The 57,671-nt window shown below is 69.8% G+C and carries 47 protein-coding genes and 2 pseudogenes (2 of these 49 running past the window's edge); 21 read left to right on the plus strand and 28 right to left on the minus strand.

From position 1 onward, the window contains the following. The 6 genes in view from AB0J40_RS28925 to AB0J40_RS28950 are tightly spaced (at most 15 nt apart) and all read right to left on the minus strand, a layout consistent with a single transcriptional unit that may run on beyond the window. A protein-coding gene (locus AB0J40_RS28925; protein WP_364458691.1) for a hypothetical protein crosses the window boundary here: on the minus strand, window positions 1-1,111 show its 5' end (the start). The gene continues 1,259 nt to the left of window position 1, outside the view; the window shows 1,111 of its 2,370 coding nt (coding positions 1-1,111); the start codon lies at window positions 1,109-1,111; the stop codon falls past the left edge of the window. Window positions 1,112-1,126: 15 nt separating this feature from the next. Continuing rightward, a complete protein-coding gene (locus tag AB0J40_RS28930; RefSeq protein WP_364458694.1) occupies window positions 1,127-1,435 on the minus strand; it encodes a hypothetical protein in 309 nt (102 codons plus the stop codon). After that, a complete protein-coding gene (locus tag AB0J40_RS28935) occupies window positions 1,435-2,526 on the minus strand; it encodes a DUF4417 domain-containing protein (RefSeq protein ID WP_364458697.1) in 1,092 nt (363 codons plus the stop codon). Before AB0J40_RS28935 ends, AB0J40_RS28930 begins: the two co-directional genes overlap by 1 nt. Beyond that, window positions 2,523-3,635 (minus strand): ParB N-terminal domain-containing protein, encoded by a 1,113-nt coding sequence (locus AB0J40_RS28940; RefSeq protein WP_364458699.1) that lies wholly within the window; start codon window positions 3,633-3,635, stop codon window positions 2,523-2,525. Before AB0J40_RS28940 ends, AB0J40_RS28935 begins: the two co-directional genes overlap by 4 nt. Continuing rightward, window positions 3,632-4,486 (minus strand): replication-relaxation family protein, encoded by an 855-nt coding sequence (locus AB0J40_RS28945; RefSeq protein WP_364458702.1) that lies wholly within the window; start codon window positions 4,484-4,486, stop codon window positions 3,632-3,634. The genes AB0J40_RS28940 and AB0J40_RS28945 overlap by 4 nt, the downstream gene beginning before the upstream one ends. Before the next feature lie 5 nt (window positions 4,487-4,491). Further along, window positions 4,492-6,666, minus strand: coding sequence for an ATP-binding protein (locus tag AB0J40_RS28950; RefSeq protein ID WP_364458705.1), 2,175 nt, complete (start codon window positions 6,664-6,666; stop codon window positions 4,492-4,494). Window positions 6,667-6,852: 186 nt separating this feature from the next. On the opposite strand from AB0J40_RS28950, the gene AB0J40_RS28955 reads away from it, so the two are divergent. Continuing rightward, window positions 6,853-7,251 carry an Lsr2 family protein gene (locus tag AB0J40_RS28955; RefSeq protein ID WP_364458707.1) on the plus strand — a complete coding sequence of 133 codons (399 nt, stop codon included), beginning with the start codon at window positions 6,853-6,855 and terminating at the stop codon, window positions 7,249-7,251. A 36-nt stretch (window positions 7,252-7,287) separates the two neighbouring features. On the opposite strand, the gene AB0J40_RS28960 is transcribed toward AB0J40_RS28955, so the two are convergent. The 9 genes from AB0J40_RS28960 to AB0J40_RS29000 form a co-directional block, all read right to left on the minus strand. Continuing rightward, window positions 7,288-7,914: a hypothetical protein gene (locus tag AB0J40_RS28960; protein WP_364458710.1), complete on the minus strand. Its 627-nt coding sequence runs from the start codon at window positions 7,912-7,914 to the stop codon at window positions 7,288-7,290. A gap of 277 nt (window positions 7,915-8,191) precedes the next feature. Next, window positions 8,192-9,181: an NlpC/P60 family protein gene (locus AB0J40_RS28965; RefSeq protein ID WP_364458713.1), complete on the minus strand. Its 990-nt coding sequence runs from the start codon at window positions 9,179-9,181 to the stop codon at window positions 8,192-8,194. Continuing rightward, a complete protein-coding gene (locus AB0J40_RS28970; RefSeq protein WP_364458716.1) occupies window positions 9,178-11,229 on the minus strand; it encodes a hypothetical protein in 2,052 nt (683 codons plus the stop codon). Before AB0J40_RS28970 ends, AB0J40_RS28965 begins: the two co-directional genes overlap by 4 nt. 57 nt (window positions 11,230-11,286) lie before the next feature. Further along, entirely contained in the window at window positions 11,287-13,851 is a 2,565-nt protein-coding gene (locus AB0J40_RS28975; protein ID WP_364458718.1) for an ATP-binding protein, read from the minus strand. A gap of 11 nt (window positions 13,852-13,862) precedes the next feature. Continuing rightward, a complete protein-coding gene (locus tag AB0J40_RS28980; protein ID WP_364458721.1) occupies window positions 13,863-14,237 on the minus strand; it encodes a hypothetical protein in 375 nt (124 codons plus the stop codon). Between the two features lie 80 nt (window positions 14,238-14,317). After that, the gene (locus AB0J40_RS28985) at window positions 14,318-14,557 is read right to left on the minus strand and encodes a hypothetical protein (RefSeq protein ID WP_364458724.1); all 240 of its coding nucleotides are present in this window, start codon (window positions 14,555-14,557) and stop codon (window positions 14,318-14,320) included. Window positions 14,558-14,572: 15 nt separating this feature from the next. Further along, the gene (locus AB0J40_RS28990; protein ID WP_364458727.1) at window positions 14,573-15,466 is read right to left on the minus strand and encodes a conjugal transfer protein; all 894 of its coding nucleotides are present in this window, start codon (window positions 15,464-15,466) and stop codon (window positions 14,573-14,575) included. 107 nt (window positions 15,467-15,573) lie between these two features. Continuing rightward, window positions 15,574-16,434: a hypothetical protein gene (locus AB0J40_RS28995; protein WP_364458730.1), complete on the minus strand. Its 861-nt coding sequence runs from the start codon at window positions 16,432-16,434 to the stop codon at window positions 15,574-15,576. A gap of 391 nt (window positions 16,435-16,825) precedes the next feature. Further along, complete coding sequence (locus AB0J40_RS29000) at window positions 16,826-17,248, minus strand: hypothetical protein (RefSeq protein ID WP_364458733.1); 423 nt, start codon at window positions 17,246-17,248, stop codon at window positions 16,826-16,828. Between the two features lie 37 nt (window positions 17,249-17,285). Between AB0J40_RS29000 and AB0J40_RS29005 the strand changes: the two genes are divergently transcribed. From AB0J40_RS29005 to AB0J40_RS29025, 5 genes are all read left to right on the plus strand, one after another. After that, window positions 17,286-17,444, plus strand: coding sequence for a hypothetical protein (locus tag AB0J40_RS29005; protein WP_364458736.1), 159 nt, complete (start codon window positions 17,286-17,288; stop codon window positions 17,442-17,444). 445 nt (window positions 17,445-17,889) lie between these two features. Then, window positions 17,890-18,339, plus strand: coding sequence for a tetratricopeptide repeat protein (locus AB0J40_RS29010; protein ID WP_364458738.1), 450 nt, complete (start codon window positions 17,890-17,892; stop codon window positions 18,337-18,339). Window positions 18,340-18,382: 43 nt separating this feature from the next. Continuing rightward, entirely contained in the window at window positions 18,383-22,516 is a 4,134-nt protein-coding gene (locus AB0J40_RS29015; RefSeq protein WP_364458741.1) for a helix-turn-helix transcriptional regulator, read from the plus strand. A gap of 717 nt (window positions 22,517-23,233) precedes the next feature. After that, window positions 23,234-25,483, plus strand: a complete 2,250-nt coding sequence (locus tag AB0J40_RS29020) for a Piwi domain-containing protein (RefSeq protein WP_364458744.1) — start codon at window positions 23,234-23,236, stop codon at window positions 25,481-25,483. 2 nt (window positions 25,484-25,485) lie between these two features. Beyond that, window positions 25,486-26,757 (plus strand): hypothetical protein, encoded by a 1,272-nt coding sequence (locus AB0J40_RS29025; protein WP_364458747.1) that lies wholly within the window; start codon window positions 25,486-25,488, stop codon window positions 26,755-26,757. 233 nt (window positions 26,758-26,990) lie between these two features. Here AB0J40_RS29025 and AB0J40_RS29030 read toward each other — a convergent pair whose 3' ends face one another. The 3 genes from AB0J40_RS29030 to AB0J40_RS29040 all read right to left on the minus strand — a co-directional run bounded on the left by AB0J40_RS29030 (window position 26,991) and on the right by AB0J40_RS29040 (window position 27,930). After that, the gene (locus tag AB0J40_RS29030) at window positions 26,991-27,542 is read right to left on the minus strand and encodes a KR domain-containing protein (RefSeq protein ID WP_364458750.1); all 552 of its coding nucleotides are present in this window, start codon (window positions 27,540-27,542) and stop codon (window positions 26,991-26,993) included. Next, window positions 27,478-27,648: a KR domain-containing protein gene (locus AB0J40_RS29035; RefSeq protein ID WP_364458753.1), complete on the minus strand. Its 171-nt coding sequence runs from the start codon at window positions 27,646-27,648 to the stop codon at window positions 27,478-27,480. The genes AB0J40_RS29030 and AB0J40_RS29035 overlap by 65 nt, the downstream gene beginning before the upstream one ends. Before the next feature lie 63 nt (window positions 27,649-27,711). Further along, entirely contained in the window at window positions 27,712-27,930 is a 219-nt protein-coding gene (locus AB0J40_RS29040; RefSeq protein ID WP_364458756.1) for a hypothetical protein, read from the minus strand. Between the two features lie 1,097 nt (window positions 27,931-29,027). Between AB0J40_RS29040 and AB0J40_RS29045 the strand changes: the two are divergent. The 3 genes and pseudogenes from AB0J40_RS29045 to AB0J40_RS29055 form a co-directional block, all read left to right on the plus strand. Further along, a pseudogene (locus tag AB0J40_RS29045) lies at window positions 29,028-29,342 on the plus strand (Wadjet anti-phage system protein JetD domain-containing protein); the annotation flags it as partial. Between the two features lie 47 nt (window positions 29,343-29,389). Beyond that, the gene (locus tag AB0J40_RS29050) at window positions 29,390-29,602 is read left to right on the plus strand and encodes a hypothetical protein (protein WP_364459246.1); all 213 of its coding nucleotides are present in this window, start codon (window positions 29,390-29,392) and stop codon (window positions 29,600-29,602) included. A 76-nt stretch (window positions 29,603-29,678) separates the two neighbouring features. Next, window positions 29,679-33,410 carry an AAA family ATPase gene (locus AB0J40_RS29055; RefSeq protein WP_364458758.1) on the plus strand — a complete coding sequence of 1,244 codons (3,732 nt, stop codon included), beginning with the start codon at window positions 29,679-29,681 and terminating at the stop codon, window positions 33,408-33,410. Window positions 33,411-33,427: 17 nt separating this feature from the next. Here the strand turns inward: AB0J40_RS29055 and AB0J40_RS29060 are convergent, their stop codons facing one another. The 3 genes from AB0J40_RS29060 to AB0J40_RS29070 form a co-directional block, all read right to left on the minus strand. Next, the gene (locus AB0J40_RS29060) at window positions 33,428-33,826 is read right to left on the minus strand and encodes a hypothetical protein (RefSeq protein WP_364458760.1); all 399 of its coding nucleotides are present in this window, start codon (window positions 33,824-33,826) and stop codon (window positions 33,428-33,430) included. A gap of 107 nt (window positions 33,827-33,933) precedes the next feature. After that, window positions 33,934-34,710, minus strand: a complete 777-nt coding sequence (locus AB0J40_RS29065; RefSeq protein WP_364458763.1) for a DUF2637 domain-containing protein — start codon at window positions 34,708-34,710, stop codon at window positions 33,934-33,936. A gap of 239 nt (window positions 34,711-34,949) precedes the next feature. Then, the gene (locus AB0J40_RS29070) at window positions 34,950-35,654 is read right to left on the minus strand and encodes a DUF2637 domain-containing protein (RefSeq protein ID WP_364458766.1); all 705 of its coding nucleotides are present in this window, start codon (window positions 35,652-35,654) and stop codon (window positions 34,950-34,952) included. Window positions 35,655-36,064: 410 nt separating this feature from the next. Here AB0J40_RS29070 and AB0J40_RS29075 point away from each other — a divergent pair, with 410 nt between their 5' ends. Further along, the gene (locus AB0J40_RS29075) at window positions 36,065-37,282 is read left to right on the plus strand and encodes an AI-2E family transporter (RefSeq protein ID WP_364458769.1); all 1,218 of its coding nucleotides are present in this window, start codon (window positions 36,065-36,067) and stop codon (window positions 37,280-37,282) included. 5 nt (window positions 37,283-37,287) lie between these two features. Here the strand turns inward: AB0J40_RS29075 and AB0J40_RS29080 are convergent, their stop codons facing one another. After that, window positions 37,288-39,840, minus strand: coding sequence for a LuxR C-terminal-related transcriptional regulator (locus tag AB0J40_RS29080; protein WP_364458772.1), 2,553 nt, complete (start codon window positions 39,838-39,840; stop codon window positions 37,288-37,290). 104 nt (window positions 39,841-39,944) lie between these two features. Then, window positions 39,945-40,406 (minus strand): hypothetical protein, encoded by a 462-nt coding sequence (locus AB0J40_RS29085; RefSeq protein ID WP_364458775.1) that lies wholly within the window; start codon window positions 40,404-40,406, stop codon window positions 39,945-39,947. A 201-nt stretch (window positions 40,407-40,607) separates the two neighbouring features. Between AB0J40_RS29085 and AB0J40_RS29090 the strand changes: the two genes are divergently transcribed. Beyond that, window positions 40,608-41,105 (plus strand): DUF1269 domain-containing protein, encoded by a 498-nt coding sequence (locus AB0J40_RS29090; protein ID WP_364458778.1) that lies wholly within the window; start codon window positions 40,608-40,610, stop codon window positions 41,103-41,105. 311 nt (window positions 41,106-41,416) lie between these two features. Next, window positions 41,417-42,769: a DUF2252 domain-containing protein gene (locus tag AB0J40_RS29095; protein ID WP_364458780.1), complete on the plus strand. Its 1,353-nt coding sequence runs from the start codon at window positions 41,417-41,419 to the stop codon at window positions 42,767-42,769. Between the two features lie 35 nt (window positions 42,770-42,804). On the opposite strand, the gene AB0J40_RS29100 is transcribed toward AB0J40_RS29095, so the two are convergent. Both AB0J40_RS29100 and AB0J40_RS29105 read right to left on the minus strand, forming a co-directional pair. Next, complete coding sequence (locus tag AB0J40_RS29100; protein ID WP_364458783.1) at window positions 42,805-43,077, minus strand: hypothetical protein; 273 nt, start codon at window positions 43,075-43,077, stop codon at window positions 42,805-42,807. Further along, on the minus strand, window positions 43,074-43,328 hold the full coding sequence (locus AB0J40_RS29105; RefSeq protein WP_364458786.1) for a hypothetical protein: 255 nt from the start codon (window positions 43,326-43,328) through the stop codon (window positions 43,074-43,076). The genes AB0J40_RS29100 and AB0J40_RS29105 overlap by 4 nt, the downstream gene beginning before the upstream one ends. A gap of 202 nt (window positions 43,329-43,530) precedes the next feature. On the opposite strand from AB0J40_RS29105, the gene AB0J40_RS29110 reads away from it, so the two are divergent. The 3 genes and pseudogenes from AB0J40_RS29110 to AB0J40_RS29120 form a co-directional block, all read left to right on the plus strand. Beyond that, window positions 43,531-46,194 carry a LuxR C-terminal-related transcriptional regulator gene (locus AB0J40_RS29110; RefSeq protein WP_364458789.1) on the plus strand — a complete coding sequence of 888 codons (2,664 nt, stop codon included), beginning with the start codon at window positions 43,531-43,533 and terminating at the stop codon, window positions 46,192-46,194. Between the two features lie 110 nt (window positions 46,195-46,304). Beyond that, the gene (locus AB0J40_RS29115) at window positions 46,305-46,679 is read left to right on the plus strand and encodes a PLDc N-terminal domain-containing protein (RefSeq protein ID WP_364458792.1); all 375 of its coding nucleotides are present in this window, start codon (window positions 46,305-46,307) and stop codon (window positions 46,677-46,679) included. Between the two features lie 173 nt (window positions 46,680-46,852). After that, window positions 46,853-47,095 (plus strand): annotated as a pseudogene (locus AB0J40_RS29120) (potassium channel family protein); the annotation flags it as partial. Between the two features lie 81 nt (window positions 47,096-47,176). Here the strand turns inward: AB0J40_RS29120 and AB0J40_RS29125 are convergent. Then, window positions 47,177-48,517, minus strand: coding sequence for an MFS transporter (locus AB0J40_RS29125; RefSeq protein WP_364458795.1), 1,341 nt, complete (start codon window positions 48,515-48,517; stop codon window positions 47,177-47,179). Between the two features lie 139 nt (window positions 48,518-48,656). Between AB0J40_RS29125 and AB0J40_RS29130 the strand changes: the two genes are divergently transcribed. The 4 genes from AB0J40_RS29130 (at window position 48,657) to AB0J40_RS29145 (ending at window position 53,656) form a co-directional block, all read left to right on the plus strand. Further along, the gene (locus tag AB0J40_RS29130; protein ID WP_364458798.1) at window positions 48,657-50,471 is read left to right on the plus strand and encodes a glycoside hydrolase family 15 protein; all 1,815 of its coding nucleotides are present in this window, start codon (window positions 48,657-48,659) and stop codon (window positions 50,469-50,471) included. A gap of 94 nt (window positions 50,472-50,565) precedes the next feature. Further along, window positions 50,566-52,038: an APC family permease gene (locus AB0J40_RS29135; protein WP_364458801.1), complete on the plus strand. Its 1,473-nt coding sequence runs from the start codon at window positions 50,566-50,568 to the stop codon at window positions 52,036-52,038. Continuing rightward, window positions 52,035-52,304 (plus strand): hypothetical protein, encoded by a 270-nt coding sequence (locus AB0J40_RS29140; protein ID WP_364458804.1) that lies wholly within the window; start codon window positions 52,035-52,037, stop codon window positions 52,302-52,304. The genes AB0J40_RS29135 and AB0J40_RS29140 overlap by 4 nt, the downstream gene beginning before the upstream one ends. A gap of 5 nt (window positions 52,305-52,309) precedes the next feature. Continuing rightward, on the plus strand, window positions 52,310-53,656 hold the full coding sequence (locus tag AB0J40_RS29145; RefSeq protein ID WP_364459228.1) for a dipeptidase: 1,347 nt from the start codon (window positions 52,310-52,312) through the stop codon (window positions 53,654-53,656). Between the two features lies 1 nt (window position 53,657). Here the strand turns inward: AB0J40_RS29145 and AB0J40_RS29150 are convergent, their stop codons facing one another. Next, window positions 53,658-56,021, minus strand: a complete 2,364-nt coding sequence (locus AB0J40_RS29150) for a penicillin acylase family protein (protein ID WP_364458807.1) — start codon at window positions 56,019-56,021, stop codon at window positions 53,658-53,660. Between the two features lie 187 nt (window positions 56,022-56,208). Between AB0J40_RS29150 and AB0J40_RS29155 the strand changes: the two genes are divergently transcribed. After that, window positions 56,209-56,568: a hypothetical protein gene (locus AB0J40_RS29155; RefSeq protein ID WP_364458810.1), complete on the plus strand. Its 360-nt coding sequence runs from the start codon at window positions 56,209-56,211 to the stop codon at window positions 56,566-56,568. On the opposite strand, the gene AB0J40_RS29160 is transcribed toward AB0J40_RS29155, so the two are convergent. Continuing rightward, on the minus strand, window positions 56,565-57,131 hold the full coding sequence (locus AB0J40_RS29160; RefSeq protein ID WP_364458813.1) for a TetR/AcrR family transcriptional regulator: 567 nt from the start codon (window positions 57,129-57,131) through the stop codon (window positions 56,565-56,567). The genes AB0J40_RS29155 and AB0J40_RS29160 overlap by 4 nt on opposite strands. 204 nt (window positions 57,132-57,335) lie before the next feature. Here AB0J40_RS29160 and AB0J40_RS29165 point away from each other — a divergent pair, with 204 nt between their 5' ends. Continuing rightward, window positions 57,336-57,671 carry the 5' portion of a (2Fe-2S)-binding protein gene (locus AB0J40_RS29165; RefSeq protein WP_364458816.1) on the plus strand. 117 nt of this gene lie beyond the right edge of the window, so the window shows 336 of its 453 coding nt (coding positions 1-336); its start codon is at window positions 57,336-57,338; its stop codon lies beyond the right edge, outside the window.

Genomic DNA, 57,671 nt, shown 5'->3' on the forward strand with positions numbered 1-57,671 from the left:
CCTCCGCGATCACTCGCAGCTGTTGCACCAGCGCGCCCGCGTTTGCCTGGCTGACCGGGCCGGAGTCGAAAGCGGTGGTGACGTCGGCGGCACAGGTGGCGGAGTGCGCCAGCATCGCTGACCGTTCCGCAACGACGCTGGTGATTTCCTGGCGCTCGGCGGCAGGCGTGGAGGCGCGCAGCAGCTGCAGGACCTGGTGGGCGTCGAGGGCCTGCAGCTGTGGACCGGCGATATGCCCGTGGTCCTTGCCGTCCGCCACCGCAGCACTCAGCTGCGCCGGCGTGACGGCTCCGAGCAGCTCGTCGACGTGATGACGCGCCGCTGCGGTCGCCGTGCTGAAGTCAGCAGTGGGATCGAAGCTCTGAGCGGTCGCGATCCGGTTTTCCCAGTGCACCAGCGCGGCGACCAGCTCAGGCTCAGCGGCGGCACCCTGCTCGGCGACCGCGGCTGCAGCGGCGTCGAAGTCAGCCTGCGCTTCGGCAAGGTCGGCTTCGGTCGCCGCCCACCCCTCGAACCCCTCCGGCAACCCCGCAGCGGTCGTCGAGAGATCCCACTCGGCGAGCTTCTTGCCGTTGACCGCCTGACCGGCACAGAGGGCGTCGTGGCGGGCCTGCGCCAGCGCCAGGATCTTCTTCTTAGCTTCGGCATCGGCCGGAACGGACGGATCGAGCCAGACGGCCAGCGGCTGCGGGGCCTGTCCGCCGATCCCGACCAGCTCCGGATGCTCGAACCCGGCCGCGGCCGCGATCTCGGCGAGTTGTGCGGGCTCGAGGTCCGCCAGGTACTCGGCACTGAGTGCCTGCAGCTGCTCCTGGTACGGCCCGGCGGCGGTGTCGGAGAGCTGGCTCCCAGCAGCGAGCGCGGTGCCGACCGCCGCGGAGAACACGCCATAGCCCGAGACCGGATCGTCCGGGAGGTCGATCGCCGGTGGGCCGAGCGGATCGTCGGGGTCGACGCCGCCCGCCACGATCCCGGCGACGAGCTGCAGGTCGGCCTCCGCCGCGTCCGCGGGCTCCTCGGTGTTCGCGCAGACGGCGGCAAAGTGCGCGGCGAAGGCGCCGGCGGGTGTGACGGCGTAGGCAGCGTGGCCGGCTTTGGCGTTGGTTCCCATCAGGCGGCCGCCGGCTCAGCGCGCGGATCCGAGGAGGTCGTCGACCTGCGCCCTCACGACGTCCCCGAGGGCTCCTTCAGCTGCTTCCACTCGCTCGGCCGGAGCGATCGGTGTCTCGGCCCAGATCGCCATCCGATCGCCCAGCGCCGCCGGGTCGACGCCGGCAAGGCGTTCACGCCAGAACCGTCCGGCTACGTACTCCCGCGGGACCCATTCGACGAAGCTCTCGGGCTTCTCCGGGTCGAGGCCGAGAACGCCGACTGGAGTGACCGCGGCGCCGAGTTCGGACGACCAGCCCAGCAAAACCCAGACGTGTCGTGGCATCAGAGGCCTCCCCCGGCGGTGACGGTCCGGTGCGGAAGCAGCGAGGCCATGAAGCGAACGGAGCGGGCGAAGGCGTCGGGAATGCGAGCGTGGACGTCCTGGCGCCCATCGCCGGTCATCACCGCGCCGTGCAGGGCGTACTGCGCGGGGTTCTGGCTGATCACGACGAGCCTGTCGCCGAACAGCTCGAGCGCGGTCTCGATCCGGTCCCGCCGGGACAGACCGGTCAAGATCACCGCCACGGCCAGCGGGAGGTTCTCGGCCAGCCAGGACAAGCCCGGCAGCGCCCAGCTCTGCCAGTTGTTGTTCTCCCGCACGGTCTGGACATTGACCGCGACGGCGGCCGGCTCGGTTTCGGCAACCCAGTCGGCCTGGCGCCGCAGGTCTTCGAGGCGGTACCAGTACAGGTTCGGCACGGTCGGGATCCCGGCCGCGGCGAACTCGGCGGCGACGATCAGCGAGCGGCGCATGTTGATCAGGTGCTCGGCGCGAGGCCAGTTGCCGTAGATCGAGTAGTTCGGCGCCAGCACCAGCCCGAACCGCAGGGCAGCGATCCGATTGATGAGATCGTCGCGGTGTCGCGCGGTCCAGAACGCTTCGACGAGCGGGTCTTCGCCGTATCCGCTCAGGACGGTCAGTGTCGTCGACGGCACCTCGAGGACTTGAGCGGCGGTCCGGCCGTCGGTCCAGCGGCGATAGAGGGTGTGGGTACGGGGAGAAAACACCCGCCGCAGCCCGACCGCGTACGCCGGCCAGCTGACGACCGCGTCGAGCTCGGCAACGCTCGAGCCATCGACCTGCGGCACGAACGCCGGCATCGACGCCGGCAGTGGCGTATCGACGGTGAGATCGTCGAACTCGAGCGTGCCGCCGACGTCACGCATCCACGCGTCGATGTCGGTGCGGGAGCCGCAGCGGATCGGGCACGCCCGGCAGTCCGTGCGGGCGCAGCCACAGTAGGCGCAGTCGGAGTTGCAGCCCGAACATAGCGGCGCGATGGCGATCGCGGGCTCGGCGTCGACGTACCAGGGGCAGCGCCGGCAGTCGCACCGCGCAGCCGGTGCGGTGGGCATGCCGAGGAAGGTGCTCATGCGGCTGCTCCCTTGTGGAGGACGTCGCCGAGCTGATCCAGCAGCAGCGCGACCGAGCCGCGGTCGTGCTCCCCCAGCTCGGCGCCCTGGACGAGAGCGAGCAGCAGCTGGCGCAGGGCGGCGAGCGCGCGCTCGACGAGCCGGGCGTCGACGCCTGCGACTTGGGCTTCGGGCTTTGCGCGGAGTTTGGCGGCTCGAGCGGCGTCGGCGTGCTCCTGGACTTGCTCGGCTTCGGCCAAGGCTTGCTCCGCGCTCAGCTCCCGGTTCGCGCTGGCGGCGGCGAGGGCGGAGGGCAGCAGCCGGGTGCGGCCGGTGTTCTTCACCGCGGCCCAGATGTCGGCGGCGGCTTGCTCCCGGCCTCGGCGCAGCTCGACGAACCGAATCCGGGTGTGCAGAGACACCTTGGCCTCGTCCATCTCCTCGGCGACCTCGCGGGGCATCTCGGCAAACGCGCGCACCAGCTCGCGGGCCTTGCGCGGGCTCAGCTGCAGGCCGAGCCGGGTCAGCACCTCAGCCCACGGCGCGGCGCAGCGCTTGTCGGTCCCGCGAATCCGTTCCATCGCGGCGAAGCGGGAGATCGGATCGTCGATCGCGTAGACCTCGGCCGGGACCGTGTGGCCACCGGCGAGGAGCTTGCCGAGCAGGACGGCGCAGCGGTCGAGCACCAGGGCAGCGGCGAGCTCGCCGGGCCGCAGGCTTTCCCGGGCGAGGTTCTCCACCAGCTGCCAGATCCGCCGCTCCTCGTCCGACAGCGGCCCCGGGCAGACCACCGCGGGCAGCGCGGCGAAGTGCGGGTTGTCCGGCCGGTTGACCGCGCCCCACCGGCACGCGCGCAGCCGCCGCTCCCCCGCGGCCAGCTTCATCGCCGGATACGTCCCGTCGCCAGCGTCGATCTCCTCGACCAGCACCGGCTGCAGCACGCCGACGTTGGCGATCGAGGAGATCAGGTCCGCCAGGTCGGCCGGCGTGGTGGCGTCGCCCGGGAGCCGGCCCTGCAGTTCGGTGAACGGTGTGCCCTCACCGCGCAGCGGCAGCAGCGCGAATCGGCGTTGCCGCAGCTTCGGTGACAGTCCGAACTGCGCCACGACTTCGGCGGGCGCGTCAGTCATGACAGCCTGCCGAACACGCTGACCCACCGCGGGTCGCCAAGCAGCGGCATGGCCACCGGCTCCAGCGGGCCGTGCGCCACGAGCTGCGGCAACGTCGTGGCGACCATGTCGACCCGGCCCGCGGCCGTGCTCACCAGCGGCATGGCCTGGGCGTGAGCGCGCAGGTCGGCGAGCCGGCGCTCGAGCACGGGCCGCTCGGCGCCGGAGAGGACGATCAGGACCCGCGGGAACCGCGGATAACGCTCCCGCCAGGCCGGCTTCCGGCCTGATCCGGCTGAGGCGTGGTCGTGGTAGCGGATGTAGCCGACGAGCTTGCGGGCCAGGCGAGCGACTGGCATCGTCGCGCGGTCGAGCTCGACGAACAGCGTCCGCTGTGACCGCCGGCCATCCTCCTCGAGCACGTAGTGCAGGACGGCGTCAGCGATCACGACCCCGCGCCGGTCTCCCGCGCGATCGCGGAATTGGTGAGCGACCTCCGGCGTCCAGGACAACGGACCGCACTCGTCACCGCGCTCCCGAGCCGTCTCGACGAACGCGAGACCGGTCTCGACGACGTCGAGAGTGTGTTCCTGCAAGAGGTGCGCGACCGCGGTGCCCGGCAACCGGTAGGCGCGAGCATCGACCGTCTCGGCTGCCTCGACGACGTCAGCTCCGGCCGAGGTGACGTGCCAGGTGCGGGGCCGGTGCTCCCGGGTGATCCGGTCGGCCAGCCCGGCAGTGCGCAGGCCGGCCAGCTTCGCGCGCACGGTGACCGGGGACAGCGCCGGGGCCACCAGCCGCCGGACTTGCTCCGTGGACATCAGCCGGTGCCAGTAGAGAACGGTCAGGGCCTCGCGCTGGAAGACATCCACCTTGATCACTCCACACTCGAAGTCAGAGCGATCGCGGCACCGCTGCCCCGGGTCGGCGGGCGTCCGCGACGCGGTTGCGGAGCCGGCCGCTCGGCCTGTAGGGCGGTGAGGATGCGGTCGTCCAAGTCCTCGAGCTCGTCGAGAACCTCGCCGATCGGGCGGCGAGCGAGGTTGGCGTCGAGGGCCTGGTCGACGTCGTCGTTCCACTCGGGGTGGAAGTGCTCGGCGAACTCGTCGTCCACATGCAGGCCGCGGATCTTGAACGGAGTCGTGCGCTGACCGCCGAGGGTGACGGTGACGACGTGGTGAAACTGCTCCAGCTCGGTCACCGTCGCCGGCTGGACCAGGCCGCCGAACTCCCGGGCGACAGTACGAGCGCCGTCGATGGCGGCGGCCGAAGTCATCAGAAGGGACTGATTCTGCAGCAACGCCCTCCGGGTCTCCGGCGCGAGCCGGTCGGGCATCTGGTTCATCGCGTGCAGGGCGACCTGGTACTTGCGCAGCTGCTCGAGAATGGCGGCGAGGTAGCCGCGGGAGGCGCCGTCGACCGCGGCGAGCTCGTCGACGAACGCGTCGCACCTGCGCCGCTTCTCGACTGGGGTGTCGGCGCGGGAGCGGCCGGCGCGGAAGAGGTCGTAGATCATGAATGAGGTGATCAGCTTGTTCGTCTCGCCGGTGCCGGTGGTGCAGACGAACACGATCCGCCCGGTGTCCATCGCACGCCTGACGTCGTAAGTGGTCACCGAGGAGCCGAGGAACGCCGAGAGGGTCGGGCTGGTCCGCAGCCGGTTGATGATGTTCGTGACCACCGTGGTCGCGTCCGGGGCCAGCTTCGGGAACGAGTCGGTCCAGTACCTGCGGACGGACGGCTTCAGCGCCGGCAGCACCGACTCCCGCCATGTCTCATCGTCCAGCAACGTCGGGATCTGGAAGATCGTCGGCGCGCAGTCAGCCGGCAGCCGCATCGCCAAGTAGCAGAGCGCCTCACAGGCCTTCGTGAGGATCGACTTCGCCCGCGGCGCCGCATCGCCCCAGCCCAGCGCCGCGGCGAACGACGTCACCACCGCGTCGACGCGGTCCTCGATGTCGGACTCGGTGAAGCCCTGCATGCTCAACGGATTCCAACCGGGCAAGCGCTTGCCCCGGCCGCGGACGTCGAGGTTGACTTCCCACAACCGACCTCGCAGCGCAGGGTCCGAGAGGTAGGGCTTGGCGCGCTTCCAACCGTCGGCGTGCGGGTCGAGGAACCAGACCCCACCACCGAGCCGGGCGATCTCGATCGCCTGGGCCAGCGCTTCTTCGGTCTTCCCGAACCCGGCCTTGCCGAAGCGAGCCGAGAACAGCAGCTCCCGCAGAGGCACGCCGACCAGCCGCTCGTCACCATTGACGTCGGTGACGTAGCCGAGCCGCACCAATCCTGTCCCCGGCCGGTAGGTCGGCACCTCCCGCGGCGCCGGGAGCACCCAGCCGCGGCTGCGAGCGATCGTCGGCGACTGGCAACGGCCTGAGGGCGGCTTCAGCAGGCCGGCGATTTCGCTGGTGGTGACCAGCGATCCAGGCTGTGGTTTCGCCAGGCCGGTCTGGAAGCGACGGTCGAACAGCCAGCGGACTCCCGGAGTATCGGCGCCGAAGTGCCAGCCGAGGACCCGCGGGCCACGCACCCGCCAGTAGTTCTCGCCCCGGAAGACGTCAAAAGCACCAATGACGCTGCGCAGGTGCGCCTGAGCCCGGCCCGGGACTTTCGAGACACAGCGGATCAAGACCTGGACGGCGAATACCGGCTCATCGGTCACGAACTTGTTCTTCACTCGTTGAGGCGAAGGTGTCACATTCCGGGAACGCCCACCGGCCTGCGGACGAGCGATAGGCAAGAACTCACCAAGCAGTTCCGCGACGACGTCGCCGACTACGCCAAACGGCCTCATACTGTTTCCACCGGAATGCTGCACGGCTCGACGAGCGAAGTGCCGGATACGTGCGGGCGTCAACGGGATCAGATCAAGGCAGACCTGCACCGATTCACCGAGATCGACGCGAATGTCGCCGAGTGCGTTCGCCAGAGTTTGAAGTGGATCGTCCGGCCGGATCGACAAGGCAGACAACGGAAGGTGCGCAGGCCGCGCGAGGACGAGCTCGGCTCGCGCCACGTGAACGTCCGGCGAGGACGGCTGACGATGCACGGCGGGTTCTCCTCCCACGAACGGTTTGCACCATCAGTCATGGGAGGTCGAAGCGGTTTTGATGCAGCCGAGCGCGGGGTGACTTTTCCTTTCCGGTCGTGTTGTGGATACACTCGCTGACGGAACATCGCAGAATCTGCAACTTGCAGAAGTTCTCGGACGCACATCCACCCCGAGGAGCATTCAATGGCCCAGAAAGTCCTCGTCGAGATCCTCGACGACATCGACGGCAGCGCCGCCGCCCAGACCGTTCAGTTCGGCCTCGACGGTGTGACTTACGAGATCGACCTCTCGGACGACAACGCCGCCGCCCTGCGCGACGAACTTGCCCGCTTCATCGGCGCCGGCCGCCGGATCGGCGGCCGCAAGGTCCGGGTCGCCACCGGCCAGTCGACCACGACGACCACATCCGACCGTGAGCGCAACCAGCAGATCCGCGCCTGGGCCAACGCGAACGGCTACGAGGTCTCCGAGCGGGGACGTCTCTCCTCCGAGGTGGTCGCCGCTTACGAGCAGGCCCAGGTCGCCGAAGCGGAAGCACCGGCCCCGCGGAAGCGTACTTCGCGCAAGAAGACCGCCGCCTGACCTGACCTCAATGGATAGCAGATCACTGGGGAGAGATCACCGCTGTCGTCCTGTCGGCGGCGAGGACACACCACCCTCGCCGCCGACAGAGGACACTTCACCTTCGGACGTCGCCCGCCGGATCTCGACGTCGGGGTAAACCAGCTTGTTGAGCACGCCAGTCACCGATTCGCGCCCCTCCACGCTCATCACCATCTTCCCGAACTCGGCATCCGTGCTGAACCGGATCCGCACCCCCACCACCGACTTCGGCACCCACCCGCGCACCGGACGCACCCGCCCCAGCTGATGCGCGAAGGCAAGCACAGCTTGCGGCGACGGATCGAAGGTCGCCGTCGGCAGCAGTTCGAACCGGACACGGGAGCGGAGGTGGTGGGAACGAAGGTGTCGGTGGAGGACGAAGACCGCGATCAGGATCGCGACCGCGGCGGTGGTCACCCACCAGAACGCGCCACTCGCGACGAGGTCGCCCAGACGGAGCGCCTTCGGCGCGCTGTTCCCCAGCATGACCTGGCGGCCATGCGTGCCGGGGAACATGTCGGCATTCGGGGCCAGGTCAGGAAAGGGTGACTGACCAGCCGAATGGCGCGGTTGGCTTGAACGTGCGAACGCGCTGCCAACGCAAGGCCCAACGATCATCCTGCTCCGGTCGGTCACCTTCATGGCCGGCCAACCTCTCCTGCTTGCTCTGGTCATGAAGCAAGACAGGTCGCTCAGCCATCAGCTTCCATGCGCGAGATACATCGCTGCCTGGACTACAATTTCAACCGGTACCTTTAACGAGTCCGCTGCCCGCGGAGGTCTGATACTCGACGACCAAGGCCGTTCCGGAACCCTAGACGTAGTGGTCAGGCAAGCTCCACCGATTGGTCGCCGACACCGTTGTGTCACCGACCTCAAGCGAGGTGACGGCGTGCACCTTGCGACGCCAGCGGTCTCGTCATCGCCCTGGTCGTGTTGCGCCGAACGCCCTGCCGATGCTGTCGACCTGGACAGGCTTGCCGAAGTCCGGAGCGTTGATCATCGAACCGTTCGAGAGGACGAGCCCGACGTGCGTGATGTGGCTCGGGCTACTTCCGAAGAAGACGAGATCCCCCGGTTGAAGCCGATCAGTACCAACCCGTGGGCCTGCCACGTACTGGGTCTGCGCTGTACGTGGCAGATCGATCCCAGCCGAGGCGTATGCCGCCTTGGTCAGGCCGGAGCAGTCGAAGCCTCGGTCGCCGTTGGCCGGACCGTTGCCGCCCCAGACGTACGGCAGACCGAGCTGGTCGCACGCGAAGGCGATCGCCAGCTGTGCCGACTGGTTCGGTGTCTGCACTGCTCCGCAGCTGTAGCGTTCTGCCTGGTGGAGCACTTTCTGGACATACCACTCGGCGTGGTTGTAGGCGAAGATCGCGCCGTGGAGGTCTCGGCCGTCACGCGCGCCGGAGTCGCACAGGTAGGCCGCGGCGGCGTAGATCGCGTCGTGTGGGTTGTACCTCGACGGCGGGTGCGCTCCGCCAGGCGGGATCGGGTGACGGGCGACGACGCTGTCGAAAGTGCCCTGGAGGAATTGCATCGGACCGCCGGCTTTGGCGCTGTTGACGCCGCTATGCACGCCAGGGAGGGGCGAGCGGCCGTGGTCGGTTTCAATCTTGCCGATGGCAGCGAGGATCGACCAGTCGAGCCCTGGACAAGTCTGCGCGGCTTGGCGGTAGAGGACGAGGTAGTCGGCTGGGATATCCGCGACCGCGCCGGTCGTTGGCGCGGTCGCCGAGCTGGTGCTGTCCGTTCCGGTGAGCGCCGTCAGCAAGATGACGACGATCAGGACGCAAAGCGTGGGCGGGCCAAATAGGAGTATCACGGCGAGACAGCCCCAGCGGCCAGGGTGTTCACGTACCCGATCGCGGGCGATCTCCGCCGCGCGGAGCGCGAGCAGCGGGTTCACTGTCCGCTTCCCGAACTGCCGAGTCGATCTCGGAGCCGCTGCGCCCATGAGGCGGGCGGCGGGAGCATCCCGGGCGGCAGCGGCGATTCAGGCAACTTCGCAAGTCGGCGATCACCGGCAGGGGCCGCCAGGTCGCCAGTGAACGTCGGTGTCCGGCCGACCGGTGGCGGCGTCGCAGCGGCGATCTTCGCTTCGAGGTGCGTCGGTGCCGGTACCTTCTGCCGAGTCGTGCGGTCGCTGAACGCGGTCAGCACCGTGCTGGCCGCGCGCCACGCCGGTATCGCGCCGGTCGCCGTTCCGAGGTTGCCGGCGTAGGCAGAGCTGTAGGTCTTCGCAGCTTCGGCGCGGCGAGCGAGCGCGGCTTTGGCCGTGCCGGCCTTCGAGGTGAGCGCCGTCTGCGCGCGGTGGGCTGCCCCCGGCCAGGAGACAGGCGCCCCGACGGTGTACTTCAGAACGGCACCCCCGGCATGTCCACCGGCTCGGCCCGCGGTGACCAGCCGCTCCTTGAGCCGTCCGACGGGGGCGAAGGTCTCGGTGAATGCCGAGGTTCCGGCCTTCAGCGTGCGGGCGAGCCGGTCCGGGCCTGGCGGTACGACCGGCGCCGGTAGTGCCTTCGGGCCACCACGGGGTCGTGCGAGTCGCTGGAGCCGGTTGTTGACGTGCGCGCGGACGCGCTGGAGGTTGGCCGTGAGGCGTTTGCGGAACAGGAAGCCGGAGAAGACGACCAGGTCGATGACGGCGAACCGGACGAGCTGGGGTCCGAGATCGGCGAGCATGAGCGTGCGCAGCAGCACGGTCATCACGGCGAGGAAGACCATGCCGGCCAGCAGCCGGGCGATGGTCGCGGCGATCGAGCTGACCCGGTAGGTGAGCTGGTGCCGCATCGACGGCACCAGCGCCGCAACCAGGGCCAGCGCGAGCAGCAACCCCTCGAAGAGCAACAGGTATGGGGCGAGGACCTGGACGGCGTTGAGGCAGATCGTCAGGATCGCGAACAGGACCATCGCGACGGCGTACAGCCACGCGCCGAGCGCGCGGTCGCCGTCGGCGACCTCGTTGTACTTGCCGTAGTCGCCGGGGCAGCCGTCGAGTTCGCGAGCCTTGGTGCTGTCGTCCTTGCCCGACCAGGGCCCGTCGTCGAGGACCTTCTTGACCGAGTACTGGCAAGCACCGGCGATTCCATGGACACGGCTGATCGGCGTGCCGTAGTTCAGCGTCTCCCATGGCGTGACCAGGAGGTTGTCGATCAGCGCCTGGCCGATCGGCGCGGCGGGGTTTCCGGTGCCGCCGGGCTGCTGGCCCATGACAACGCTCGAGACGTCGGCGCCGAGATCGCGAGACAAGGACAGCACACCGTCGTCGCCGATGAGGAAGTCGACCGGGTGCGTGATGATCGCGACGGCGAGGACGTTGACGACGATGGTGGATGCGGTCTCCCGCCATGCCCGGGTGGTCAGGCCGCGGGCGAATAGCAGCCCGAGGTAGCAGGTGGCGATGAGCATCGCGATCTCGCGAAGCCGCAACCCGCCGATGACCGTGGTCGCCCAGATGTCCTCAAGTTGCCGGGCTGGGGCTTTGATCCAGTCGAAGACCTGTGTGGAGGCGGCCCACTCGGTGAACCAGACCGAGAACCCGACCGCGTACTTGCCGACGGCAAAGGCGATGTTGCCCAGCCAGAGCCAGATAGTCGGCATCGGGTTGTTCATCAGCCACGGCAGGTTGGCGAAGAGGTCGTAGTTGTGCAGATCGCGGCCGTAGCCGTCATCGATGCTGAAGATTCCGCCGAGATGAACGTGGTGTGCGGGGTCATCCTGCAGGGGCAGAGGCGGCGCGTCGGGATCGGACTGTGGTGCTGGGCTGTCACCCGGTAGCCACAAGCAGGTCGGATAAGGCTCACACGGATTCTTCGGGCGCGAGGTGGTAGGTTCCGGCTGGTTCGGCGGCAACGGAAGCGTTTGCGCGGCCGCGATTTGCGGCGTGATCAGTCCGATGAGGACGACTACCGCAGCGAGCGTGAGCGCGCGGGTTCCACTGGCCGTGGTCTTCATCGCCCGTCGCCTCCAGCCTCGTCGTGTCCAGTTGAGACACGGCCCGCTGGGCGATGTTCAATGCGCGTGATGGCCGCGGGTGACGGCCGGCGTGGTCAGAACGGCGTCCGGCAGCGTGCGGTACGGCTGGGTGAGGACCTTGACCTTGCCGACGCGGCCGGCGTGGTCGCGGACGAGGAATTCCCCGGCTCGGGCTCGGCGCTCGTCTTCTCCACCGGCTGGGTTCAGCGGCGAGAGGTCTTTGGTGACGATCTCGTGGTAGCGAGCGTCGCCGGGGTCGACACCGAGCCACGCCAGCCCGCCGCGGGCCAAGCCGTTGTCACGGTGGCGGCCGAGGAACCGCACCGCGATCAGTCCCCGCAGGACGTCATCGCCGAGGTCTTGCGGGGCATGTGAGCCGAACGCGGCGTCGGCGCCGTGCTTGCGGCCGTCGCGAACAAACTCGAGCGCGATCTGCTGCCCCTCGGGTGTACCGGTGACGTTATACGCCTCGTCGCAGATGAACTCGCCCCAGCGTCCGGGCGTGAAGCAGATTTCTTTCGCGATCGCCGCGATCAACAGGTGGAACGCGCAGCCGAACAACTTGCGCGGCGGGATCCGCGCGGCCATCCGCTCATTGCTCATCTCCAGCGCGCTCGGGAGCGGGATCTCGTTGGTACAGAACACGACCATGTCCGCACCGAACAGATCGACCGGCGCCAACTCCGGATCAAAGATCGGCCGAGTGATCGGATCGCGCCGCAGCCGCTCGAGCCGATCCGCGAGCGCCCGAGCCGCGGGATCCTGTCCACCCTGTCGGCGGAGCGTGTCGACAAGCCGATTGCTGGACGCATCCGGAAGGCCACTGACGTCGTCGAGGCCCCGGCCCAGAGCGTCTCGCTCGGCGGAGTTCGACTCCAGGTCGAGCCAGGACGCGAAGAACGTCTCAGCGATACCGGTGCTCGACTTGCTGGTGCTGCTGAAGACGCGTAGCGGATCGCACGAATGCCGCAGCTCGGCCGCGGCGGGCCGATCATCGAGGCCAGGGTCGATGATGTCGACGATCTGCGCGTCGCCAGGCAGCGCGGCGGCCACCGGTGCCCATTCGCGGCTGCGGGTGCGATCGATGACGATGACGCGACCGTCGAGCATCAACCGGACGACCGCGGCGACGTTCTTCAGGACCACCGACTTGCCGGCGCCCAGCTCCCCGATGACCGCGATCCCGCCGGACGAGTCGTGGGTCGGGCCATACGTGGGATCGAGCAGGAACGGAGCGATAGCGCCGCCGTCAACGGTCAACCCGAACAGCGCGCCTGCGGGGTCGCCGAAGTCGGTGGCCGACACCGGCAGGAGCATCGCGGCGTCGGTGGCCAGGAGGTTCTGGCTGCATTCGCGCACCACCATCGGCGTCCGGCTGCCCGGCAGCATCGCTTGGTAGAGCTGCCGCTGCCCGCCGAGCGGGCGTTCCCACCGATACTCCCCGCCCAGGAACGCCTGCCGCAGCGCCTTCGCATGGGCATCGACGTCCCGAGCGGTCTGGCCCCAGACGCAGGCGACCACGCCGACCTCGAGGTCTATCTCGGTCGAGCTGGCGCCGAGGCGGGCGTTCTTGTGCTGGATCTCCTCCTGCGCCGAGACCACATCCGCTGGAACACCCGCGGTGTCGCCGGCGTGCTCCTCGTCCTGGCTCATCAGATCCCGCGTGCGACGCCGATTGGCGGCGCGGGCGTCCTCATTGGACCGGGCGGTGATCCGCAGGGCGTAATCGACGCCGAAGCCGATGTCGGCGAGCCGGGCGAGGATCTCGTGGCCGGGGAAGGTGAAGGCCCGGGGCATCTCCGCCAGGACGAGGTAGGCCTGGTAGCTGGCGATCGCGCCGTCGTCGTGCGGGGTCACGCACTTGACGAACCGGCGATTCAGCAACCCCAGCAGCCCCCAACCCGCCCGGTTCTCGGCCGGGTCGGTCCGACCGCCCTCGTCGAACACGCAGCTCCGCAGCACTGTCAGCCGCGCGCGTCCGCTCCCCCGTCGTACCGTGGCGCCGGTGTTGTGCACCGCGGCGCGGTCAAGCTGGGGTTCGTCGACGCCACGGACCGGGGCGCGACAGAGCCACCACAGCAGCTCAGCCTCCGTCGCCGGCCGTATCGGAACGGCACCGCCGAGTTCTTGCGCGGCGACTCGAGCCCGTTCCCGACTAGCCGCGACCGCGGCTGCCGACGTCGACCGGGTCGGGAGACCGAGCTGTTCGCCGAGCGCTGCGCTCGTCGCCCGGAGCAGGGCCTGGGTGGCCTCCCGCCACCCATGCCCGGCCAGCGGCTTGGCGAGCCAGTAGCTGCGGCCAAGGACGTCGAGGGTGTCGAGCTGGTCCCAGGCATTGTGAACGGTCTCCGCCCAGTGCGGGTTGGCGTCCAAATCGATGCCGTCAAGGCAGCGCTGCACGATCGCATGGGCTTGGACCTGCTCGCACAGCGACGCGATCATCACCTCGCCCCGCAGCGACTTCATCAACGTCACCGTGCGGTCATAGAGCTCCCGAAGCTGCTGTCCCGTCGACCGGGCGCTCTCGTGCGGAAGCACCCGCCACACCGCCCAGATCGAGCCGTCGGCGCAGAACAGCAGGTTGCCCGCCACGTCGGTCACCGGGCTCTCCATCACCGCTCCCGACTCCGGGCGAGCACCAGCTGCAGCGGCGACACCGGCGGTGCCTCGACCTCGTCGCGCAGGTGCACGTAGAGCGCGGTGCCGGTCCGTTCCGGTCGCGCCGGCCGGTACGGGCGGCGGCCGAGCGTGCCGGACGTCGGGGCGAGCAGGTGCGTGCCGAGGCCGACAAGCCAGCCGAGCGGGGTGCGCGATTCGATCCGGGCGCGCCGGAGGAACACCGCCGACAGCGGCAGGCCCCAGCGAGCAGGGCCGAGCCAGTCCAGCAGCGGCAGCTTCCACACCACGACCAGCAGAACCAGGAACAACGCGCCCTGGGTGACGGTGTACGGGCCGCCGGGCAGGTAGCCGCCGTCGCGGCCGGGCATCCGCCCGAACATCCGCGGAAACCGACGCGAGCGGGTGTAAGAGCGGCCGACCAGGACGTCGCCACGGCCCTTCGGCGCGGTCAATGCGTGAACCAGGCGCCGAACATGCCGGCCACCCCGTCGAGGTTCAGCAGGATCCCGAGGAAGATCGCCGCGATCACGCCGTACTTGATCGCCCGGGTGAAGTTCCCGCGCGTGCCGATCAGCAGCCCGATCCCGCCGACGACGGCGGCCAGCAGGATCAGCCGGCGAACGGACTGGTCACCCCAGGCCAGGTTGGTGTCGATCCAGGACTTCACGTCCGCAGCCAGCACGATCATCGGACTTCTCCTCGCTTACCGACCCGCCAGCAGCGGCGCCGGATCGATGCGGTTGATCTCCCACCGGCCAGCCCGCGCGACCAGCGCCAGCGCGTAGTCGACCGGCGTGCTCTGCCCGGTGGCATCCCATGCCGAGGCACGCACCAGGCAGTGGACAGCGGTCCCGTCGAGTGGCCTCGCGGCTTGCCCCGGCTCAAACTTCTCGTGCGTCCGCACCTCGACGACCTGCACGGCAGCGAACGGCGCCGGCTCCGGCAGCGCGAGGCTTGCCCCGGGGCTGACGAACCGGTCCAGCTGCCCTTGCCCCGCCAGGTAGGCGCCCAGAAACCCGGCAACCGACTGCCCAACCGGTCCAGCCGGGTCGGCGACCTCGTCATAGGCGAGCGCGGCGGCGCCGAGGGTGCCGGGGCAAGCCACCAGCGAGGGCAACGACGTGGCGACGTAGGCGTCACCGCTCCCGGTCATCGCGACCTGAGCGCACAGCAGGGACGCAGTGCGCTTGCCGTCCGGCTGCAGCATCAGCACGTCCGCGACCACCACGACAGACCACATTCCAGCCGCGGGCGACGTCGCCGATACGACCGCGGTGTCGATCGGCACCTGCGTCCCGATGGCTCGCTGCGGCTTCATGCCGGGCGGGTAGAAGATCTCGAGCTCGGCGGAGTCGTCGCGGGTCGCCGTGAGCCAGGAGCGCACGTACATCTCGGCCCAGCCTTCCGGCGAGGCCGAGCTCGCGGGTGCGCCGCCGTCCCGCGTCGACGGCGCACCCGCTGGATGGACGACAACCAGCCCGGCGATCGTCAGCAGCGGGCTGGCCAGGACGGCCAGCCAGGCCGCCACCCGCCCGGCCCGGCGACTCGCGCCCCGGATCGCGGACTCGGCATCCGCATCCGGCAGCAGCTCTGCCAACGCCTTCCGGCTGGGTTCGCTGCGGCCGCGACGACCAAACACGACACGACCTCCCTTGCCACATGAGCTTGCTGGTCGAAGGCACGCAGCTACCGGCACGGTGTGATTCACACAGCCCAGGGGAGGTCGCGGCCAGGGAACTCCACGACGGCGTCAGCGAGTTGCTCGACGGCGCGTCGACGGTGTCGGGTGATCGTCGGCTGGCTCAGCCCGATCAAAGCACCGATCTGGCGGTCCGTGGCGACACCGTCGCGGCCGACCGGGTCACCGAAGTAGCGCGTGGTCAGGATGGTGGCAGAGTGCTCGTCGAGCCGCTCCTGATCGACTGCCCACGACAGCAGCTCCAGTAGCTCCTCCGAGGCGCCCAGCTCAACCGGAACAGCAGCGAGCGGCCGGTGCACCTCGTCGTCGATGCTGACGAGGTCCGCAGCGGCCTGGCTGTGGTCGACACCGAAGTCCCGCTGAGCCGCGCGCTGCGTCTCCCGCATCAGATTCGCCGCGACGTGATGCCGGCGTCGGAGCGGGTAGCAGCGTGTCTGCTCCCACAGGTGCCCGATCACCGCCGCCTGGATATCGCGGCTCTCTTCCGAGCTCGAGACACCACCACCGGTCACGCCCCTCCGGAGCCCGACGGCACCACCAGCGGCTCGAACCGCCCGGACGACCCGGCCAACGATGCCCGGCACGGCCGGCAGCATCGCGTTGACCACGATTTCGGTCGCGGCGACACCGCGGGGGTTCGTGACGGCGGCCCGGACGAGAAGCTCGTGGAGCACCTCGTCGTGTCGCTCGTAGTCGCGTGTGGCCAGGATGGCAACGAGGTCTTCGTGGGATGCGACGTCCGAAAGTGCAGTGTCCTCGGTGGACCAGCCGTGGAGGGCCTGGTCGAACCGCGCAACGGCGCGGGGGTGGCTGAACTCCTTCTGCAACATGGTCAACGGGCTGTTATCAGTGGACCGGCTGCTCATAGCGCCAGCTCCTTCGCTCGGATGACAGGATCCGAGCCAGCGTCTGAACAGAGGTTCACGCCTTTCCTGGCCCGCGACCTTGCTCCGCCGCGGGGCAAGCCAAGATCACCCGGATGGGTAACTGCACCTCGCTTCCGAGGTCGACGTCGTCGAGGCCGAGCCCGTCGACGCTGTACTAGCTGATGAACCACGGCGATATCGAGCACGTCGCCGGCGGCTCGCGCCGGTTCATCGCCCCGAAAGACCCTGCTCGCGTTCATCGACCGCAACACTCATCGGCTTCCGCCCGACCGGGAACGGCTGACGAACTATGGTCCCCCGCCCTAGGCTTCCGGCATGACCGCTGGCCCGCTCGGGCCGGGACGTCCTGCGCCTTGCCCACCGGCTCGACCTACCCCGGCACTGGACCGAAGCGGAGCTTGCCCGGGCGCGCGAGCTCGCCGCCGACCCGCGGCTGCGCAAAGCGATCGAACAGGCCGCCGAGTTCGGCGTCGGGGAGGTGCTCACCGCAGGCCCTCAACTGCTGGCCGACTGGCATGACGGCTGGACTCTGGGACGGCATCCGCGCGGAGCCGCCATCGTCGCCGCGGCCGTCGACTGCCAGCGGGCCGGCCTGCTCGGCGCGGTCGCCGAGCGGACTCTGCGCAGGCTCCACGAGCACTACCTCGAGGCGCGGGCCGGTGGCTCCGGGCTGCAACCCGAGTCCTTCGAGGACGGCTTGGCCTGGGCGGTCGAGCCGGTCCCCGAGACGACCAGTAGCCTGTTCATCGCCACCGGCGACGGCTACCGCGCCTTCGACTACCTCGTCCGACACGGTCGCCGATCCGGTCCCGGCACCGACCTGGCGGACGTTGCTGGCGAAAGCCTCGCCGGAGCTGAGCTACGACATCAGCCTCACCGCGCACCAGCAGGGGCACTACGACCACGCTGAAGCAGGGCTGGCCAAAGCAGCCGCCGGCGGTGTCCCGGAAGCCCCGGACGCGCTCGCCCGCTGCATCGCCGACGCCTGACGTCCGGCCGAAGCGGCGGCCTTGTTCGCCAGGATGGCCGAGCAGCGCTCCGCAGAATTCGGACCCGCCGACCCGCGCACCCTCGCGACCCGGCGCGACCACGCCGTGCACCTCGGTCTCGCTGGCCGGCTCACCGACGCTGCCTCCCTGTTGGCGGCCCTGGCGGAGGACTGCACGCAGCTACTGGGCCGTGCCCACGTCGAAACCCTCACCACCCGCTACGAGCGGGCCGCCCACCTGGGGCTCGCCGGAGACCCGCGCGGAGCGGCCCGGCTGCTGGCCGCCGTCCTCCCCGAGTGCGTCACCGCATTGGGTACCGACCACGCCACGACGCTGAAGGTCCGGTACCGGCACGCCGACGCGCTCGGCGCAGCCGGTCAGTACGTCAAGGCAACCGCTCTGCTCGGCGCGCTGATCGACGACCGGACGGCCATGTTCGACCTGGGTGACGACCCCGAGACCCTGCTGGCCCGCCACCAGCAAACCGGCTACCTCGGCCGCGCCGGACAGCACGCCGCCACGGCCGTCCGGTTCGAGGAGGTCGTCGCCGACCGGGCCCCGAATCCTCGGCCGAGTACACCCGGACACGATCGTCAGCAGGCACCAGCACGCCACCTACCTCGGGCTGTCCGGCGACTACGACACCGCTGCGGACCTGTTCGCCGAGCTCGCCGCCGACTACCTCGCCACGTCCGGCGCCGCTGACACCGAAACGCTGTTCACCCGCTACCAGCACGCCGCGAGCCTCGCCGCGGCGGGCCGGCGGTCCGACGCCGTCCGCTGCCTGGGCAAGGCATTGGCGGACGCGAGCCGGGGACCAAGAGCCGCCCCCGAGGTCACCCGGTTCCTGCGCAACGCGCAGGCCCAGTGGAGCCCCGCGCCAACGCAGCCCTAGCCCGTTCAGGAATCCGTACGCATGGCAGGCGTACGATTACGAGATGAACGAGAGCTTTGGCGAGTCGGTCCGGAGGGCGCGGTCAGCCCGTCGCTGGACCCAGCGCGACCTGGCTCAGCGTCTCGGCGTCGGCCAGCAGGCGGTCAGCAACTGGGAGCGCGGCAGGTCGTCCCCACCTGCAGACGTGGCGTCCCAGGTCGCAAAATTGCTCCAGCTGGACATCGACGGTGTCGATGAGGTCCGCGACGCGCGCCAGCCCCGCGCGGCGGCCGCCACAGTGAATCCGCCAGCTCGCCCGCTGAGCCCAAGGCTCCCGCTGCATGAGCTCCCGCCCGACGTCTTCGAGCAGTTCAGCGCCGACCTCGCACAAGCCCTGCACCCGAGTTCACAGGTGCATCGATACGGCGGGCAAGGCCACACGCAGGACGGGATCGACGTCATCGTCAACCACGCCGACGGCACGTCAACGGGGATCCAGTGCAAACGCGAGCAGTCGTTCGGTCCCGCGAAGGTGAAGAAGGCGGTCGCCGCGCTGACGACGAAGGTCGATCGGTGCTTCATCTTCCTGACCCGCATCGCGAGCCCGCAGGCACGGCAGGAGATCACCAAGCACCAGCCGAAGTGGGCCCTCTGGGACATCGACGACCTGTCTCGGGAAACGCGATCCCTTCAGGATCGCGACGCCGCCGTCCGACTCGTGGACACCTACTTTCCTGGCTGGCGGGAGCCGTTCCTCGGTGTCTCCTCCCCTGGTCCGTGGCTGACTGCCGACGAGTTCTTCCGTCCGTTCGCGAAGGGCAGCATCTACTCGCACGAGTGGGACCTCGCCGGGCGGGCGAGCGAACTGGTCGACCTGTCGGGTTTCGCCACGGGCTCCGAGTCGGACATCGCCGTCATCGTCGGGCGCGGCGGGATCGGCAAGACCCGGCTGCTCCGCGCGGCAACCGAGGAGTTCGAGACAACAAGGTCAGCCACGGTCCGGTTCCTTTCGACGGGCGTGAGCGTCACGCCGAAGGACTTCGAGGTGCTCCCACCCGACCAGGGGCTCATGGTCGTCATCGACGATGCGCACGATCGGTCCGATGTCGGCACGCTGACCGCAGGGATCAGGCGGTTCCGGCCGAGTGCGAAGGTGTTGCTGTCGTTGCGACCGTACGGGCTTCCGCAGCTACACAGCGATCTCCGGCAAGTTGGTGCGCGACCGTCGGAGGTGCCGACGTGGGAACTCGGCGATCTGACCATCGCCGACGCCGAAACGTTGGCACGCGGTGTGCTCGGACCCGAGCTCGGATCGCGGGTGGCGCCTCGGCTGGCGGCCCTGGCGTCAGACTGCCCGCTCTTGATCGTCGTCGGCGCCGCGTTGATCGCGAAAGGAGACCTGACTCCCGACCGGTTGGAAGCCAGCTCGGACATCCGCTACGAGATCCTTCAAACGTTCGGGGATGTCGCCGCCGCCGCTCCAGGCGGGGATGCGGAACTGCGGCGCGAAGTGCTCAAGCTGGTGGCCGTCCTACAGCCCTTCCGGCTCGATCAGCCCGAATTTCAAGCCGTCGCGGCCGCGGTGATCGGCAGGCCGTACGACCAGGTGGTTCCGCACTTGCGAGCCCTGCAGGACAGTGGCGTGCTACTCCGCCGAGCGCAGTCCGTGCGCATCGTTCCCGACCTGCTCGGCGACGTGCTGCTCGCCGACGCCGCCGTCGACGGGCCGTCGGGTACGTCGACCGGCTATCTGGAGCGTGTGTGTGACGCGGCCTCCGGAGCTCCGCTGGCCCATGCTGTCGTGAATGCCGGCCGGGTGGACTGGCAGACCAGACGCCCCGATGAGAACGCGGCTTCAGCCGTCGATGTTCTCTGGTCCGCGCTGACCCGTGAGTACGAGGCCGGCACGACGTCCGTGCGGCTTCAAATCCTGCAGGCTGTCCGCCAGGTTGCCGTCTTCCAGCCGAGACACGCGATTGCGCTGGTCCACACAGCGTTGAACGTCCGGGCTGAAGCCAGCAGGAGCGCCGATTCGGGCGACGTCTCCCTATACGAGGAGGTCATCTTCGAGATCCCGGCAATCCTGTATCGCGCAGCGTACAGCTTGGACCACCTGGCCGAAGCTGCCGACCTGTTGTGGGAACTGGCACGCGATGACGACCGGCCGCCACACCAACGCCCGGAACACCCGATGCGCCTGCTGACCGAGCTCGCCGAGTACGCCGTCGGTAAGCCTGCGGAGTTCCAGGACGGCATGATCAGCGCGGTTGAGCGCTGGCTGCGCGACGATCGAGTCGCCGAGCACCGCTACTCGCCATTTGCTGTGCTGGAACCCGCTCTGGCCACCGAGTTCGAACAACGACGATCGAACGGGCTGTCCCTCGAGCTACGAGGCTATTCGCTCAACCCGGAGTGGGCTCGTCCCCATCGCGACCGCATCATCGATCTTGCACTGAAGGAAGCACGCGAGGACGATGTCCGTCGTGCCGTGCGAGCCGTAGAGGCCCTGGGCTCCGCGATCCACTACCCGAGGGGAATGTACGGCCGTCAGGTCGACGCCGAGGAACGCGCGAGGTGGACGTCCTCTTTTGTTGACGTTCTCCATCACCTCACAGGACTTGCCGGCCTCCCAGAGCTCGACCCAGTCGTGGTTGTGAAGGTGCGTCAGGCCGTGCGGTGGCACGCGCGCTACAGCACCACGGAAACGCGTCCAGCGGCCCTGGCTGTTCTTGAGGCTCTGCCTGATGGCATCGAGCACCGTCTTGCGCACGTGTTGCACGACGGCTGGCGTCCGTCCAATTATGACTCCGACGACTACGATACGTGGCAGGAGAAGAAGGAAATCCACTTCGAAGAGGTGGCCGACGACGTGACTGGTCGTTGGTCACCAAACGAAGTGATCGATCACCTTGACCGCAGGCTCGCTCTCGATCGTTACGCGTTCGGCCCCACGGCGGCCAGTCCGATTCCGTTCGTGTGGTCGCTCGTGAGACGCCACCCAGAAGTGGGTGTGACGCTGATTCGCCGTCTCATCTCGGAGAGCACCAAGGCGGATCCGGCGGCTTCCGGATCGATCGACATCCTGCGTGATCTAGTCCCCACAGCGCTGGGCATGGTTGCCGACTCCCTTCCCGACGAAGCGATGAACCTTGCGAGGGCACTGGTCGATACACCGAACATTGTCGACACCCGGGCTGTCGCGCAGGCTTTCGGGTGGGGCCGCGGGCGCCGATCCACCTTGCTCGAGGGTGAATCAGCCCTGCTCCTCGACCTGATCGGCCACGACGATCAGGAGGTACGTCGGCTGGCCGTGTCAGCTGCGGGTTCGATCGACGGCGACCAGCAACTAGCCCTCCAGTTGATCACCAACGTCCGATTCGCCGATTCCCCTTCTGTGGCCGCCGAAGTCGCCGCACTGCTCGCGACGCCCAATGCAGCGCGATGGAAAAACCTGACGGACGCAGAGATCGATGACCTCTTCGACCAGCTGCGCCAGTGCCCATCCATCGACGACTACCACATCACCACCCTCCTGGCTGAACTGTCGGCAGCACAACCTGAACAAGTCCTCGACCTTCTTCTCCGCCGCGCCGAGACATACGAACACCACCCGTCACCTACGGACTACGATGCCTTTCCGTCTCATTGGGACACCTCGCTGCACTTCCGGGACAGCAGGGACTTCGAGCGACTGCTGCGACGTGTCATCATGTGGATCGCCGAGGCGCCGCAGTCATGGAGCCGAAGCCAGACGGGCACGGAAATCTTCAACGCAGTCGCTGGACCGTTTGAAGAACAGGTCTCGAAGTTGCTGTCCGACGCCGCAAACTCCGGCGCCGGAGAGCAGATGCTCGCCGTAGCCGCGATCCTGGGCCACGCACCGCGAGATTTCATCTGGAACAACACCGAGTTCGTCGTCGCCTGCATGAAAGCGGCAGACGGCCTAGGGAGCGACTACCTCGAAGCGATTTGCAGCGGAGTGCACTCGGCTTTGATCCGGGGCACCCGCATCGGCACACCTGGTCAGCCGTTCCCGGAAGATGTCGAACAACGTGACAAGGCCAACGAGATCGCCTCCACTCTTCCGCGTGGTTCCGTCGAGCACCAGTTCTACCAATCTCTCGCCTCGGCCGCGGAACGCCAGATCAGCCGGGAGATCGGCCGAGACGAGGAGCTCGATGACAGGCGCACCTGGTAGCACCAGCAGATATCCCGATTCCGTGAGAGGCGAGCTGATGCTCACGATCCCGGAAGACCACCGGTTGATCAACAGTTATGGCCAGCTGCGCGGACAGCATCTGTCGACGGTCGAACGTGACCAGCAGTTGCTCGCGCTCACGCGCGATCTTCTCGCCAGAGGCGAGCCGACCTTCGTGGCCGCCACGGCGCCAAAGCTCAAGGACTCTCGGCGTCTGCAGTCCGCCATGGATGGCCGCCGGTACGTCCTCGAAGTCGTCTGGCCTGATCGACCTGTGTCATCCGGAGGTGACCGGGAGATTCCTGACTCGCGCGGATCGAGCTCCAGCGGACGAGTGTGCTCCAGGAGGGATCTCCGGAGGAGTTGTCCACAGACCTGGATCAACCTGTGGACAAGACGGCTGAACAACGGATGTGGGAGTTCCACAAGGCCGAGTGCCGGGAAGGACGCACCCCACCTGCGCCGACCTCGACTGGATCGCCGGCAAGCACAACCACGGCCGCCGCATTCTCCGCAAGTAGCGCGCCGCCGGGAACGTCTCCTCGGTTGCCTGAGATCAGGGGAATCACCGATCACGGTCGCGACCCGACGACTCGACGGGTGAGATAATTACAATGTTCGTCCCAGTGCGCCCAGGTCGCTATGCCGGATCACGAGGGGAAACGAGGCGTGAATGACGTACGAAGGTCGGGGAGACCTCAGCTGGCGCTCAACTTCATGCCGATCAGATTCACCGCCCTGGCGTTCGAGGGCGGTTTGGTCGACTTCGAGTCGCCCGATCAGCTGAAAGCCTTGAGGGCGGACCTGGCGGAGACACATGGCGTGCTCAGGACCCGGGAAGGAATCGCCTGCGTTCCACTGCGCGGCGATGTCGTGCAGCACGGTACGCCCACGACGTTCGCCGTACCGGAGCACCGGTCGCTCACGATCCGACTAGTCCAAGACGCTCTGCGTCGACTGGTCGTCGGCTGGGGCTACCAGCTACGCCGACCCGATCGAGTGAACTTCGTGTCGCGGTTGCCGGGTAAAGACCTGCTTGTCACGGCGGCGGGTGATCGCCGGCCGAACGGCCTCGTGGATCTGCACGTCTACCCGCAGTACTCGCTGAACAGCCGGATCGTCGGCGCGGCGGGCGCCCCGGGTGTCCTCATCGACCTGAAGACCCGGTACGAGATTGACCTTACCGTCGCGGAACTGATCAACCGCGGCATCGACGTCCGTGGTCTGAGCGTGGTCGCCGATGACGGAACCCGCCAGCCGTTTCCCCATATGGACCCGTACGGCACTCGCCGCTACGTTGGCACCGTCGATCGTGTCGACGGCGCCGAACTGGTACTTCGGGACGCTATCGGCGCCGAGCGGGTTCCTGCCGACGCGGCCTGGCCGGCAAGCCGCCGCGAATTTTTCTCGTCCATGATCACCACTTTGACAGGTGGCGACGGGGCGCGGATCGTCCGTCGGCTCGAGCACGAGACCTTCGCCCTCCTGGGTGCGGCCGGACGGCTGAAGAAGATCACCGAAATCGCCGGCCAGCTGTCCCAGCACCCAATCGACATCGCCCACGGGGTGTCAGTGACCCTGGAACAGCCGATTGGCTCGTCGGACGCGGCGAAGAAGGTCGTCTGGAGCCACTACGACGAGCCGACTTTCTCGTTCGACCAAGCCGGTGACAAGAAGAACCGCTCCGTCGATCGGGGACTTGACGCGTTCGGTCCCTTCGACGTGGAGTTCTTCGCCAAAAAGAAGCCCAGGATCGCGGTGGTGATGCCCCGCGCCCACAAGGGCATCGTGGAGCAGTTCGTGACCAAGTTTCTCCACGGCGTCCCGGGTGGCGGGGTCTTCAGCCAAGGCTTCATCCGCAAGTTTCACCTGGGCGGCTGCGACGTCCACCTGGAGCCCTTCGACGGCGACCTCACCGATGCCCGCGCGTACCACCAAGCGTGTCAAGCGGCCCTGCTAACCGGTGACGTCGACTTGGCGATTGTCATCACCGGCGAGGCTCAGGTTCACCTGACCGGGAACCACAGCCCCTATCTGGTCGCCAAGTCGGCGTTCATGGGCCAAGGCGTCCCGGTGCAGGAGATCCGCATAGAGACGACTCAGTCGCCGACCGTCGCGCACGCACTCAACACCATCGCCTTGGCCTGCTACGCCAAGCTCGGCGGCATCCCCTTCGTGATCTCCGCCCCTCGTACACTCACCCACGAACTGGTGATCGGGATCGGCAGCGCCCACGTTCAGGCGGACCGCACCACTGAGGCCGAACGAATCGTGGGCATCACCACCGTGTTCAGCGCGAACGGCAACTACCTGCTTTCCAGCAGATCTCGCGAGGCGGACTATGACGACTACCCCCGCGAACTCCTGAGGTCGTTGACCGAGTGCATCAACGACGTCAAAGCACGCAACGCCTGGCAAGAAGAGGACGAGGTCCGGCTGGTTTTCCACGTGTTCAAACCGCTGAAGGACACGGAGGCGCAAGCGGTCAAGAACCTCATCACGAGCCTGACCGGCCAGTACACAAAGGTGGAGTTCGCGTTCGTGCACGTGGGCATCGACCACGACTGGGTGATGTTCGACCGTGCCTCCGCCGGTGTCTCCCGAGGGACCAGCAGAGCCAAGGGACACTACGTGCCCGATCGCGGTTACGCCGTGGCGATCGGTCCCAACCAGATGCTGCTTTCGGTCAGCGGGCCGATGGACCTGAAGAGCCCGACGCACGGCGCACCGCGGCCCCTCCTCTTGAACCTTCACCGTGAATCGACCTTCAGGGACATCGAGTACCTGGCACGCCAGGTGTTCCGGTTCACCTCGATGTCGTGGCGCCGGATGTACCCGTCGAGCAAACCGGTCACCATCCTGTACTCCGACCTGATCGCCGACCTCCTGGGTCATCTGAGGCACGTGAAGAACTGGAACGCCGACACGCTTGCGACGAAGCTGCGCTGGAGCAGGTGGTTCCTCTGACATTGCCGAACACCACCGGCCCGATGAACCATCTGTTGGCCGCGCAGGTCACCGACCTGGAACAAGCGATCCTGGGCGCGAACCGGCCGGGCAACCTAGATGGGCTGCTTGCCCACCACGTCCTGGGCGGCCGCCGGATGGGCTTTACCTGGAACGTCGATCCCATGACGCCTGCCTGGTTGCAGGAAAACCGAGGCCGGCTCGGCCAGACCACTGGGCTGGCGATCCTCGGGTTCGGTTTGGCCGGCTTCCCCTCTCGCACTTCGCAGACTGGTCGCGAGCACCTTGCCGACGGCCTTCCGAGGCTCATGCGCAAGGAACCGTTCCCCGCAGACGGCGTCACGTTCGTCAACGATCCTGGTCAGATCGTGGGTCTCGCTCTCGCGGTCAACAGCATCCGCGACACCATGCCCGAGGCACGCACCTGGCTGGCCGAGGTTCTCAGCGCCCCGAGGATCGGGCCGACAACCAGCACGCTCAGCCTGTTCCAGCAGCACGCACGGCACCTGGTCGGCGCCGCCGTCGAACTCCGAGCCGCCCTGAGCACGGTCGAGGACCCGGTGGAACTCGCCGGTCTGCACTGGCTCGCGGCCTCGGCCGACGACATCACGTTGGACACTCCCGACGAGCTGCGTGACTTGCGGTCCCGGCTGCTCAGCAGTCTCGTGCTGCACCGCCGCGAGCAGGTTTCGGCGCCACGAGCCGCGCTGCTGCTGAGCGCCGCCGCGCACATCATCACCGCCAGCGTGGACGACCTGATCCTCAGCCGCAGCCATGTGGGGGTGCTGCTGGGCCGGTTCGAGGATGCCATGCGTCAGTGGCGCTACGACGACGACAGCCTGCAGGATCCGATCCGCTGGCGGATCGAGAATGAGCGCGAGATCCAGAACATCCTCTGGCTCATCCTCCGCCCGGTCTTCGACGACCTCGTCGACGAGGAAACTCTGCGCAAGCTGGGTCACAGTACCTACCGGGCCGATTTCGGCATCCCCTCGCTCGGGTTGCTCATCGAAGTCAAATACGCCCGCAAGGCGGCTGACTTCAAGACGTACGAGAAGGAGATTTTCCAAGACCTGCAAGGCTATTTGACGGATAACGAGCCCTATCGCAAGCTCGCGGTGTTCATCTACGACGAGTCGGCGTCCGTGCAAGAGCACGGAACGACCCGGAACGCCCTGCTGAAGATGCCCGATATCACCGACGTCGTCATCGTGAGCCGCCCCAGCCAGTTGCCGGTGCCAGAACGACCTGTCCGGCGCTCCCGGCGCACGTGACGATCCGGACCGGATGGCGGTAGCGGGTGGCGGTGGCGGTAGGTACTCGCGCGCCGGCTCCCGCTACGGGGCAGATAGCCGGGCAGCGCGTGCGTCACGCCTCCTTGGACAAAGTCATGATCAGCCGCTCGATGAGCAACAGCGGTGCTGCCGAACCGATGGACACGAAGACTCCCGCCAGGAAACTGTTTTGTGATAGAGAGTTCTGTTGGAAGGGACTCACCAGCTGAAATTCAATGTCGGCGAACCCACCTCCGCCCGGCTTCCACGTCAGCGCGTTCGGCGAGACTGTCGGCGGATCCGCCCACTGAACTTGGCGACCGTCGCCCGGATCGCGCGGTTGTGTAGGTGCTCCCGCGCGTCCTGCTCCGTGGTGATGCCGTCCGCGCCCAAGGCGACTGACAGCGCCATCTGCCCGCGGACCTGCCGGATCGCAGCGGGCGCGTCGAGGTGGCTGCTCGCCGTCGCGCACGCACCCTAATCCGCCGCGCCCTGACCGCCGAGGCCGAAGAGATGGATACAACAGCGTCCAACGGCCGGTCTGCCAGCAGCTCGTCGAGGTGATGGGCGCCGGACACCTCTGCCCGCCAGCACTTCCTCGAGTGCTTCGGGGTGCAATCGGCGAGAGCCGGGGCGCCGACCGAGCTATCCGTGGCATACACGACGGCGTCTGGCGGGTAAGCCGCCAACAGCCCGGCGAGCGTCTCGCGGTCAGCGACGTCACACGCCGCGAGCGCCCACTCGAACCCCGGAGGCCTCGAGCTCCGCCGCCAGTTCAGGCGCATCGGACGCGTCCTTGCCACAGCGGCCGAGGAGGACCAGGTACTCGGCGTCAGCACAGGCGAGCCACCGCCAGACGGGCCCCGCGACGCCGCCGGTCACCAGGACCATTCACCCTCTTGATGGCCTGAACACGCGGGACCCGCGCACTCAGACCACCAAGATCGCTATTGCTCATGAATTTCGCTTTGATTCCTCCTGTTCATCGGGAGAAACCGGGGTGGCATCGAGTTGGTTTTTTTCCGGCTTTCGAATAATTTCGACCGGACGGTTTTCCGACTCGACGGACACGCAAAGAATCTTGATCTTCACAGATCGGCCATGACTTGCCGCGATGCGGAAAAGCCACACTGCCGTACCGGATGCGATCAACGCGAGAACGACCGCGATCATCTCGCACCCGCCACTAACGCACGAAGAACTTCCAGGCAGTGGCCCGAAGCAAGGGCCAAGACCGCCTCATGGGGACGGAGCAGCGACTACCTCCCGGCCCGAGCCGCGTTGCCGCGGCTCCGGCGCGCTCGTGGTGTTCCCTGAACTGCAGCACCTGACGGCGCGCCGCCGTGCTGGTGCCCGCAACGCTTCGGCAAAGGGCGAGCAACCCTCACCCGGACACGGCCGACACTCGCCGCGCCTGCCGTGCCCGTTCGTCCCGCCGAGCGAACCGCTGGTTGCGGCAGGCCCAGCCCGGACTGTTCAAGGTAACGCGGCCTCAGAGCAAGGGCAAGGACATGGCGGAGGTCTTGAGCCACGCGGCCGCCCGCTCGGTGATGCAGTCCGAGCCCGGCCGTTGCACGTCGCCGGCTGGCGACGTTGGCCGACCGGCCGGGTGATTGGATGCCTCGTGCCGTTCGCAGCGCCGCCAAGTTCGCAGCCTCCCGCTACTCAATACCGACTGGGTGAGCGACGCGTGGCGCCGGGAGCTGATCGGGCCGATGCCCACCCGGTGGGGCGGGCTATGCCGGTCGCGATCGCGCACCGTACCCACGGCCGCGACACGGGCTCTCTGGCCATGACCTGCCTGCGCCCACCGCATAGTGCAACCTCGACCGAACGCGAGTGCGACCGCTACCTGACGGCGCCCGGCCGCGGGAAACACCGGTCATCGCCGTATGAGTGCCTGCCTACGTTGTCTGTAGACCGTGACCGGCCCCGAGGGCTTAGAGTTACCCGATGTAATGGTGGCAAGCGGGCCTGTGGGCGTTCGGAGGCGGCTTCGCAGTAGAGGCCCTCGACTTCGCAACCGTGCTCAAGCGCGATCGGCTGCGGCCGTGGGAGGTGAACGCCGATCTTGCGCAGGGCCGTTTGGCTTCGAACGAGCCGGGCCACGCCGCCGGGCCGGTCGGGTACTTGATCAGTGAACTCCTCCGACTGACTGTCGGCGGGCTGCTCGGAGCCGCGATGGCGGCCAGATCACCGACGCGCTCCCCGCGCTCGCCATCGGTGCCGCGGCCCCGGTGATCGTCAGAAACCTGGTCAAATTGGTCCCTATGTCCGGAGCACCGCCCGCTGAGGTTCCGGCCGCCCTGAATGAAGACTTTCAGCAACCGGCCGAGTGCGACAGCCGATGGCCTGCCCACGATGAGTACGCACCTTCCGGCGCGAAGGGCATCCTTCTGATCGAGAACCTCGCAGTTTTCGAACGAGTAAGTTCCTTGCCAGAGGTCACGAAATGCTGGCTTTGCTTGTGGGGTCGAGGTTACGTTGGCGAAAACGCCGTCCGGCACCTGCGATCGCGGGATCTCCCCCTGGTCGCCTGGGGCGACCTCGATGCGGACGGCATAAGGATCATCACCGACGTGAGCGCACGCGTCGGCCGTCCGATCCGAACTGTCGGTATGTCGACAGAGTTGTGGGAACGGGCATCAATCGAGAGCAGACACCGAAACAGCTCGCCCGCGCCCGGATGCTGGCGGATTCGCTGCAGAAGAGCTTCGTCCCGGACCTTCGCAACTTGGCCGCAGCAATCGCCATGACGGGCGACGGGGGCGAGCAGGAGGTCTTGTGCGACCAAGTATTGCCGACGTTGGGAGCGGAAGTCGACCGGCCGCTGATGGTCTCGTGAGGCATTGCCCTTTCATCCCCTGGCGGTATTATCGAGAACAGATCAACCGATTTATCCAGGTGAGGACCAAGCGGCTATGCGACATCTGACGTTGCGAGTAGCATGGCACGACAGCGCGTGGAACGGCGCGATTTGCCGCGCCCCTTCAAGAAACCCATACTGTCTCGACCTCGACCGGATCCGCCTCGAACGCGACGACGACAGCGAAGATGCGCACGCCGGGAGGTTCTTCGCCGAACTGGGCTCCCGGCAGCTGCCGGCGTGCAAGGCCGAGAACGGGACGTTCATGAGCCCACGGCCCTGGTCGCGCGAGTTCCGCCATCCGTACGCCGGCATCGAATCGACGCGGTCCACTCACGGCGTCCTGCTGCCCACCACAATCGAGATTCCGCCCTATTCGGCGGTGGCCGTGCCGTTCGCCTGGATGCTCCGCGAAAGCCAGGAACGCATCCAGGATCGGCTCCCCACCGAGCTGGCGCCCGACAGCGACCCGCCGTTCCCGTCTTCGTGGGTGTTCGACCGGACGCGGCAGCGCCAGCTGCTCGACGCGGTCTTCAACCAGGTCACGCCCCGCGAGTCGGTGGCGTTCATGTACACGAAGTCGGGGCATCCGCTCGGCGACGACGTCCCCCGGCTCGTCGTCGGAATCGGACGGGTGGCGGCGATCTCGTCACTCCTCGAGTACCGAAGCCGGGCGCCGTGGACGTACCCCCTCTGGGACCGGATCGTCGAACACACGATCCGTCCCGAAGGCTCCGATGGCTTCCTACTGCCCTACCACGCCTACCTGGAACCCACCGGAGACCCGGCCGAAGACCGGAGACGTCGCGAACTCGTGAACGAGATCATCGTCAGCCCGGACAGCACCGCGGTCTCCCAATTTTCCTACGGAGCCGAACTCGCCACCTCGGACACCGCACTCGGGATTCTCGAACAGGCCTTGACCGCAGTTCGTGCGATCATCCGACACGGCATCGCACCAGGACCGTGGGCCGAGCGCGAACAGTGGCTGTCGGACCGCATCGCCGACGTCTGGACCGATCGGGGTGCCTTCCCGGGAACGGGGAGCGTGCTCGACGGGTTCGGGTTGCGGCTCGGCACGGCGCTGGCGCTCGACTTGCGGCGCAGCGGCATGCTCTCCGCGGATTCCGATCCGTGGCCGCTGGTCGATGACCTGCTCGGCGGTCGGGTCACCCCACCTCGAACGGCGTACACCGCCGACCTCGCGGCGCACGGCTCGACCTGGGCCGCGCTCCCGGCGCAGCGGAAGCAGCTGATGAGGCTCCTGTCCCGGTTCTCCGTGACGCCGACCGCCGCACGCCGCTGGCTCGACCCGGCCAGACGAGCCAAGGCAACCCGGCAGAAGGTCAGTGACCTCGACATCTTGGCCAATCCGTACCGGCTCGCCGAAACGGATCTCGGTGAGTTCGACGACCCGCCCATCACCCTTGGCCTCGTCGATCGCGGTGTGCTGCCCGATCCGACGATCGCGGCGAACCACCCGCTCGACGCACCCGACCCGATCGCGTCACCCCATGATGCCCGCCGGCTCCGCGCTGCCCTGGTCGCCGTCCTCCGGGAAGCCGCGGATCGCGGAGACGCGCTCCTGCCTGTGGCGGAGGCCATCGAAGCCGCCGGCAAGCTTCGGCTCGCCCGACCACTCGCGATTCCCCCGGACTGGGTTGCCGGGAACGTCACGGCGCTGGATCCCGAGGTCGACCTGGTGACGGCGAGCTGCCCCGGCGAGGACGACACCCCCGTCGACGTCTCCTGCCTCCAACTGCACGAGCTCGCCGAACGCGGGGCCTTTCTCGCACGGCGCCTCAGCCAGCGAGCCGGGCGAACACTCGCCAGCTTGGGCGAAGACTGGACCGGCCAGGTACGTGCGGCCATCGCCGAGACTGGCGGTGTCCTCGACGAGGCCGATCCACGGCACGCGGAGGCGCTCGTCGAGCAAGCCAGCGCCCTCGAGACGATCTCGACCCGCAAGCTGTCCGTACTCGTCGGCCGCGCCGGCACCGGCAAAACGACGGTGCTGGGAGCGCTCCTGCAGGCACGTCGCCTGACGAGCGATGGTGTGCTGTTCCTCGCGCCCACCGGCAAAGCACGGGTCCGCATTGTGCAGCAGGCCCCTGGCGCAACCGCCATGACTATCGCGCAATTCCTCTACCGGCTGGGTCGGTACGACGGCGAGCGGCAACGAGCGCTGTTCGACAGCGACCGTGCCTACCGCAAGGAGCGGACCATCGTCGTCGACGAGTGTTCGATGCTCACCGAGGATGTCCTGACCGCTTTGCTCAAGGCTCTCGACCTCGGCCACGTACAACGGATCATCCTCGTGGGTGATCCCAGCCAGCTCCCGCCGATCGGCGTCGGCAGGCCCTTCGCCGACTTCGTCGCCCATCTCGACCGCTGCGCCGGCTCGCCCGACCCTGCTGTCGCGGCACGAGCCGGCGCTCTCGCTCGGCTCACGGTCGAGGTCCGCAGCAGCCAGGGCACCGGCAGTGACACGCTCCGGCTCGCGTCCTGGTACACGGACGACGTGCAACCGGTCAACGCCGACCGGGTCCTCTCCGAGCTCAGCGACCCCACCGACAACAGCGCCGGCGGTCCGTCCAGTGATCTCCGGCTCGCCTATTGGAAGGATCCCGACGACCTGCGGACCCAGGTGCTCGAACAGCTCGCCGACGCGCTCGGCATGGCCGGTCCGGACGACCTCGGCGGCTTCGACCGGGCGCTGGGCCTCACGTCCGAAGGGTGGGTCCCGTTCGGCGACCACGGCGGAGCCGAGCGCTTCCAGATCCTGTCACCGGTCAGGATGCGTCCGTGGGGAACCTTCGAGCTCAACCGTGATCTCCAGCGGCACTTCCGCGCCGCGGAACTCGGCGAGGCGCGTGACCGCCGCCCCGGTGCTATCGCGTACGGCCCCGAGGAGATCGTCGTCCGCGACAAGGTCATCCTGGTCCGGAACCGGAAACGTGACGCCTACGACCACCGCACACGCACGAGCGTCGACGGTTACTTCGCCAATGGCGAGGTCGGACTTGTGGCGACTACGAAGAAGTTGGAAAGAGGCGGGCTGGTCAACGTCGCGTTCGCCGGCCGGGACGGCCTCCGGGTCGGGTTCAAAGCGGTGTCCGGCCGGGCTGAAGCCCCCGACCTCGAACTCGCGTACGCCCTTACGGTCCACAAAGCGCAGGGCAGCGAATTCGACGTCGTTCTCGTCGTCGTCCCGAAAGAGACGCCCTTGCTGTCCCGCGAGCTCATCTACACCGCTCTCACGCGGGCGAAGCGCCGGCTCGTCGTCCTGCTGGAAGGTGACGATTCCTCGGCGTTGTTCGATCTGACCCGCCCGGAACGCAGTGAAACCGCTCGCCGCAACACCAACCTCTTCACCGGAGGTGTGCGCCGGCCGGATGTCTATGTGCCCTACGCCGAGCACCTGGTCCATCGCACGCGCCGCGGAGAACTCGTGCGGTCGAAAAGCGAGGTCATCGTCGCCAACCTCCTCCACGAGGCCGGCATCGAATACCATTACGAACGGCCCTTCGCCGGCCCGGTCACCGGCGGGTCCGCGCGCCCTGACTTCACCGTCATCGATGCCGGCGGAGACGAGATCTTGTGGGAGCACCTCGGCATGCTCCACCGCGACGACTACCGGCAGTCGTGGGAAGTCAAGCGCGAATGGTACGAGCGCAACGGCTTCACCGTCGGACACAACCTCTTCGTTTCGACGGAGAACGACGGGGTCATCGACTCGCACGAGATCGCTCGTCAGATCGAAGCCCTTAAGGAGATCGCCGACTGACTGCCGGTCGAGACGTCTCAGTAACCGCGCGACGGCACACTGTCGGGCAGGTGTCCAAGGAGCACAAAGAACAAGATCAGGCCGAGAATCGCCGACGTCACCAAGATATTGGCCAACACCAGCGCATGCCTACGGATTGCCACCAACTGCGCCAAGATCTCGAGGTTGATCCGAGTGGCATAGTCGGTCGGGCCGTCGGCCTCCGACGACTTCTTCAGTCGCTCAGCGAGGGCGGCGGCATTCAGATCGGCCCCTGCGTGGTAGTGCGGCCGGGGCTTGAGGTCGGCCACGGTGATCTCCTCCAAGAATGTAGCGCGCCGGACAAGCGCGATCATGTATTCGCTGGAGCAGGCACCCGCGTTACAGCGCGTCACCACCCTAGGCTGGAACGGACGGTCCATCACGTGATCGGCCACGCCTGGTCTGATGCTGAACGAGTTGCATCAGCAGCATGTCGGCGATGGCGGCACCGGGGATCGTGGACTGGTCCGCCGTCCGAGCCTCCATCCCCGCCAGATCAACATCACGACGGCGGACCCGCATACGTGACTGCCCTGGCGGACGTCGCTACTGCACCTGCCGCCGAAGAACGTGTAGAACCCTCAATCTGCCGATCTTGCCCGCTCCTCCACTTCCGGAGAATCCGACGGCCGTAGTTGTGCGTTCCGGCCACTCGATCCAGATCGGCGCCCGTCGGCGTTCGGCCGCACGCCCGCTCGTTGACGTAGTACTCCCACATCCGGTCCTCGACTGTCCGCTCAGAGTCCTCCATGACGGCCGCGAGACCATGGTCGTCGGCTGAACCGACCTGAAAGTCTCGCTGTCCGCCGCCGTCTCGAGAGCCTGATCGTACGTCTCGCGCTGAGCACGAACGGGTCTCGGAGCAAGTCTCGCGAGACCGCTGCTTCAACGCACCGTTCAACAGCTCAACCGACAGCAGCAAGACCAGCGGCGGACACGCCGCCACCGTCACCTGCAACACGCTCAACGCCGGCGCCGAGCAGATATTCGCCACCAGCGACAAGCAGATCCCGAACACGAACGCCAGCCAAGCCACCCATCGACCCGCCGGACGACCGCTGCGGTGGGTCTTCCACAACTCGACCGTCGCGATCGTCAGCAAGCCGTCGACCAGCAGCGGCCAGATTGAGGCGGTCACGCCGTCCGCGCCGAACCGGAGCGCGAACTCCTGTCCGTGACGGTACGAGGCGTACGCCGCACCGAGTGCGACCAGACCGGTGCAGATGCACTGGATGGACAGAGCAAGGTCTTGAGCAAGCCAGTCCTTGAGCCGCCTCACGGCCGCACCGCCACGTCATCCTGTTCGGGATAGCCGCCTCGCCCTCTACGAATCGGTCGCTGTCGGCGGCCTGGATCAGCCGACACGACCCGACAGTTGCGAGCCCGAGGAGAGCCCGAGAGCACACGGACGGGACGACAGACCGCGGCACAAGCCAACACCGCCACCACCCGACGGCCGAGGAAAACGAGCCTGCCCGGCATCACTCGACACCATCCGAAACCTCAAGATCACCACTCTTAACCAGCGGGTTGCAGCACCTCCTGGCTGGCATGAGGCGCGGCATAGTCGACCCCAGCCAACTGCTGCGGGCCGGCATCGGTGACGGCTATGCCGCGACCACCACCAGCGCATCGGCCAGCAATTCGCCAGCGCCGCAGAACACGACGGCCGTAGTTGTTCGTACCGGCGACACGATCGAGATCCGCCCCGGTCGGAGTACGTCCCGCAGCTTGCTCCTCAACGTAGAACGCCCACATCCGCTGCTCGGCAGACTCCTCGAGGACCGACACCGGCTCAAGGTCGTCTTCTGCTGAGCGCGGATGCACCGCCTCTCGTTCAGGAGACTCACCGTCGGCATCTATCTCCATGGGCAGCGAGGTCCGGACAGCGGCGCGGCGGCGCTTCAACGCCCGGTTCAGCAGTTCCACAGCAAGCAAAAGAGCCAGCGGAGGGCAAGCGGCGATAACGACCGAGAACACCGTCAACCTTGGAACCGACCCGATGTTTGCACATAACGACAACGAGATCCCGAAGCCGAAAGCCACCCACGCAGCCCACCGACCACCACCATGACTCGGCCGCCACAACTCCACCGTCGCCGTCGTCAGCAGACCATCCACGATCAACGGCCAGATCGACGCAGTCGAGCCATCCGCACCGAAACGCACCGCGAACTCACGACCATGCCGATACGACGCATACGCCGCCAGCACCGCCACCACACCGGTACAGAAGCACTGCACCCACAGTGACCAGCTGACACTCCTAGTCGCCGAGGACGTCATGACCGACCACCTCGCCGATGCCGCTCAATATCGACTACACCGGAAAACTGCAGCTCACAGGCCTTTTCGAGCCGTTGGGTTCTGGACGGAACCGCGCCGGGGGCACGCTCCGGGCCCACGCGGTGGCGATCGCCGGTCGCGCGGCCCTTACCCCGCGGACATCGCCCACCTGATATCGCCGGACCCTTGTTCTCGCGGAACCCCGCCACGACTCCGCCATCGGCACCACGCGCGCCCCGTCCCTGGTGCTCTCTCACTGCGTCACCGCTTCCTCCGCCCCGGGTGATGACGGGCCTTCCGGAACCCGCCACCGTGGGGTGGCCGCCGCCTGTCTCCGGAGGATTCGCATGGTGCGAGCAACGCTCACCGATCTGCCGGCCCGCCGGTTCCGCAAGCCCCGGCGGCGCCGCGTTGCGACCGGCGATCGGGGATCGCGCCGCTCCCTCGGGAGGCTTGCCGACCGGTTCGGCGCCGGCGTGCACCCGCCGTCGGTCCCGTGGCCACCCGAGAACCACTCCGGGACCGGCGGCACCTCCGTGCCCCGCGCGCTCGTCGTGCTGCTCGGGGCCGCCGCCGCCGTGGTCGTGCTCGCCGGGGTGCAGGCCGTCGCCTGGTTTGCCGGGCCCGTCTTCCTCGCTCTCGTCGTCGTGATCACCCTCGATCCGGTGCGGACCTGGCTGCGGCGCCGGGGACTGCCGCGCTGGCTGACCGTCGGCGTGCTGGTCGTCACCGTCTACGCCGTCCTCGTCGGCTTCTTCGTGGTCTTCGTGGTGTCCGTCGCGCAGCTGTCGGCGCTGGTCCCCCGCTACGCCGGGCGGGTCGACGAACTGCTGCGCGACGGGCTGGCGGTCCTCGGCAGGCTGGGGGTCGGCGAACCGGAGCTGCGCGCCGCGCTGTCGTCCCTCGACACCGGGAAACTCGTCGGCCTGGCCGGTTCGCTGCTCGCGGGGGTCGGCGGGCTGGTCACGAACCTGGCTTTCCTGTTCGCGCTCCTGCTGTTCCTAGGCGCCGAAACGGCCTGGGCCGGCCAGCGCCTCGGCCGGATCGCCCGGGACCGGCCGTGGATTTCCGCGGCACTGCGGGGTTTCGCGTCGGGCACCCGGCGGTACCTGGTCGTGACGAGCGTGTTCGGCGGCCTCGTGGCGGCTCTCGACACCACCGCGCTGGCCCTGCTGGGCGTGCCGGGTGCGCTCCTGTGGGGCCTGCTCGCCTTCGTCACCAACTACATCCCGAACGTGGGCTTCGTGATCGGCGTCGCGCCGCCCGCGGTGATCGCCCTGCTCGACGGCGGCTGGGGACACCTGCTCGTGGTGCTCGTGGTGTACGCGGCGCTGAACTTCGTGGTGCAGTCGCTGATCCAGCCGCGGTTCGTGGCCGGCTCGGTCGGACTGTCCACTTTGGTCACGGTGCTGGCGCTGGTGTTCTGGACGTGGTTGCTCGGTCCGCTCGGCGCGATCCTCGCCGTGCCGGCGACCCTGCTGGCCAAGGCCCTCCTGGTGGACGTCGACCCGCGAGCCCGCTGGGCCGAGGCGCTGTTGTCCGCCCCGCGCCGGGAAGACGGGTGACCGGCTCAGGTCAGACCGTGCTGCCGGGCCACCACGACGGCCGAGCGCCGGTTGTTCACGCCCAGCTTGCCGTAGATGGCCCGCACGTGGGTCTTCACCGTGTTGACCGAGACCGTCAGATCGGAAGCGATTTCGTCCAGCGAGCGTTGCGAAGGCAGGCGCCGAAGCACGACCTGCTCGCGATCGGTCAGGTCACTGGACGGGGAGTGCGGGACGAGCCGGCTGCGGACCGCGTGGGCGAACCTGTCCAGCGAGCCGAACCCGCCGGAGTGGTCGATCAGCAGGTGGCCGACCTCGGGCTCGGCGAGGCCGAACGGCCGCACCAAGCCGTTCGGCCGGGCGAGGGCCAGCGCGCGATCGAGGGCGTGCAACGCTTTGGTCCGCCGATGCGAACGCAGCGCCAGTGCGGTTTCCGCCAGGCATCGGCCCACCGCGGTGGCCGGCAGCAGCGCGCTCGCGCCGCCGCTTTCGCGCAGGACCGCTTCTGCCGCGGCCGGTTCGTCCGCGGCGAGGTGAGCGCGGACCCGCAGGAGGGCCAGCTCGGCGCTCGCGGGCAGGCGTTCGTGCATCCACGCGAGCACTTCCGCCGCGTGCACCCCCTCGGCGAGGGTCAGTGCCGCGTGGTACTCGGCAACCGCGCACACCGCGATGATCGCGGGCGGCAGGTCCAGACCGGCGAGCCGGTGCCGCGCCGCGCGCATGCCGTGCGAACCCGCCGTCCGGTCGCCGCTGTCGAGGCGCACCATGCCCTCGAAGAACTCGCGCAGCGGGCTCACCAGCGGCGAGCCACCGGGCACCTCCGCGGACGCCGCCTGGGCCAGCTCGAGGGATGCGGCGGCCGGCTCGGCGCGCATCAGGTCGTCGTAGGCCAGCATCAAGTGGCATTCGGCCACGCCGGGAGACCGGCGCCAGCCGTGCCGTCGCGCGACGGCGAGCGCTCCCGTGCAGGCTCGCCGCATCGCCAGGTGATCGCCGTCGAAGGCGCTGGCGACGGCCAGCACCAGCCGGCTGTGGAGCACGAGGTGGTCCAACCGGTCGCCGTGCGCCAGACGCAGGGCTTCCTGACCCTGGACGACGGCGTAGCGACGGGCACCGCGGCGCAGCGACCGCCAAGCGCGGTCGAGGGTGAACCAGGCGTCGAAGCCCGGCACCCGCTCCGCCGCGAGCACGGCGTCCGGCGGGCGTTTCCCGGTGACCAGAGCCAGGTGGCGCGCGGCGAGACGGCCCAGGCCGTCGTCCGCCGCGCCGAGGTCGGCCGCGGCTTCGGCGGGCAGCCCACGCTGGAGGTTCTCGAGCGCCGAAGCCAGCCGCAGTGGCGGGTTCGCGGCGACCGCGGCGGCGCCGAGGTAGGCGAGCGCCAGCCGCACCGGCTCGCCGTCGCCCGCCAGCACCTGGCGGACGCCGTGATCCCGGGTCAGGGCGAGGACGCGCCGGCGGTCCCGGCCCGCCACGGCATGCCGGAGCGCCTCCCCGAACCGGCCTTCCCCGGCGTACCAGCGAGCGGCGATCCCGTGCAGCCGCGGCACCCGCTGCGGGTCCTGCCGGGCCAGCTCGGCCCGCAGGAACCCGCGCAGCAACGGCGGCAGCCGATAGGTGTCGGCGGGCGTGCGCGCGACGAGACCCGTCGCGCGTTCGAGTTCGTCCAGCCTCGCCCCGGCGTCCGCGCGGCCGGAGAGGCGGACGGCGAGCGTCGCCCCGACGGCGTCGCAGACGCTCAAGCACCGCAGGAGATCCGAAGTCGCCGCGGGCAGCCGCGCGAGCACTTCGTCGGCCAGGAACCGCGCCACGGCGCGCTCGTCGCCGGTGACGGTGGCGACGAGCCCGTCCGCGTCGTCGGCGTCGCGCACCGAAACCGCGGCCCAGCCCAGCGCCGCGGCCCAGCCCCCGGTGCGTTCGGTGAGCTCCCGGACCCGCTCGTCGCTCACCGCGCTCCCGGTGGCTCGCAGCAGGTTCGCCGTTTCCCTTGCGGTGAACCGGAGTTCGGCCGCCTCCACCCGGGACAGGACGTCTTCGACGTGCAACCGGGCCAGCCGCATCCGCGGCTCCACCCGGGTCACCAGGACCAGGCGCACCGCGGCGGGCAGGTGCCGGGCCAAGGCCGCGAGGGCTTCCAGCGGTTCCGCGCGGGAGATCTCGTGCAGATCGTCGAGCACCAGCCGCACCGGCCCCGCCGCCTCGGCGAGCGCGTCGTCCAGATCGGCCAGAAAGGCCCGCCGCCGCCCCGGCCCCGGCGGGTCGAGCCGGTCCAGACCACGGTCGGCGGGTACCGCGGGACACCGGCGCAACGCGTCCAGGATCGCCGCCCACAACCGGGTTTCGTCGTTGTCGTCTTCGTCCAGGGACACCCAGGCGACGTCGTGGCCGTCGCCGGCCCAGCCGGCCAGCGCGGTGGTCTTGCCGGCCCCGGCCGGCGCCCGGACCACCGTGACGGGCCGGGTGGTGGCGCGGTCCAGCACCGCCGCCAGCCGGGGACGGGGGACGAAGATGCCCGGCAGCCGGGGCACCGTGACCTTCGCGCCGGGAACCGGGCGGAACGGGAGCGTCGTTCGATCGGGCACGTGAACCCTCTCGGTGTCGGGAGAAGTCGCCCCGGATCCGCGGTCGACGCCGGGCGGAAGCCACGACTGTACTGATCACGGTCGTGCGACCGGGACGGCAGGGGTCACCAGATCTCGTAGGTGGATTCGTCGCCGTGCACGATGACGGCCCAGATCACGAGGACGTCGAGGGCGATCACGAGGACGCCCCAGAACGGGTACGCGGAGAGGAAGGCCAGCTGCGCCAGTGCGTTGAACCCGGCGAGCGCGACGGTGACGACCCGGGCCCACTGCGAGCCGGTGAAAAGCGCGATCCCCGTCAGCACGACGAGGATGCCGACGATCAGGTGCAGCCACCCCCAGCCGGCCAGGGAAAAGACCAGCAGTCCCGACGGGCCGATCACGTAGTAGTCCCGGTCGAACAGCGCGACCACGCCTTCGACCACGTTGAACAGTCCGGCCAGGACGGTGATCGCCCCGGCGAACCAGATCCAGCCGACCCGCCGTGACCGCGCCACGGCCCGGTCCGGCGGGAGGGGGGTCCGGGCGCCGGTCGTGCCGGTCCGGGGCTGCATGGGTTCGGTCATGATCCTTCTTCCTCTTCCTCGGCTGGCTGCGGACCGGGCGATCATGGTCGGTCGCCGGTCCGCCGGTCCTCGCCCGCCCGAGGTGAGATCGGCCGCCCCGATCGCGGCGGCCACGCGGCTCACACGGCGTGGGCGATGCCGCCCGCCCGCACCCGGGAAACAGTGCGGCACGACCACGATCCGCAGACCGAGGAGGACGTCGTGTCCACGTTGACCGTGTGGCGGTTCCCGACCGTCGAAGGTGCCGAAAACGCATTGGATCTGCTTCGGCAGCTGCAGAAGCAGCAGTTGATCTCGATCGCCGATGCGGCTTACGTGACCTGGCCCGAAGGGCGGAAGAAGCCGAAGACGAAGGACCTGGGCTCCCTGACCGGCGCCGGCGCGCTGGGCGGGGGCTTCTGGGGCCTGCTGTTCGGCCTGATCTTCCTGGTGCCGCTGCTGGGCATGGCCGTCGGCGCGGCGATCGGCGCGCTCACCGGATCATTGAGCCACGTCGGGATCGACGAGGACTTCATCGACACCGTCCGCGCCCAGGTCACGCCCGGAACTTCCGCGCTGTTCGTGATGTCCGGGGACACGGTGCTGGACCGGGTCGTCGAGCCGTTCAAGGAAACCGGTGCCACGTTGCTCAGCACCAACCTTTCCGACGTCGAGGAAGCTCGGTTGCGGGAGGCCTTCGACGAGTCGCCGCGGCGTTAGCAGGGAACGGGACCGCGGCGGCGCCCCCGAGCGCCGCCGCGGTCCCGCGTGGGAGGTTCGCCCGCTCCGCGCGCTCCCCCGAGAGCGCCGCCGGGGCCGGCCGGACGGGATGGCGAAGCGCGGCGCCGGGCCGGCGGGGAGATCCCCGCGGCGCACCCGCCGGCCGCTCGTCGTCCGCTTCGTCATCACCGCACCTCCACGGCTCACCCTGCGGCTCGCGCCGTCGCGGGTCGTCACCCGTGGTGGATGACTCCCCGCTTCACCCCCGGCGGACGACGCCCCGGCGGCCTCCGCGCCCGACGATCCGTCCCATGACTCTCACCGACGCTTCCGACGTGCTGATCGCGCGAGCTCGCGCCGCGCGCGCGGCCGTACCGGTCGACGGCCACGCCGAGTTCCCCGGCTCCCTCCGGCGCACCGATCCCCTCGCGCTGCTGGCCCGCCAGGACCGCGACCGGGTCCCGGAACTGCGGCCGCTGCGGTACGGCCGGATGGCCGCCTCGCCGCTGGCGTACTTCCAGGGTGCCGCTCTCCCCGCGGCCGCCGACCTCGCCTCGACCCCGCGGACCGGCTTCGGCGTCCAGGCGTGCGGGGACGCCCAGCTCGCCAACTTCGGCCTGTTCGCCGCCCAGGGCCGTCGCCTGGTGTTCGACTTCGCCGACTTCGACGAGACCCTGCCCGCGCCGTGGGAATGGGACGTCAAGCGGCTGGCCGCGAGCTTCGAGGTCACCGCCCGGGAGAACGGCCACGCGGCGGCGCAGCGCCGGCGCGCCGTCCTCGCCGCGGTCGAGTCCTACCGCCTGGCGATGCACGACTTCGCGCGCCGCACGTCGCTCGACATCCTGTTCGCCCCCGCGGACGCCGGGACGCTGCGGGTGGTCGCCGCCCACCGGCTGGGACCGGGGAAGGGCCGCGTCGCCGGCGTACGGCGGTTGACCGAAATCCGCGACGGCCACCTCCGCCTCGCCGCACGTCCGCCGTCGGTCGTCCCGGCGGGTCGCCTGGCCGGGGACGGCGACCCGGCGACGCTGACCGACCGCCTCGGTGCCGTGCTCGCGCGGTACAAGCGCACGCTCGGGCCCGCGCGAAAGGCGCTGCTCGACCGCTACCGGCTCGCCGACGCCGCCCGCACGGTCGCCGGACCGGGCGACGCGGGCACCCGGTGCTGGGTGGTCCTGCTCGTCCGGACGGGCACCGGGGACCCGCTCGTCCTGCGGCTGAAGGAAGCCCGGCCGTCGGTGTTGCAGGCGTACACCGGCGCGGCCGCGCCGGCGGACCCCGGCCGGCGGGTGGTCACCGGCCAGCGGCTGATCCAGGCCACCGGCGACGTCTTCCTCGGCTGGGCCCGCACCACCGGTTTCGACGGCCGCGCGCGCGACTTCCACGTCCGCCGGCTGCGCACCGACCCGGCCACCGGCGACGTCACCACGATGACCCCGGACGTCCTGCGGGCACACGCCCGGCTGTGCGGGTGGACCCTGGCCCGGGCGCACGCGCGCACCGGGGACGCGCTGGCGATCGCCGCCTACCTCGGCGCCGGCCCGGCGTTCGCCGAAGCCGTCCGGCAGTTCGCGGTGGCCTGCGCCGACCAGAACGAACGCGACCACGCCGCCCTGCGGCAGGCGATCCGGCTCGGGCACGTCACGGCGGCCACCGCGTCGTGACGCGTCCCCTCGGGCGGGTGAAGGCAACCGGCCCTTCACCCGCTGACGCGGTGCACGGCGACCGGCAATTCCCGGACCCGGTGCACCGACTGCACGTGCATCCCGAGCGCCTCGAGCCGCCGCAGGATCCGCGGCAGGCTTTCGGGGTCGGCAACGGTACCGAAAACTATCGTATCCGGCGGCACGGGCACGACGAGCACGCCGCGGAAATCATCGACCTCTTCGGCCGCCCGTCCCGGAATGGCACCGCCGCCCCGGAAGACGTAATTCGCCCCCGCATCGGGACCGAGGACACCCGCCCGGCTCACCGGGTGCCCCGGCTCCGCCGGGTCCGCCCCGCCGACAGCCACGCCCACCCGACGATCACCACGTCGAACAGCACCACCACCGCCGACCAGCCGCGCACCAGCAGGAAGACCAGCCGCGCGACCAGGTCGGCACCGGCGCGGACACCAGCCCGCAGCTCTCTCACCGGGGTCAGCGCGGACAGCGCGACGGCCAGGCCGAGCAGCACCGAACCGGCGCTGATCCCGCCGGTCCGCACCACGTCGAGGACCACGACCTCACCCGGCCCGAGCCAGCAGAACCGGGAAACGGCGAACCGCCGATTCCCCTTACCCGGAGAATTTCCCAGAATTTTCACCCGGCACACGATTATGGCCGCGGCCGTTGTTCTCTTCGCCCACAGCAGGTGAGCCGAGTCAATTGCGTGGCAAGATCCGCCGGGATTATCCGGAACCGAACACCGAGGAGAAAAGAACATGCGGCAGTGCCACGAGGTCCCGTCCCGAAGACGGGTACCGAGAACCAAGATCACCGTTCCCGGCGCGCCGGCGGACTTCGTGCCCCGGCCGCGGCTGCGCGCCGTCCTCGACGGAGCCGGCGAAGCGGCCATGGTCTTCGTCGGTGCCCCGGCCGGGTTCGGCAAGACGGTGCTCCTCGCCGAGTGGGCCCGACGCCGCGACGGTGGTGCGGTCGCGTGGCTGTCCGCCGACGCCGACGACAACGACGACCGGCTGTTCTGGTCCGCGGTCCTCGAAGCCGTCGGCCGCTGCGGCCGGATCCCGCCGGGCAACCCGTTGCGCGGACTGGCGGTCCCCGACGGGCCGAGCACCGATCTCGCCTTCCTCGCCCAGGTCGCCGACGCGTTCGACGCACTGCGCGAACCCGTCGTGCTCGTCCTCGACAGCGCGCAAGAGATCACCTCCCCCGATCCGTGGCGCGGGTTGCGGGCGGTGATCCGCCACCGGCCGGCGGGACTGTGCCTGGCGGTCGCGAGCCGCCGGGAACCGCCGCTGCCGCTGGGCCGGGCCCGGCTCGCGGGCCGGCTCGTCGAGATCGGCGCCGCCCGGCTGCGGTTCACCCCCGAGGAGGCGGACGCGGTGCTGGCGGCCGCCGGGTCGGCGATCCCGCGGGACCAGGTCGCCCGGCTCGCCTGCCAGACCGGCGGCTGGCCGGCCGGGCTGCGCCTCGCCGCGGCGTCCGCCGCCCGGTACGGCAGCCTGCGTGAGTTCTCCACCGGCCGCGACGGCTCCGTGCTCGGCTACCTGACCGACGAGGTGCTCGCCGCACTCGCTCCGGCGCAGCGCGAGCTGGTGCGGACGATCAGCATCTGCGACGAGGTCCCGGCCGGGCTGGCGACGGTGCTCTCGGGGCGCACGGACGCCGAAGCGGTGCTCCGCGAGCTCGGCGACCCGGCCCAGGTGGTCGAGTCGGCCGGCGCCCCGCCCCACCACCGCGTGCTGCCGCTGCTGCGCACCTACCTGCGGGCGGACCTGCAACGCCGGGAGCCGGACCGGACGCACGCCCTGCACGCGAAGGCGGCTCGCTGGTTCGCCGAACACGACCGGCCCGCCCCGGCGCTGCTGCACAGCGTCCGCTCGGGTCATCCCGCCCGGGTCGGCGAGCTGCTGCGCGAACACGCCGTGACGCTGTTCCTCGCGGGCGAACACCACGTTCTGCGGTCGGCTCTCGCGCTGCTGGACGATCGCCGGATCACGGCCGATCCGGCGACCCTGCTCATCTCGGCCGCGCTGTGCCTGGAAGCCGCCGAGACGTCGGCAGCCGGTCTCCAGCTGGCTCGGGCGGAAGCATCGTGGCCCGACCGGCCGACGCCGGAGCTGGCCGTGTTGCGGCAGCTGACGTACTCCTGGCAGGCCCAGCTCGACCACACCCCGGCCAAGGCCGCCCGGGTGGCCGAACAGGTCGACGAGGAGCTGGCCGCCGACGCCGGCCTGGGCGGCCTCGCCAGCCTGCACCGCGCCGGTGTCCTCATCGCCCGGGACGAGCGCGAGCCTGCCAGGGAAGCGCTGCTGCGGGTCCTCGGCACCGCCGAGCGGGTCCACCAGGACTTCATCGTCGCCCACTGCCTGACCATGCTGGCCGAGCTGGCGTGCCGCGACGGCGACTACCGCGCGATGGAGACGCTGGCCCGCCGGGCCGGTGCCCGCCTGCCGCACCAGGACCCGCCGCGGTCGCTCCAGGGAGCGCAAGCCGGGGCGTTGCTGGCGTACGGAGCCTTGCTGGGCGGCGAACCGGCCGACTGCGTCATGCACGCCAAGCGCATCGGACTGCTCCTCGGTGACGCTCCCGCGCGGGCGGCCGGGGAACTGCGGCTGCTCGCCGAGACGCTGCGTGGCGCCGCGGAGTTCGAACTCGGCGGCTGGCACGCGGGACTGCGGCGGATGCGACGGGCGCGCACCCGCCTCGGCACCGGGCGAGCCCGTCCACCCCGCCACGCGGCGCTCTGCGCCGTTCTCGAACAGCGCGCCGCCCTGCGCCTGGGCGCGGCGGGTCAGGCCAGGGAAACCGTCCGCTGGGCGTTGCCGATCCTCGTCGGCTCCGGGGAACTGCTGCTGATGCGCGCCCGGACCCAGCTGCGGCTCGGCCGCCACCGCGCGGCCGGTTCGGTGCTGCGGTCCCTGGTGGACGGCGAGGCCCCCCTGGAGCTGGCCTGGGCCGCGATCGAAGCGTCCCTGATCGGGGTGCAGGCCGCGTTGGCGGCCGGGGCACGCGACCGGGCGGCCCGGCTGCTGGACGAAGCACTGCGCGCCGCCGAACCGACCGGCGTCCGGTTCCCGTTCGTCTTCGCCCCGCCCGAGCTGATCGGGTTCCTGACGAGCAGGCTGGGCGGGCTGGGCGCCGGCGAGCGGTTCGCGGGCGAAATCCTCGCCGTCCGGCGCCGGCTGCGCACCCCGCCGATGCCGGCGCCGCTGACCGAGCGGGAACGCGGCGTCCTGCGCCTGCTGCCCACGCAACGGTCGATCGACGAGATCGCCGAGGACCTGACCGTCTCGCCGAACACCGTCAAGACCCACGTCCGCGGCATCTACGCGAAGCTCGGCGTCCGCAGCCGGCGCGAAGCCGTGGCGATCGCCCAGGAACGCGGGCTGCTCGACGCCGAAGTCGCCGACTTCACGGTTTGACGCCCGCTCGCCCCACCCGGCGCGGGTGAGGCGGGCACGGCCGGGATCCGGTCGAGTGGGCCGGGCACGCGCGAGCGTGCCTGGCCCCCGATCCCGGACGAGGAGATGTCATGGCCTTGGCGAGCGCGGAATATCCGTTCCTGAATCTCATGTGGACGATGCTGGTGTTCTTCTGCTGGATCGCCTGGTTCTGGCTGCTGTTCGTGGCCTTCGGCGACCTGTTCCGCCGCGCCGACCTGTCCGGCTGGGCCAAGGCAGGCTGGACGGTGCTGCTCATCGTGCTGCCGTTCCTCGGCGTCCTGCTCTACCTGATCACCCAGGGCCGGCACATCGTCGAGCGGCAGCGCGCCCGCGACGCGGGGTATGTGTCCACACTGGACAGGACCGGCGCGGCGCAGATCGCCGAAGCCCGGCGGCTGCTCGAAGAGGGTGTCATCGACGACGCGGAATACCAGGCGCTCAAGCGGAAAGCGCTCGCGCGGTGAGCCGCCGGTGGCGGTTCGTCCACCTCGCGGTGCTCCGGCCGCTGCTCACGGTCACCGCGCTGGTCTGCGTGTACTACGTGCTCCCGGTCGACCGGGAGCTGCGGCCGTGGACGGTCGTCCTGTTCGCCGCCGGGCTCGCCGTCGTGGTGCTGCTGGTCGTCGGCGAGGTGCGGATGATCCTGCGCTCGCCCTTCCCGGCCTGGCAGGGCGTTCAGGCGCTCGCCCTGATCCTGCCGCTCTTCCTCCTGCTGTTCGCCAACGGCTACTACGTGCTCGCGCAGGACGGCGCGGGCTCGTTCGGCACGGCGCTGACGCGGACCGACGCGCTGTACTTCACGGTCACCGTGTTCACCACCGTCGGCTTCGGCGACATCGTCCCGATCGCCACCGGCGCCCGGGTGCTGGTGACCCTGCAGATGGTCGCGGACCTCGTGGTGCTGGGCGTGGTCCTGCGGGTGATCGTCACGGCGGTCCGGCGGTCGTCCACTGGGGACGGTTCACTCGGGCAGCAGCAGCGCGGCGACCAGTCCGGCCACCGCCACGACGGCCAAGGTCGCCAGCGCCAGCGCGAAGGAGCGGCCGCCGAGGTGCGGCGTTCCGGCCAGGACGGACCCGGCGAGCGCCGTCCCCACCGACGAGCCGAGGTTCGACACGCTGCGGGACACTCCCGAAATGTCGCCCTGCGCGGAGTCCGGGAAGCGGGACTGCACCAGGTTCACCGAAGCCGTCAGCATGATCCCGACGCCGGCGCCGAGCAGGAACAGGCCGGGCACCGCGCTCGCCACGCCGGAGCCGGCGCGGACCAGGAGCAGCACGAGGACCAGGCCGGCGACGGTGACGAGGAAACCGGCCCGCACGAGGCCGCGCTGGGAGTGCCGGCGGGCCATCCGTCCCGCGGCCGCCGAGGCACCCAGGATGCCGATCGTCGCGGGGGTCAGCATCAGCCCGGTCTCGATGGCGTCGTAGCCGCGGACCTGCTGCAGGAACACGGCCACCACGAAGAACGATCCCTGCAGGACGAGCCACTGCACGTGCTGGGTCGCCAGGCCGAGCCCGGTGACGCGGTCGCGGAAGAGCCCGGAAGGCACGAGCGGCTCCCGGCCCTTCCGCTCCCGCGCGCGGACGTGTGCGAAGAACACGATCAGGAAGGCGGCGCCGATCCCGGCGAAAAGCCACACCGGTGACGCCAGCCAGCCGTAGGTGCCCGCCTGCAGCACGCCGAAGACGACGAAGAACAGCCCGGCCGCCGAGAGGATCGCGCCGGTGACGTCGAACCGCCGTTCCCGGGGCGGGGCGGGCGGCTCGGTGATCCGCAGGGCCAGCACGACGATCAGGCCGACCAGCGCGACCTGCAGGAGGAAGGACGCGCGCCAGCCGAGCCACGTCGTGACCAGGCCGCCGACGAGCGGACCGGCCGCGGCACCCAGGGCGCCCGCCCCGCTGACCACGCCGAAGGCCCGGGCGCGGGCGGTGAGGTCGCGGCTGGTCACGGTGACCAGGATGTAGATCGGCGGGATCATCAGGGCCGACCCGGTCCCTTCGAGCACCGAGTACCCGAAGATCAGCAGGCCCGGCCCGCGTGCGGCCGAGGCCAGCAGCGCGCCGGCGCCGTAGACGGCCAGCCCGGCCAGGAAGCAGCGCTTGCGGCCCAGCAGGTCGCTCAGCTTGCTGCCGGGCACCATGAGCGACGCCATGGTGAGGGTGAACACGGTGATCGCCGTCTGCACGCCGATCACCGTGGTGCCGAGATCGGCTGCGATCGCGCTGACGGCCACCGTCATGGTCGTGGCCGCGTAGCTCGCGACGAACTGGGCGAGGGCCAGGGGCAGCACGATCATCGGCGGGCCTTCCTGCTGGGGTGCCGCACACCGTGGCGTGCCGCCGGCCGGGCCACCTCACCCCGCGGGGATGAGGCAGCGCCGGCCCGCCGCGGCGACGGTGCACCCGAGGAGATCCCCGCCGCCCCAGGGAGGAACGATGACCGAGACCACGATCGCCGAGCACGGGCTGATCGGTGACCTGCAGACCGCCGCGCTGGTGACGACCGACGGGTCGATCGACTGGTTCTGCGCCCCGCGGTTCGATTCGCCGTCGATCTTCGGTGCGCTGCTCGACGACGAACGCGGCGGCCGGTTCCGCGTCCGCCCGGCCGGCGCGTGCGCGAGCTCGCAGATGTACCACCCGGACACCGCGGTGCTGATCACCCGGTTCTCCGGCCCGGCGGGCATCGGCGAGGTGGTCGACTTCATGCCGCCGGCCGACCGGACCGCCACCACCCGGCACCGGATCGCCCGGCTCGTGCGCTGCGTCCGCGGCCGGATGACGTTCGACGTGGTGGTCGCGCCCCGGTTCGACTACGGGCGCCGCCCGCACCAGGCGATGCTCGTCGCCAACGGGGCGATGTTCGTCGCGCGGGACACCGCCCTGGCGCTGCACGCGGTCCGCGAGCCGGGCGACGCGCACCTCGCCGAGGTGCGCGTCGAAGGCGGTGACGTCCACCTGAACCTCGCCTTGACGGCCGGGCAGGTCCGCGGGGTCGTGCTGGAGACCGACGCCGCGGAGCCACCGCGCGAACTGCGCGTGGCCGAGTTCGAGACGCTCTTCCGGTCCACTGTGGACTGGTGGCGCGCGTGGCTCGCGCGGTCCACCTACCGCGGCCGCTGGCGGGAGATCGTCGCCCGCTCGGCGATCACCCTCAAGCTGCTGACCTACGCGCCCACCGGTGGGCTGGTCGCCGCGCCCACCCTCGGGCTGCCCGAGGAGCTGGGCGGCGAGCGCAACTGGGACTACCGCTACACCTGGGTCCGGGACGCGTCGTTCTCGGTCTCGGCGTTGCTGTCACTCGGGTTCGCCGAGGAGGCGGCCCGGTTCGGCAGCTGGCTCGGCGACCGCATCCGCGAAGGCGGCGGCGGGACGAGCGGGCCGCTCGCCGTGCTGTACCGCGTGGACGGCACGACGGACCTGCGGGAGGAGAGCCTCGCGCACTGGTCCGGGTACCGCGGGTCGGGCCCGGTCCGGATCGGCAACGACGCGGCCGGGCAGCTGCAGCTCGACATCTACGGCGAAGCCCTCGACAGCGTCTTCGCCGCCGACCGCGCGGGCTTCGAGCTGCCCCACCAGGGCTGGGAGGCGTTGCGCGCGGCCCTCGACTGGCTCGGCGAACACTGGGACCAGCCCGAAGAAGGCATCTGGGAGACCCGCGGCGGCCGCAAGCGGTTCACCTACGGCCGGCTGATGAGCTGGGTCGCGTTCGACCGCGGCATCCGCCTGGCGGCCACGCACGGCAGGCCCGCGCCGGTCGAGGACTGGACGTGGCAGCGCGACAGCATCCACGGCCAAATCCTCGCCCGCGGCTGGCACCGGACGCGCAACGCCTTCGTCCAGCACGACACGGGCGAGGAGCTGGACGCGGCGCTGCTCCGCATGCCCCGCACCGGTTTCCTGCCGCCCAAGGACCCGCTGTGGCTCTCGACGCTCGACGCGATCCAGGACGGCCTGGTGACCGACAGCCTGGTCTACCGCTACGACCCCGCCGCGTCCCCGGACGGGCTGGCCGGCTCCGAAGGCACTTTTTCGTTGTGCAGCTTCGCTTACGTCGACGCGCTGGCCCGCGCCGGACGGCTGGAGGAGGCGCGCACGGCGTTCGAGAAGATGCTGACCTACGCCAACCACGTCGGGCTGTACGCCGAGGAGATCGCCCCGACCGGCGAGCAGCTGGGCAACTTCCCGCAGGCGTTCACGCACCTGGCGCTGATCGACGCGGCGGTCACGCTCGACGCCGCGCTCGGGTGAGCGGCCGGTCTCGCCCGCCAGGGGTGACCCGGCGGGCGTCCACCCGGAACACGATGAGGCACCCGTCGAGGCGAGCCCCTGGAGGCCGACTGCCATGACCACCGCCAACCGACCGCGCCGGTCCCCGGAACCCGCGGGGCCACCACCCGCCGGCGCAAGCCGGCCCGCCCGGCCGCCGGCCGCCGCGTGGATCTCCTGGGTCGCGCTCGCGCTGATGACGACCGGTTCCGTCGCGAGCCTGCGCCCGTCGCCGACGATGGCCGGCTACGGCCTGGCGGCCGTTTTCCTCTACGTCGTCCCGGCGATCGTGTTCCTGCTGCCGACCTCCCTGGTTTCCGCCGAGCTGGCGTCCGGCTGGCCCGGCGGCGTCTACAACTGGGTGGCGCTCGGGATCTCCAAGCCGGCGGGCTTCCTGGCCGTGTGGTGCCAGTTCGCGATGACGATCTTCTACTACCCGAGCCTGCTCGGGTACGTGGCCAGCACGCTCGCGTACGTCTTCGACCCGGATCTGGCGTCCAGCGGGTGGTGGACGGCGGCGGTGATCGTCGTCGCGTACTGGTCGGGTGTCTGGATTTCCTCCCGGGGCACGAAGGGCGTGGCCGGGCTGGCCGGCGGCGGGCTGGTCGCCGGGACGCTGCTGCCCGGCGCGCTGCTCGTGGTCCTCGGTCTCGTCTTCCTGGGGCAAGGCCACCCGTCCGCGGCACCGATGTCGGCGGGCAACCTGCTCCCCGCCTGGGCCGGCCTGGCGAGCCTCGTGCTGATCGTGAACAACTTCCTGTCCTACTCGGGCATGGAGATGAACGCGGTGCACGTGTCGTCACTGCGCGAACCGGGCAAGGAGTTCCCCCGCGCCATGTTCCTCGCGATGGGGCTCGTGCTGCTCGTCTTCGTCCTGCCCGCCCTCGCGATCAGCTGGGTGGTCCCCGCCGACCGGCTTTCGCTCACCGCCGGGGTGATGCAGGCCTTCGACGCCGTCTTCGCCGGTTTCGGCATCCAGTGGCTGACGCCGGTGATCGGCGTCCTGCTGGTGCTGGCCTCCCTCGGCGGGATGCTCACGTGGCTGGCGGGCCCGTCGAAGGGGCTGCTGCTGATCGCCCGGCAGGAGGGGTACCTGCCGCCGTACCTGCAGCGGCTCAACAGCCGGGGCGTGCAGCAGAACATCCTCGTCGCCCAAGGTGCGATCACCACGCTGATCGCGCTGCTCTACGCGTTCGTCCCGGACGTGTCGAGCGCGTACTGGATCTTCTCGGTCATCACCACCCAGGTGTACCTGATCATGTACCTGCTGATGTTCGTCGCCGCGGTGCGGCTGCGGCGGAAGTTCCCCGACCACCCGCGCGGCTTCCGCGCGCCGATGCTGCTCGGCCTGTGCGGGATCGGGTTCTGCGCGTCGCTGGCCGCGCTGTTCGTGGGATTCGTCCCGCCTTCGCAGTTCGGGTCGGGCAGCCCGTGGGTCTACCTGGGAATCGTCGCGGGCGGCGCGCTCGGGCTCGGCCTGCTGGTGCCGTTCCTCTTCTACCGCCTGCGCAAACCATCGTGGCGGCGACCGGAAGTGAGCGTGTCATGACCACTGTGGACGAATGGTCGACCCGGCCACAGCGGGTCTCGCTCTACGTCGTCGTGGGCGTCGTGGTGAGCGGCCTGCTCGTGGCCGGGTACCTGCTCTTCCGTCCCGCGCGGGTGGACGCCGCCGCGGTCTGCGCCGACCCGCACGCCGCGCTCGTCCGGGCGGCGAACGTGAGTGCCGGCGGCCCCGGGATGCCTCCGCCGGAGGCCGTGCGCCACGCGCAGTTGCGGGCGCTGCTGGCCCACTGCCCCGAGAAGGCCGGGTGAGCGCGATGGACCTGCGGAAGCGAGTCGACGAGCTGATGCCGCGGGCCCGCGGCGAACTCGCGGACCTCGTGGCGATGCGCTCGGTCGCGGACCCGCGGCAGTTCCCGCCGTCCGAGTGCCGCCGCGCGGCGACCTGGGTGGCGGAGGCCTTCGCCGGGACCGGGTTCGCCACCCACCTGGCCGACACCCCGGACGGCAGCCAGGCGGTGCTCGGTTTCCGGCCGTGCGGCCGGGAGGGCGCCCCGACCGTGCTGCTGTACGCGCATTACGACGTCCAGCCGCCCTTGACGGACGACGAGTGGCGGACACCGCCGTTCCGGCTGACCGAAGTGGACGGACGCTGGCACGGCCGCGGCGCGGCCGACTGCAAGGGCAACATCGTCATGCACCTCACCGCCCTGCGGGCACTGGGTGACGACGTGCCGGTCGACCTCAAGCTGGTCGTCGAGGGGTCCGAGGAGCAGGGCACCGGCGGGCTCGAGGCGTTCGTCCCCGAGCACGCCGAGCTCCTCCGTGCCGACGCGATCCTGGTCGCCGACGCCGGAAACGCCGCCGTCGGGCACCCCGCCGTGACGGTCAGCCTCCGCGGCATGGTCAACGTCGTCGTCCACGTCGAAGCGCTGCCCTCCGAGCTGCATTCCGGCATGTTCGGCGGCCCCGCCCCGGACGCGCTCGCCGCGTTGGTGGCGGTGCTGGCCACCCTGCGCGACGAAGCCGGCGACACGACCGTCCACGGACTGCCGGGCGACGGCCGCTGGTCCGGCGCCCCGTACCCGGCGGCGCGGTTCCGGGCGGACGCGGGCCTGTCCCCCGGCGCCGTCCTGCTCGGCAGCGGCGAAGTCGCGGACACGCTGTGGGCACGTCCGGCGGTGACCGTGCTCGGCATCGACTGCCCGCCGGTCGTCGGCTCCGCGGCGGCACTCGTCCCCCGTGCCGCGGCCCGGCTGAACCTGCGCATCCCACCCGGCGTCGACCCGTACCGGGCCGCGTGCGCACTGAGCGAGCACCTGATGGCCGCGGCACCGTGGGGAACCGACGTCTCGGTCGAGGTCGAGGCGATCGGCGAGCCGTTCCGCGCCGCCACCGGCGGGCCCGCCCACCAGGCCATGCACGACGCCATGCGGACCGCGTTCGGCCGTCCGGTGAGCCGGCTCGGGCAAGGTGGGTCGATCCCGCTGTGCACCGTCCTGGCCGAGACCTACCCGGAGGCCGAAATCCTGCTCATCGGCGTCGAGGAACCGCAGGCCCGCATCCACGCGCCGAACGAGAGCGTCGCACCGGCGGAAATCGCGAACATGGCACTGGCCGAAGCGTTGTTCCTCAGGAACTACGGCGCCGCGGGCCATCCGTAGGCTACGTGGCCGGCTCCAACCGGATCCGGACGTCGAGGTTCCGCTCGACCTCGCTCCGGCTGTACAGCAACGGGAAGGAACCACCCGAAGCCCACAGACCGTTCAGATCGCTGTAGTGCGGGCTCCGCGGATCACCGGACTGGCCGGGCGCGTTGATCGCCGCCGAGCCGTTCCAGTTGCCCACGTCCAGGGCCATCTTGAACGTCGCCCCGATGATCTGCTGGTAGGTCAGCGGGTGGAAGAACGACGGGTGGATCGTGTGGTACGAGCCGCCCACCGGGGTGGGGCCCACGTTCGGGCCGCCCAGGGGGTGGACGAACTCCTGGTGGTGCAGGGAACCCCAGTGCCACGTCGACGTGTCGGTGCCGAGCTTGGCCGCCACGTCGCGGAACGCGACCGGCAGCGTGTCCAGGATCAGCTTGTCGCGCACCGCCGCGCCGTCCGGGCCGAGCCAGCCCGCCGGGTCCTTGAACGACGCGATGACCAGGCTGAAGTCCGGGTTGATGGTCTGCACCAGCGCGTCCGCCGCGGCCTTCGGGAGCACCGCGTGCGCCCACGCCCAGTGCAGGTACTTCATGATCCACGTCTCGAACAGCGCGGCGCCCGGCGAATCCACCGACGCGACACCGTCGTAGCCGCGAAGCAGGTCCAGCGCCTTCGCGGTGTCCGGGTCCGCTGAGGACAGACCGCGGACGAAGTCGAGGATCTGCGTGGCCACCAGCGACTTCTCGTCCTTCTGCAGCGCGAGCGAATCGGCGACGGTCGCGTCCGGAGTGGACTTGATCAGCTCGTCGATGCGCTGCTTGCGGTAGGGCAGCTGCCATTCGTAGTTGGACACCACCGGCCAGCCCGGCGGGATGTTGAAGTCGTTGGCCGAGGCGAAGAACCCGGACGGCGGGTTGTACTGCCCCGGCAGCTCGCTGTTGGCGTAGAAGCCGTTCCAGTCGTAGCGCCCGTCACCGGGGACGGGCAGCAGACCGTCGTAGCCGGCGCCCGTGCGGCGCGGCGTCAGGCCCGCCGGGACGTAACCGATGTTGCCGCGCACGTCGGCGTAAGCGAGGTTCGAGCCCGGCGTGCCCCAGTTCCGCATGCCCGCGGTGAACTCGCCGAAGTTCTTCGCCCGCTGGTAGTTCAGGCTGCCCAGGTACGCCGAGCTGCCCGGCTGCGTCCACGCCGTGCGGACCGCGAACGCCCGGTGCGCCGCCTCGTCGACCTTGACGACCGGGCCGTGCCGGGTGAAGGACAGCTCGCCGGTGACCGGCGCGCCGCCGCGGACCGGGATCGGTTCCTCCACCGTCGTCATCTTCTCCCAGCCCGTGCCGTAGCGGTAGCGGGTGGGGTCGTTCGGGTCGAGGTCGTAGACGTAGAGGTCGGTCTGGTCGATCGGCAGGTTGGTCAGGCCGAACGCGATGCTTTCGTTGTGCCCGATGGCGATCCCGGGGTTCCACGGTTCGCCCGCGCCCGCGAGGTTCAGCCCCGGTGCCGACAGCTGCGCGACGTACCGGCCCGAGGGCAGGGCGTCCGCGCCGCGGTGCGGGTCGTTGGCCAGGATCGGCCGGCCCGACGCGGTCCGGCCCGGCCCGATCGTCCACGCGTTGCTGCCCGACGTCGCGTCGGCGATGTCCTTGGTCTGGAACCCGCTGCCGGTGAAGGACACCGCGGCGGTCGCGAGGTTGTACACCTTGAGCACGTCGTCCGGCACCGAGCACGGGTCGAGCCCGGCGGGCACCGCGGCTTCGTGCGCCGGGTGGAGGGCACGGAGGTAGCGGCTCGCGCCGGGACCGGCCAGGCAGACCAGCTTCGCACGGGCGACTTCCCACATCAGGTTTTCGCCGATGGCGTGCGTGCGGATCCGCACGACGTCCTGCGGGCGCCAGCGCGCGGGCTGGTAGCCGAGCTTGCCGAACTCCGGCGGGACCGCGGCGGGGTTGCGGCCCAGCCAGTCGAGGTAGGAGTTGATGCCTTCGGCGAACCGGGTCGCGGCCAGCCTGCCCTCCGGGCCGTAGGACGCCCACTCGGCGGCCATGTCGCCGCGGTAGAGGAACAGCCGGGCGGCCCGGTCCTGCTCCACATAGGACGGACCGAGCACCTCGCTGAGCGTGCCGAGACCGCGGCGGCGCCAGGTGTCGATCTGGAACAGCCGGTCGCGGGCGATGTTGAAGCCCTGCGCGAAGAACAGGTCGCTGGTGTCGGCCGCGTAGATGTGCGGCACGCCCCACTTGTCGACGAGCAGCTCGGCCGGCCGGTGCAGCCCGGCGACCGCGTACTTCGGGCCGGTCACGGCCGCCACGGCCGGAACCGGCGCCAGGCAGAGCACGACCAGGGCGAGGATCAGGCCGCGAACGGCCGGCCGGCGTGTGGCCATGGGTGATCTCCTCGTTCGGGACCCGGGGATCGGGGTGGCCGTTCGAGTTCTACCCGCCGCCGGCGCGGGTTCACGAGCCCCTTAGGGGTACGTCCCGGAGCAAGCTGTGGCCTGGCTCCAGCAGTAACCGGAACACCCATCTCCGTTTTCCGGTACGGTGGCGGCAGCACCGCCGAAGGAGGCAGCCATGGGATATCGAGGTCCACTCCCGAAGAACACCGTCGACCGCGTCAACAACTGCGTCGGCTCGCTCCGGACGTCGCCGCGGTGGGGGCGGCTGGTCCGCCGGCACCTCACCCAGGTCACCTACACCGGCCGGCGGTCGGGCCGCACCTTCAGCACCCCCGTCGGGTACCGGCGGGCCGGCGACGTCGTCACCATCGGCGTCCGGCTGCCGGACGCGAAGTCGTGGTGGCGCAACTTCACCGGCGACGGCGGCCCGCTGTCGCTCGAACTCGACGACACCGAACGCACCGGCCACGCCGTCGCCCGGCGCGACGACAAGGGCCGCGTCACGGTGACCGTCCGGCTGGACGAACCCGCCTAGCGGGCCATCCCGTGCCAGAGCAGGTCGGCCAGGCTCGCCGCTTCGCCGCGCCAGTCGCCGCCCGGGTCGAGCAGCAGCAGGCCCGCCAGGCCGCGCAGCACCACGACGGGGTCGAGGTCCGGCCGCACCGTGCCGGCCGCCGCGTTCGCTTCGAGCAGCTCCGCCATCGCGCCGATCATGGCTTCGTAGGCGCTCGCCGGCAGCTCGCCGCGGGAGGCCGTCGCGCGGCGCAGGGCGTCGGCCAGCCCCTTCTTCGTCATCATGTAGTGCGCCAGGTGGTCGGTGACCCACACCCGGAACGCCTCGGCAGGCCCGTGCTTGTCCAGCAGCACCGGCACGATGTCGACGATGTGCCGCACCTCGCGCTGGTAGACCGCCAGGATCAGCGACTCGGGCGTCGGGAAGTGCCGGTACACCGTGCCGACGCCGACCTCGGCCTGCTTCGCGATCGCGTTGAAGGAGACCTCGCCCGTCCGGGCCAGCGACTCCCCGGCCGCGACGAGGATGCGCTCGTGGTTGCGCCGGGTGTCCGCGCGCCGGGGGCTGACCGATCCCGTCGTCATCGTCCCTCCCGTCTCGTTCCGTGCAAGCGCCGTCCGCCGAATCTAACCCAGACCTGGAGCAACTCCAGCGTGACCGGTTCGTTGCGAAGCGGATTGTAATCCGCTAGCCTCGCGAACGGGTGAAGCGGATGACTATCCGCTCCCCTTGTTCGCCGCCACCACCACCGTCAGGCACCGATCCGGACGAGCTGCGGAAAGAGACCAGTGGAAATCTCACTCGAAGTGAACGGCAGTACCGAACACCTGGACGTCGAGCCCGGCGTCACCCTCCTCGACGCGCTGCGCGAACGCCTGGACGTCACCGGCCCGAAGAAGGGCTGCGACCGCGGCCAGTGCGGCGCCTGCACCGTGCACGTCGGCGGCCGGCCCGTCCTCTCGTGCCTCACGCTCGCCGCCACCGTGCGGGAGCCGGTGACCACCGTCGAAGGACTGTCCACTGAGGACAAGCTGCACCCGGTGCAGCAGGCTTTCGTGGACCAGGACGCCCTGCAGTGCGGGTTCTGCACCGCCGGGCAGATCATGTCGGCGGTCGCCGCCGTC

It is taken from the genome of Amycolatopsis sp. NPDC049691 (genome assembly GCF_040675005.1).
In the GTDB taxonomy this organism is placed as follows: domain Bacteria; phylum Actinomycetota; class Actinomycetes; order Mycobacteriales; family Pseudonocardiaceae; genus Amycolatopsis.

What these genes read in the sequence shown, in the direction of transcription:
- AB0J40_RS28930 (WP_364458694.1), bottom strand. Translation starts at nt 1,435, where the DNA reads ATGCCACGACACGTCTGGGTTTTGCTGGGCTGGTCGTCCGAACTCGGC.
- AB0J40_RS28935 (WP_364458697.1), bottom strand. Translation starts at nt 2,526, where the DNA reads ATGAGCACCTTCCTCGGCATGCCCACCGCACCGGCTGCGCGGTGCGAC.
- AB0J40_RS28940 (WP_364458699.1), bottom strand. Translation starts at nt 3,635, where the DNA reads ATGACTGACGCGCCCGCCGAAGTCGTGGCGCAGTTCGGACTGTCACCG.
- AB0J40_RS28955 (WP_364458707.1), top strand. Translation starts at nt 6,853, where the DNA reads ATGGCCCAGAAAGTCCTCGTCGAGATCCTCGACGACATCGACGGCAGC.
- AB0J40_RS28960 (WP_364458710.1), bottom strand. Translation starts at nt 7,914, where the DNA reads ATGAAGGTGACCGACCGGAGCAGGATGATCGTTGGGCCTTGCGTTGGC.
- AB0J40_RS28970 (WP_364458716.1), bottom strand. Translation starts at nt 11,229, where the DNA reads ATGAAGACCACGGCCAGTGGAACCCGCGCGCTCACGCTCGCTGCGGTA.
- AB0J40_RS28980 (WP_364458721.1), bottom strand. Translation starts at nt 14,237, where the DNA reads ATGCCCGGCCGCGACGGCGGCTACCTGCCCGGCGGCCCGTACACCGTC.
- AB0J40_RS28985 (WP_364458724.1), bottom strand. Translation starts at nt 14,557, where the DNA reads ATGATCGTGCTGGCTGCGGACGTGAAGTCCTGGATCGACACCAACCTG.
- AB0J40_RS28995 (WP_364458730.1), bottom strand. Translation starts at nt 16,434, where the DNA reads ATGAGCAGCCGGTCCACTGATAACAGCCCGTTGACCATGTTGCAGAAG.
- AB0J40_RS29015 (WP_364458741.1), top strand. Translation starts at nt 18,383, where the DNA reads ATGAACGAGAGCTTTGGCGAGTCGGTCCGGAGGGCGCGGTCAGCCCGT.
- AB0J40_RS29020 (WP_364458744.1), top strand. Translation starts at nt 23,234, where the DNA reads ATGCCGATCAGATTCACCGCCCTGGCGTTCGAGGGCGGTTTGGTCGAC.
- AB0J40_RS29030 (WP_364458750.1), bottom strand. Translation starts at nt 27,542, where the DNA reads ATGCGCCTGAACTGGCGGCGGAGCTCGAGGCCTCCGGGGTTCGAGTGG.
- AB0J40_RS29035 (WP_364458753.1), bottom strand. Translation starts at nt 27,648, where the DNA reads ATGGTCCTGGTGACCGGCGGCGTCGCGGGGCCCGTCTGGCGGTGGCTC.
- AB0J40_RS29040 (WP_364458756.1), bottom strand. Translation starts at nt 27,930, where the DNA reads ATGATCGCGGTCGTTCTCGCGTTGATCGCATCCGGTACGGCAGTGTGG.
- AB0J40_RS29055 (WP_364458758.1), top strand. Translation starts at nt 29,679, where the DNA reads ATGCGACATCTGACGTTGCGAGTAGCATGGCACGACAGCGCGTGGAAC.
- AB0J40_RS29075 (WP_364458769.1), top strand. Translation starts at nt 36,065, where the DNA reads ATGGTGCGAGCAACGCTCACCGATCTGCCGGCCCGCCGGTTCCGCAAG.
- AB0J40_RS29085 (WP_364458775.1), bottom strand. Translation starts at nt 40,406, where the DNA reads ATGACCGAACCCATGCAGCCCCGGACCGGCACGACCGGCGCCCGGACC.
- AB0J40_RS29095 (WP_364458780.1), top strand. Translation starts at nt 41,417, where the DNA reads ATGACTCTCACCGACGCTTCCGACGTGCTGATCGCGCGAGCTCGCGCC.
- AB0J40_RS29110 (WP_364458789.1), top strand. Translation starts at nt 43,531, where the DNA reads ATGCGGCAGTGCCACGAGGTCCCGTCCCGAAGACGGGTACCGAGAACC.
- AB0J40_RS29115 (WP_364458792.1), top strand. Translation starts at nt 46,305, where the DNA reads ATGGCCTTGGCGAGCGCGGAATATCCGTTCCTGAATCTCATGTGGACG.
- AB0J40_RS29125 (WP_364458795.1), bottom strand. Translation starts at nt 48,517, where the DNA reads ATGATCGTGCTGCCCCTGGCCCTCGCCCAGTTCGTCGCGAGCTACGCG.
- AB0J40_RS29130 (WP_364458798.1), top strand. Translation starts at nt 48,657, where the DNA reads ATGACCGAGACCACGATCGCCGAGCACGGGCTGATCGGTGACCTGCAG.
- AB0J40_RS29135 (WP_364458801.1), top strand. Translation starts at nt 50,566, where the DNA reads ATGACCACCGCCAACCGACCGCGCCGGTCCCCGGAACCCGCGGGGCCA.
- AB0J40_RS29140 (WP_364458804.1), top strand. Translation starts at nt 52,035, where the DNA reads ATGACCACTGTGGACGAATGGTCGACCCGGCCACAGCGGGTCTCGCTC.
- AB0J40_RS29145 (WP_364459228.1), top strand. Translation starts at nt 52,310, where the DNA reads ATGGACCTGCGGAAGCGAGTCGACGAGCTGATGCCGCGGGCCCGCGGC.
- AB0J40_RS29150 (WP_364458807.1), bottom strand. Translation starts at nt 56,021, where the DNA reads ATGGCCACACGCCGGCCGGCCGTTCGCGGCCTGATCCTCGCCCTGGTC.
- AB0J40_RS29155 (WP_364458810.1), top strand. Translation starts at nt 56,209, where the DNA reads ATGGGATATCGAGGTCCACTCCCGAAGAACACCGTCGACCGCGTCAAC.
- AB0J40_RS29160 (WP_364458813.1), bottom strand. Translation starts at nt 57,131, where the DNA reads ATGACGACGGGATCGGTCAGCCCCCGGCGCGCGGACACCCGGCGCAAC.